Origin of the sequence: Amycolatopsis halotolerans, assembly GCF_042647905.1 — a bacterium.
Taxonomy (GTDB): Bacteria; Actinomycetota; Actinomycetes; order Mycobacteriales; family Pseudonocardiaceae; genus Amycolatopsis; species Amycolatopsis halotolerans.
Genome location: NZ_JBHRWI010000056.1, coordinates 56165 through 113137, shown reverse-complemented (window position 1 = coordinate 113137; position 56973 = coordinate 56165). Strand labels below are relative to the sequence as shown.

The following is a 56973-nucleotide window of genomic DNA, read 5'->3' as shown; positions in this document are numbered from 1 at the left end:
ACGGGCGGCCCTGCTCGTCGTACCGCAGGTCGCCAGGCGATTCGTGGGTGCCGGCGAACCAGGAGCCGACCATCGCCGCGGACGCGCCCGCGGCCAGCGCCAGCGCGACGTCGCGAGGGTGCCGCACGCCGCCGTCCGCCCAGACGTGTTTGCCCAGTTCACGGGCGGCAGCCGAGCATTCCGCCACGGCGGAGAACTGCGGGCGGCCGACGCCGGTCATCATCCGCGTGGTGCACATCGCGCCGGGGCCGACGCCGACCTTGATGACGTCCGCGCCCGCGTGGATGAGGTCGCGAGTGCCCTCGGCGGTCACGACGTTCCCCGCCACGATCGGCACCTTCGGCGACACCGAGCGGACCGCCTTGAGCGCGGCGATCATCTTTTCCTGGTGCCCGTGCGCGGTGTCGACGACCAGCGTGTCGACGCCCGCGGCCAGCACCGCTTCGGCCTTCGCCGCGACGTCGCCGTTCACGCCGACCGCGGCGGCGACGCGCAGCTTGCCCTGAGCGTCGGCGGCCGGGGTGTAGATCTCCGAGCGCAGCGCGCCGACCGCTGTGAGGACGCCGGCGAGGCGACCGTCGGCGTCGAGGCCGAGGGCGAGCCGTCCGCCGTGGCTGTGCAGGAGCTCGAAAACCTCGCGCGGCGGCGTGTCCAGCGGGACAGCGACGACGGCGGGCTCGGCGACGTCGGCTAGCCGCGCGAAGCGGTCGACACCAGCGCAGGCGGCCTCGTCGACGACGCCGACCGGCTTGCCGTCACCGTCGACGATGACGACCGCGCCGTGTGCTCGTTTGTGCACGAGGTTGAGGGCGTCGGCCACCGCGTCGCCGCCGGTGAGGACCAGCGGCGTGTCCCAGACGGCGTGGCGGGACTTCACCCAGGAGACGATTTCGGTCACCGCCTCGGTGTCGACGTCCTGCGGAAGCACGACGAGCCCGCCGCGGCGAGCGACCGTCTCGGCCATCCGCCGCCCGGCGACGGCCGTCATGTTGGCCACCACCAAGGGGATCGTCGCGCCAGTACCGTCCACAGTGGACAAGTCGACGCCGAAGCGGGACTCCACGTCCGAACGGTTCGGCAGCAGGAACACGTCGTCGTAGGTCAGGTCGTGAGCGGGCACGTGCCCATCCAGAAAGCGCACGAGTCACCAGGCTACGTGGCTTGCGCGCGAGACGCTAACCCGGCGTGGCACGTGGAACAATGGCCGGGTGGACAGCCGTGATCGCGATGACCAGGGACGGGCGCGCAACGCCCGCCCGCGTGATGGTCTGGGCCGCCCGCTGCCATATGGGTCCGACGGCGTGCCGCGCCAGCCCGAGGGCGTGCAGCGGACGCCGGCGGAGACCCTGGCGGAGGCGCAGCACCTGCTGGACACCGGCCGCCCGTTCCACGCGCACGAGGTGTTCGAGGACGCTTGGAAGGCGACGGACGGGCCGGAGTGCGAGCTGTGGCGCGGCCTGGCCCAGCTGGCGGTGGGGCTGACGCACGCGTTGCGGGGGAACGGGAACGGAGCGGTCGCGCTGCTGGAGCGGGGTGCGGAGAACATCGCGCCGTTCCGGGCGGAACCTCCGTACGGGGTGGATGTGGCCGGGTTGCAGCAGTGGGCGCAAGCGCTTGCGGGCGAGGCTCGGGAGCGGGTTCGGGTGGTGCCGGAGGTTCCTCGGCTGGCCCATTAGGCGGGGTTCGCGGCTGCTGGGCTGGGTTTCCGGTTCGGCTGGCTGGCGCGGCTGGGGGAGTTCTTGCTTGCGGCGGAGCTTTCGCCGAGAGTCCGCGGCTCATGCGGTGGGCTTGGCGCGGGATGAGCTGCGGAGGGAATGCGGCTCGCTGGCGGACGAGTGCATTGATCGGTGTGGCGACCGATCGCGAGCTGGGCTGATCCGACGGTTTCGGCGGCGAGGCGCGGCGACCGACTGCAAGGCGGGTGGTTCCGGCGGCGCGGTCCGGCCTGAGCGATTGATCGCGAAGCGACGTGAGCCGGGGCGGCTTCGGCAATGCGGCCCGGTGAGCCGGGGCGGCTTCGGCAGTGCGGCCCGGTGAGGCGGCTCGGCCTGGCGTGCAGTTCCGGCGGTGCGCGTTCGTGCGCGCAAGTGAGTGTCGAACTAGCTGGTCTGGCTGCGCGCAAGCGTTTGCGGAGCGGTCTCAGCAGCCAATTGTTGAACCCGCCGGGCGGATCAACAACGCGCGCCGATCCGCCCGGCGAGATTCAGGGTGGTCAGGCGGCGGGCCAGTTGGCCGACGCGGCTTTTTCCTTCCCGACGGTCGTCGCTTCGCCGTGGCCGGTGCGGACGATCGTCGCGTCGGGGAGGGGGAAGAGACGGTCGTGGATGGACTTCACGATGGTCGGGTAGTCGGAGTACGAGCGGCCGGTCGCGCCGGGGCCGCCGTGGAACAGGGTGTCTCCGGTGAAGAGGACTTCCAGTTCGGGGCTGTGCAGGCAGACCGCGCCGGGGGCGTGGCCGGGGGTGTGCAGCACGGTGAGGTCGGTGCCGGCGACGGTGATGACCTGTCCGTCGGCCAGGTCGCCGTCGGGGGCGCGGTCCGGGTGGGTCAGGTCCCACACGACGCGATCGGCCGGGTGCAGCAGGATCGGCGCCCCGGTGCGCTCCGCCAGCGCGGGGGCGGCGTTGACGTGGTCGTTGTGCGCGTGGGTGCAGACGATCGCGCGGACTGTGCGGTCTCCGACCACGTCCGCGATGGCGTCCGCGTCGTGGGCGGCGTCGATCACGATCACCTCGGAGCCGTCGCCCACGATCCAGACATTGTTGTCCACGTCCCAGCTGCCGCCGTCGAGCTCGAACACGCCCGACGTGACCAGGTTCTGCACTATCGCCGTCATGCCGCAGACCCTAGTGGCCCGCGAGGCATACCGCCGGTACTTACTTTCGAGTATTCTTACTCGCGGTAAGTTAGCCGCGACGACGGGACTGCTCATGACCGACCCCCGGGATCTGCTCGCCGAACCGCTCAAACTCCAGTGCGGGGCAGTGCTGCCGCATCGGATCGCGAAGTCTGCGCTCAGCGAGCAGCTTGGCGACCGTCGCAACGCGCCTTCCGCCGAGCTCTCGCGGCTGTACCGAACATGGGCGCGCGGGGGTGCTGGACTGCTGGTGACCGGCAACGTGATGGTCGATTCCACGGCGCTCGGCGAACCGCGCAACGTCGCGGTGCCGACCGTGCCTGACCCGGCGGCGTACCGGTCGTGGGCGCAGTCCGTGGACGGGACTGACGCGCAGTTGTGGGTGCAGCTCAACCATCCCGGTCGGCAGAGTCCTCGGTACTTGTCCCGGCAGCCGGTCGCGCCGTCGGCGGTGCCGTTCGGCGATCGAGGGGTGCGGACGGCGTTCGCGGCGCCGCGGGCGTTGACCGGGGACGAGATCGAAGCGGTGGTGGCGAGGTTCGCGGTGTCGGCGCGGGCCTTCGTCGACGCCGGGTTCGCCGGGATCCAGATCCATGGCGCGCACGGGTACCTGATTTCGCAGTTCCTGTCGCCGTTGGTGAATCGTCGCGACGACGAGTGGGGGCGCGACCGCAGCCGGTTCCTGCTTGAGGTGGTGCGTGCGGTTCGGGGCGCGGTCGGCGATCGGGTGCCGGTTTCGGTGAAGCTCAACAGCGCGGATTTCCAGCGCGGCGGCTTCGACGAGGACGAGTCGCTGCGGGTGGTTCGCGCGCTGGGCGAGGCGGGGATCGACCTGCTGGAGATTTCCGGCGGCACCTACGAGCGGGCCGCGATGATGGGGGCCGGCCGGGCGAGCACGCAGCGGCGGGAAGCGTATTTCCTGGACTACGCGGCGAAAGCCCGGCAGATCAGCGACGTCGCGCTGATGGTCACCGGCGGGTTCGCCACGGCGGCCGGGATGGCCGACGCGCTGGAATCCGGTGCGCTGGACATGCTCGGGATCGGCCGTCCGTTCACTGTGGACCCCGGTCTGCCCGGACGGCTGCTGGCGGGCGAGGACGTCCGAGCCGAACGGCGGTGCCCGCGTACGGGAATCCGGCTCGCCGACAGCCTGCTCGAGATCCAGTGGCACACCCAGCAGATGCACCGCGTCGCCGCGGGCAAGCCGGTGGACCTCAAGCGCGGCGCGTGGCGGGCGCTGGCCCAGGCCGGGCTCAGCGATCCGCTGAACGCGTTTCGCCGGGTACGCGCGTGAGCCGCCGGTCGACGAGCCGGGCTCCGCTGGCGAGCACGATGAAGAAGACGCCGATGAGCACGCAGTTCAGCGCGACCTGCCCGTAACCGAGGTCGTCGGCGTTGACGAACGGGTACGGGTAGTAGCCGTCGATCGCACCGCGGACGAGCGTGAAAACCAGCCACGCCAAGGGGTAGACGAGCGACCACCAGACAGTGCGCCATTCCAGCACGCGCGGGGCGAAGAGCAGCCAGCCGAGCACGCACAGCACCGGGGTGACGCGGTGCAGCAGGATGTCCGCGGCGAGGCTGAGCCCGTGCAGTTCGTACAGCCCGGCGAGCGCGACCTGGTAGACCACGCCGGTGACCACGATCCCGACCAGCGCGTCGAGCCACAGCACGCGCATCAGCGGCGAGGTACAGCGTCCGCGAGCGAAGGCCGCACCGGTGACGAGGACGAGAAGGTTCGAGATGATCGTGAAGTAGGTGAACAGGTTCGCCACCCGTCCGCCGAAGCTGGCGTACCGCCCTTGCGCCGGCACCAGCGCGACGATCTGGATCACGAGCGCGGCCAGCACGACGGCCGCGGTCACCCCGAACCACAGCCGGGCCAACGCTTTCGAGGACATGCCGCTGACACTACGGTTCCGGCCCGCCCCGCCCCGCCCGACACGACCGGGATCGATCGCGCCGGGCCGGGTGAACTTGCCCGGGACGCCCCGCTTGCGGCGGAGGCTAGGGACTACCGCATCACCGCACCGCCTTCACCAAAGCAGGCACGAAGACCGACGCGTCGACCGTGCCCCAGCCGCTCGCGATGTCGTAGCCCGGACCGGCCTTGAATCCTTCGACATCCCATTGGCTGTTGTCGCCCTTCGTGACGTCGACGATTCCGGCCGCAGTGCCCTTCGGGCCCAGCTTCGAGTACAGCGCCGGGTTGATCTGGCCGAGCCTGCCGTGGTTGGCCTGCACCGCCAACGCCAGCACGCCCGCGAACAACGGCGCCGACTGCGACGTGCCCTGGACGCCTTCCATGCTGATGTCCGGGTACGACCGCATCGTGCTGCCGGTGATCTTCTTGACGTGGTTCTGCCAGGACGGCCGCGCGTACGTCTTCGACAGGCCCGCGCCCTCGCTGAACCCGTTGTCCGCGGCGTTGACCAGGTCGTCGGGCTGGGTGCGGACGCCGTTCGCGTCCAGGTGCAGCTGGGTGCCGCCGAGCGTGGTGACGTTCGGGTCGCTGGCGGGCCAGCTCGCCACGCGGTACGGATACCTGCCAGGGCCTTGCAGGTACGCCCCGGTCGGGCCGTCGTCACCGGACGACGCCACCAGCGTGACGCCCGCCTTGCTCGCCCGCTCCAGCGCCGGGTCGAGGGTCTTGATCGACTCGAGCGACGGGAAGTTCTCCTCGGTGGTGCCGAAGCTCATCGAGACCACGTCGGCGATGCGGTGCTCGGTCATGTAGTCGACGGCGTGCATCATTTCCGGCAATCCGGCGAAGCCCTGGGTCTCGGCGACCGGAGTGGCCGCGACGACGATCTTCGCGGCCGGGGCCATCGCGTGCATCATCGTGACGTCGAGGTCGGTTTCCCCGCCCCACGACTGGCAGGCGGCGGTGTCCACTCCCGGATCGGTGCACGCGGGCACCGCGCCGGACGGCTGCAGCACCTCGACGTTCGCCGGCGGCAGGCCGTGCTGTCGCGAGTACTCGTCCAGGACCTGCTTGACCTTGTCGTCGCCGAACGACACCAGCGTGGCCACGGTGGACCCGGCGCCGGTGATGCCCTGGTTCCACAGTTTCGTGGCGTTGTACGCGCCGCTCTCCTTCGGCAGCTTGGCCATCGCCGCGTTGAGCCGCGCCACCCGCTCGGACACGGTGGTCGCGCCGACGAACGACTGCGCGGCGGCCGAGAAGTGGTGTCGGGACGGCTGCGGCGGCGCCGGCGCGGCACTGGCCGGTGCCGCCACCACGGTGGCGGCGAGCGCCACGCCCGCCAGCAGGGTCATCGGCCGCCCGAATCCCCGGACGGCTGATTTCACCCGGAACGTCATGCTTTTCTCCCATCGACACAGGCCAGTGCTCTCACTCTCGGGCACGCGGACACGGGTGCGACATCAACTTTCGTCGGGCGTTTTCCTGAGTACGGCGGGGAAAACTGCCTGATGTCCGTAATGTGCCCACTCATCCGGAGGGCCTGCGGGGCGATCATCCGGACGCCTCCTCGGAACCGCCCTGTTCTTCAGGGCTCGCGGAACCGGATTGCCCTTCGGAACCGGCGTGCCCCGAGGACCCGGCACTTCCCGCGACGCCGGGTCGCTCCGCCTGGCCGGATTCCTCCGCCGGACGGCTGCCGCGCAGCAACCCCCGGACGGTGTCGATGGTGTCCGCCTCACCGGGTTCCTTGTCCGGCCGATACCGCACCACCCGCGCGAACCGAAGCGCCAGCCCGCCCGGATACCGCGTGCTGACCTGAGCCCCGTCCAGCTCGATCTCGACCACCGTCTCCGGCCGCACGTGGACGGTCCACCGGTCGCGGTGCGACTCGATCTCCTGGAACCGCTCGGTCTGCCAGGCCAGCAGCTCGTCGGTGAGACCCTTGAACGTCTTGCCCACCATGATCGGCGGCCCGCCGTCCGGGTCGCGCGCGCCGAGGTGCAGGTTCGACAGTTTCCCGGTGCGCCGCCCGTGGCCCCATTCCGCCGCCAGCACCACCAGGTCGATGGTGTGCACCGGTTTCACCTTGAGCCACGCGCGCCCGCGCCGCCCGGCCGCGTAGCTCGAATCGAGGTCCTTCACCATTACGCCCTCGTGCCCGGCGTCCATCGCCGCCTCAAGCACCGCGGCCGGTGATTCCGGCCGGACCGAACCGGGGATCACGTGTTCGCCCGCCACCCGGCGCAGCGCCTCGTTGCGCTCGGACAGCGGCGCGTCGAGCAGATCGACCCCGTCCAGATGCAGGCAGTCGAAGAAGTACGGCCGCAGCAGCAACGCCCGCACCTGCTCGTCCCGCGTGCTGCCGAACCGGCTCATCGTTTCCTGGAACGGCCGCGGCCGCCCGTCGTCGGTGAGCGCGAGGGTTTCGCCGTCCAGCACCACCGATTCGCACGGCAGTGCTCGCACCAGATCGACCAATTCGCCTACGCTGCCGGTGATTTCGCGCAGCGTGCGCGTGTACACGTGCACTTCCGCACCGAGGCGGTGCACCTGGATCCGCGCACCGTCCATTTTGTACTCGACGATCGCGTTCCCGTGCTCCGCCGCGGCTTCCTCCAGGGACTCCGCCGGTGATGCGAGCATCGGCCGCACCGGACGGCCCAGCTCCAGCCCGAACTCCGCGAGCGCCGCCGCGCCCCCGGTCAGCGCCGCCTGTCCGGTGACCGGCAACCGGCCGGACAGCATGAACGCTCGCCGAACCAGCTCGACCTCCACCTCGGCCGCCGCCGCGACCGCTTCGACCATCACGCCTTCCAGCGCGCCCTGCCGCAGCTCCCCGGTGACAAGCCGGAACACGAATTCCTGCTCGGCACGGGTCAGCCGGGAGAACAGGGCGGTGAGCACCTCGGCTCGCCGCTTGACCGACCCCGCGCCCGCCGCGGCCGCGACTTCCGTGAGCGCGACGTCGACCTCCGCCACCGAGACGGCAGCCGCGGCCGCGGGTTCGACAGCGAGGTCGGCGAGCGTGCGCCAGCCCGCTCCGAGCCGGTCCTGCGCCGTCTGCCCGGTGAGATACGCGATCACCGCGGGCAGTTCGCCGGGTTCGGCCGCGCGCAGCACGGCGGCCAGCACGGCGATCTTCGTTTTCCGTGACCGCGTGGCCGCCAGTTCGGCGGAGGCGGTGACGAGGTCGGTGAACAACACCCGGCCATCATCGCCCCCGCCACCGACAAAAACTCCCGCCCTGGCCTCGACCGGGTGAAAAACAGCTGGTCAGGCATCCGGACGAGTGCAGTACTGGTCCAGCAGCCCCTGTTTCGTCACACACGGCGTGTACCCTGCGTCCTGCAGTTCCGCCCGCGCCGTGCTGCTGCGCAGGTAGTCGATGAACTGCTTCAGCAGCGAGTCGTTCTCCGGCACGCCCTTGGTGTAGAGGTATTCCACCGTCCAGAAGCGATAACCGGCGTCGATGCTGGTCACGTCGGGGTAGCGGTCGTCGAGTTTCGCCATGGTGATCCGGCCGCCGTTGGCCGCCGCGATCTTGGCCGCGGGCACGTCCGCGTAGCCGATCGCGCCGGGGGCGTCGCCGACGGCGCGCAGCAGGTCGTCGGTCGTGCCGCGTTCGCAGCGCACCACCGCGGCGTGCGGGTCGCGGGTCGGCGTCCGGCAGTCGTCCGAGGACAGTCCCGGCTCGGCCGTGCCCAGCACTTTCTCCTCGAAAGTCTTGCGCGTACCCGATTCCTGCCCGCGTCCGACGACCCGGATCGGGACCGACGGACCGTCGCGCAGCTGCGCCCAGTTCGTGTACTTCCCGCTGAAGATGCCGCGCACCTGTTCGCCGCTCAGATGGTCGACGCCCACGGATTTGTTCACTACCAGGCTGTACACGAGCACAGCGACGGGTTGTGTGACCAGATCCGGTCCGGCGTCGGAAGCCTTGCCGTCGGACAGCACTGCCAGGCTGTCCTTTTGTTCTGCTGGCAACGGTCCCAGCTCGCGCATCGCGGACACGCTCCCGACTGCCTGCGTCAGGATCTTCGCGCCGGGACACAGCCGCTGGTACTCGTCCGCGACGCTGTTCATGATCCGTGCGAACGCGCTGGATCCGTGCACCGCAAGGGATCCTTTGCCACAGCCAGGCTCGGAGCCGCGCGACACCGCGACGAGGAGCATGCTCAGCAATGCTCCGGTCAGCAGCACTCCGATCGCTCCCGTGACGACCGGCCACGACAGCCAGCGTTGTTTGCGCTCGTCTTTGATCCGGCCGCCGCTGAGCCGTCCGGTGACGTCCAGTTCCTTGGAAAGCGGCCCGCCCCGCCAGTCGTCCGGCTCGCGCAGGACTACGACGAGCTTGAACTTTTCCCGCCGCTTCAACGAAAGCTGTTCGAGGCGTACACCGTGCCACTGCGGCGCTGGTGCGGCCGGGGCGTCGTTTTGCCTCAGCAGAGCGGAAATTCGCTGCGGCAGCAATGCGCGCACTCCGGACAGTCGCGCGGTTCCGGGATCAGGCGTAGGCTGATCATGAGTAAAGAATTCAAGTCCGTTCCGGACCACTTCACGCAACCCGTCCCTGGCGTCGGACACGCGCGCGTCCCAGACCACCCTCCGCCCGAAGGTGAACTGCAGCGGGTGTTCCCAGTCGTCCGGGCCGATGTCGAAGCTGCCGGTGTTGCGGATGCGGATCACGACGACGCTGAGCGGTTCCAGCAGCTGCACGGTGCGCACGAGCTCCGGATCCGCTTGCACCGCACCGTTGTCCGAATCGCTGAGCGTAACTGGATTGAGGCCGATTTTGGAGTTGTAGAGTTCCCGGTAGATGACGCGCCTGCGGCGGATGACGTAGCGGTCGATGATCGGCGCGAGGATCGTCGCGCCCGCGACGACGGCGATCGGCACGAGGCCGCGGCTGGACGTGAGCACGTCGGCGAGTGTGCGCACTATTTCCCCGAAGCTCACGGTGATCCCCCTGCCCCCGCTTCCGAGACTGTCCACACTAAGCGTCAGTCGCGGGACCCCTCCCGGGTGCACGAGGTGTTCACCTGCGGTTCAACCGGCCGACGCGATCCGCTCCACGGCGGCGCGCAGCCGGTCCGGCGGGAGCGCGGCATAACCGAGCACGAGACCCGGATATCCCGCCGCGGTATGGGAATAAGTCGACAAGGCAGGGGCATGCACGCCTGCTGCGGCGAGCTTTTCCCGCAGCTGTACGTCATCGGTGCCGTCCGGGAGGCGAACGACCAGGTGCAGTCCGGCGGCGATCCCGACCGGCTGCCACTGCGGAAGGTGCTGCGTTATGGCCTCGATAAGCGCGTCACGACGAGCGCGGTACAGGCGTCGGGTGCGGCGCAGATGCCGGTCGTAGCCACCGGTGGCGATCAGATGCGCGAGCGCGGCTTGCGGGAGCGGCGGGCAACCGAGGTCGTGCATTTCCTTGACCCGGGCCACGGCGTCGCGCAGCCGTCGTGGCGGAATAAGCCAGCCGATCCGCAACGCTGGCGCGAGCACTTTGCTGACGCTGCCGATGTAGGCGACGTGATCCGGCGCGAGTGCGCGCATCGCGCCGAGGGCGGGGCGGTCGTAGCGATGCTCGGCGTCGTAGTCGTCTTCCAGGATGAGCCCGCCGGTTTCCGCCGCCCAGGACAGCAGGTGCCGACGGCGTTCCGGATGCAGCGCGACGCCGAGCGGAAACTGGTGCGCGGCGGTCACGAGCACGATTGAACAGTCTGAAGTGGACAGTGCGTCGACGTTGATGCCCTTGTCGTCGACTGGAATCCCGACGGGCCGCAGCCCGTGGTCGTGCAGCAGGACAGCTTGGCCGTGGTGGCTCGGGTCTTCGACGGCGATGCGCTGGTCCGGCAAGGCGTCGGCCAGCAGCGACAACGCTTCCGCGGCCCCGCTGGTGATCACGATGTCGTCCGGGTTCGTCGGCAACGCCCGGACTCGGCCGAGGTAGGCGGCCAGTTCCGCGCGCAACGCCGGGTGGCCGGTCGGATCGGGGTAGCCGAGGCCGAGGTCAGGCGTCGCGTTCAAGGCTTCTCGTTCGGCGGCAAGCCATTCGGCGCGCGGGAAGGCGGACAACGCGGGCAGCCCAGGGCGGAGGTCGAACTCCCAGGTCGGCGATTTCGTCGCACTGACACGAGGATTTGGCGCGGGATCGTCGATCGGCGCGACGCGGGTGCCTGAGCCGTGCTTGCTCAGCAGGTAGCCCTCGGCGGTGAGCTGCTCGTACAGCGCGGTGACGGTGCCGCGCGCGACCCCGAGTTGGCGAGCGAGATCGCGGCTCGACGGCAGCCGGGTGCCGACAGCCAGCCGTCCAGTGCGGATCGCGTCGCGCAACGCGGCCTCGACGGCGCGACCCCGGCGTCCTCCGGCAGCGGCGGGCAGCAGCAGCTCGCGGATCGTTTCCACGGCCATGACAGTACGGCCAAGTGGTCCAGTTAGGCCAGTGTCGAGTGGTCCTTCTGAATAGACCACTCGCGGTTGAAGACTGAGCTGCGTGAAACGGTCGATGGTGCTTTCAGGGGTGGCCGGCGCGGTGCTGGTCGGCGGATCGGTGCCGGTCACCGGCATGCTGGACGGGTATCCGGTGATCACCGGGCAGGCGTTGCGGTACGCGCTGGGCGGCCTTCTGCTGCTCGGCTGGGCGAAGGTCACGCGCAGCCCGCTGCCGCGGCCGAAACTCGGCGATCTGCCGACTCTGCTCGGCCTCGCCGCGACCGGGATGATCGGGTTTCAGGCCTGTCTGCTGCTGGCCCAGCGCTACGCGGAACCCAGTGCGGTAGCGGCGTTTCTCGGGGCCAGCCCGCTCGTGCTCGCGCTGATCGCGCCGATGCTCGACGGTCGCCGTCCGTCCGCCGCTCCAGTCGTCGGATCGGTACTGGCCGGGCTCGGCATCGTGGTCCTGTCCGGCGGCGGATCCGCTTCCGCGCCGGGGTTGTCGCTGGCCGCGCTGGCGATGTTGTGCGAAGCGTCGTTCACGCTGCTCGCAGTGGGATTGCTGCGCCGACTCGGTCCGTTGGCGACCTCGACGTGGGGCTGTTTCACCGCTGCGGCAAGCGGTTCCGTGGTCGGGACGGTGGTCGATCCGGCTGGAGCCTGGCAGTGGCCGAACGCACGCGAACTCGTCGCGTTGCTGTTGCTGGCCGTCGTGGTGACCGCGGTGGCTTTCGTGCTCTGGTACAGCTGCGTCGTGGAGCTGGGCGCGGACCGGGCGGGCGTGCTGATCGGGCTGATGCCGGTGTCCGGGCTGGCCGTCGCGGTGTTGATCGGCGCGCAACAGTTCGCGCTCAAGGACCTGGCCGGTGTCGCTCTGGTTGCTGCTGGAGTCGCATGTGGACTGTGGAAACGCGAAGCGGCTCGCCCGGAATTGTCCGAACGAGCCGCTGCGGTCGGCTGAGCGCTACTTGCCGCCGCGTGCCATCCGCAGCACGTCGAGCGCCTCGTCGAGCTGCGCTTCGGTGAGCTTGCCGTCGCGGACGTACCCGCGCTCCAGCACGACCTCGCGGATCGTCTTGAGCTTCTTGAGCGCCTGCTTCGCCACCGCGGCCGCTTCCTCGTAGCCGATGTACTTGTTGAGCGGCGTGACGATCGACGGCGAGCCCTCGGCGTACTGCCGCGCGCGCTCGGCGTTCGCGGTGACCCCGGCGAAGACCTTGTCCGCCAGCAGCCGCGAGACGGCCGCGAGCAGCCGCGCCGATTCGAGCACGTTGCGAGCGATGACTGGCAGGTTCACGTTGAGCTGGAAGTTGCCCGCCGCACCGGCGAACGCGACCGCCGCGTCGTTGCCGACGACCTGCGCGACGACCTGCAGCGTCGCCTCCGGGATGACCGGGTTGACCTTGCCCGGCATGATCGACGAACCCGGCTGGAGGTCCGGCAGCGCCAGCTCGGCCAGCCCGGTGCGCGGGCCGGAACCCAGCCAGCGCAGGTCGTTAGCGATCTTGTTCAGCGACACCGCGACCGTGCGCAGGTGCCCGGAGGTCTCGACCACGCTGTCCTGCGTCGCCTGCGCCTCGAAGTGGTTGCGTGCCTCGGTGAGCGGCAACCCGGTGATCTGCGCCAGCTCGGCCGACACGGCCGCGCCGAAGCCGTCCGGCGCGTTCAGGCCGGAGCCGACCGCGGTGCCGCCGATCGGCAGTTCGCCCAGCCGCGGCAGACCGGACTGCAGCCGCTCGATGCCGAAGCGGATCTGCGCGGCCCACGCGCCGGCCTCCTGGCCGAGCGTGATCGGCACGGCGTCCATCAGGTGCGTGCGGCCGGACTTGACGACGTCGTTCCACTCCCCGGCGCGCGCCTCGATCGCGCCGGCGAGGTGCTCCAGCGCCGGGACCACGTCGGTGAGGACGGCCTCGGTGGCGGCGACGTGGATCGTCGTGGGGAAGGTGTCGTTTGAGGACTGCGACGCGTTGACGTGGTCGTTCGGGTGCACGTCGCGGCCGAGCGCGCGGGTGGCCAGCGTCGCGATGACCTCGTTCGCGTTCATGTTGGACGACGTGCCCGAACCGGTCTGGAAGACGTCGATCGGGAAGTGCTCGTCGTGCTTGCCCTCGGCGACCTCGTCGGCGGCCTTGGCGATCGCGTCGGCGACGTCGGCGTCCAGGACGCCGAGGCGCGCGTTCACGCGGGCGGCGGCGGCCTTCAACAGGCCCAGCGCGCGGATCTGGGCGCGCTCGAGACCGCGGCCGGAGATGGGGAAGTTCTCGACGGCACGCTGCGTCTGCGCGCGGTAGAGCGCGTCGACCGGGACGCGGACCTCACCCATCGTGTCGTGTTCGATCCGGTATTCCTGTTCAGCCATACCCCCGATTCTGGCCCCGATTCCGTTTTCTGGCCGGGTGTTGTCGCCCACCCCGGTACGCTCGGTTGTGTTCTCGATCACCGCCACCCACCACTGGCATGGAGCGAGCCTCATGGATTACGACCTCGTCGTCATCGGAGCCGGTCCCACCGGCCTCTTCGCCGCCTACTACGCGGGATTCCGCGGCCTCTCGATGGCCGTCGTCGATTCGCTGCCCGAACCGGGCGGCCAGGTCACCGCGATGTATCCGGAGAAGATGATCTACGACGTCGGCGGGTTCGCCGCGGTCCGCGGCCGGGATCTCGTGCGGGGCCTGGTGGACCAGGTCGCGCCGTGGAAGCCGGACTACCTGCTCGGCCGCAAGGCGGAGAAGCTGGAGAGCGTCGGGGACGGCTTGGAACTGACCCTCGACGGCGGCGACGTGCTGCGCGCGGGCGCGGTCCTGATCACCGCGGGCATCGGCGAGTTCACGCCGCGTCCGCTACCCGCCGGGGACGGCTGGCTAGGCCGGGGGATGGTCCATTTCGTCCCGTCGCTCGCGGCCCACGAGGGCCAGCACGTCGTTGTGGTCGGCGGCGGGGATTCGGCGTTCGACTGGTGCCTGGCGCTGCATCCGGTCGCGGCGAGCGTGACGCTCGTGCACCGCCGCGCGAAGTTCCGGGCCGCGGAATCGATCGTGCGGCAGGTACGGGAGCTGGGCGTGCGGTTGGTGACCGATGCGGAGGTGTCCCGATTTGTCGAGGCCCCCGATGGTTCTTTGACGGCGGTCGACGTGGCAGTGAAGGGCGGCGAGGACGAACAGCTGCGCGCGGACGCTGTGGTCGCGGCGTTGGGGTTCACTGCGGATTTGGGACCGATCGAGAGCTGGGGGTTGGAAATCGATCACCGGGCGATTTCGGTGGACTCGACGATGGCCACCGCGCGGCCGCGCGTTTATGCGGCGGGGGATGTGGCGGCGTATCCGGGGAAGGTGAAGCTGATCGCGACCGGGTTCGGGGAGGCGGCCACGGCGGTGAACAATATCGCGGTGGCGTTGAATCCGGAGGCGCATTTGTTCCCGGGGCATTCGAGCAACGTCGAGTGACGCAGTAGAGGGCGACTCGTGAAGAGGCGCAGAGCGACGGCCCTGCTGGAAGACTTGCTGGGTCGAGTGGGCGGAGACGAGTGGCCGGTGTGTCTCGTGGAAGCCGTCTACGTCTTCGGTGCGTATGCGCGAGGTGTGACGGAGCTAGGAGAGGTCGATGTCATCGTCGACTTCAACCGGGATATGAGGTGGTCCAGTCACTTCGTCCACTGCATGGCTTATGGGAACAACCCGTTAACTATTGTCAATAGAGCACTGAAAGGGAACTCTCGAAGCGTCTCGACAAGAGCTCCGGTCGTTAACGTCGAGTGATTCAGCCGGTCTTCTCCGCGATCCAAGGCTGATACGCCACCGCAGACGTCGCGATCGACGGAGCCGATGCGCACGTCGACGAGCGGTTCCCCGGGCGGCTGACCATTCCCGCCAGCACCCACCGGTCGCCGTCGCGGACCAGTTCCGGGCCGCCGGAATCGCCGTAGCACGAGCCGGATCCGCCGGGGCTTTCCGTGCACAGCTCGGACGTCCCGTCGAACGCCGCCGTGCATTTCGCGCCCGGCACCAGTTGCGTGTCGAGCTGGCGCAACGACTTCGAGACCGGCCCGCAATTCGGCGTCGCGCACGTCTGGCCCCAGCCGATTACCCGGACCGCCGTGCCCGGTGCGGCCGAACCGCCGATCGCGATCGGCGCGGCCTTCACCGGTGCGGTCAGCCGGATCAGGCCGATGTCGCCGGTTTGTGTTTCGGCGTTGAAATGCGGGTGCAGCACGAATTCCGCTGCTTTCGGGGTTTCCCCGCCCGCGTCCGCGTCGTTGCTGCCGACGCGCAGCCCGATCGTCGCCGGGTCCTTCGCGGACAGGCAGTGCGCCGCGGTGACCACCCAGGTCGGCGTGATCAGCGAACCGCCGCAGAACAGCGCGCCGCCCGAGGTGTGCAGGGACACCGCGAACGGGTACGGCTGGTCCGCGTCGGTTCCGCCGACGATCGAAGGCGCCGCCGTCGAAGTCCCGGTGTTGAGCACGACTCCGGCGAGGACGGTCAGCGCCAGCGCGAACAGCCGTTTCGACACCGGGAACTCCTTGGCAGATCAGGGAAGCGGAGGCACCGCGCGCTCGTCCTCGTCGAGGTCGAGGTTGCCGTCGAAGTTGACGGACGAGTACGCCCGCAGCTTCTCGAGCCGGTGGTAGCCGTCGATCATTCTGACCGTCCCGGACTTGGACCGCATGACGATCGACTGCGTCGTCGCGCCGCCCGCCCGGTAGTGGACGCCGCGCAGCAGGTCGCCGTCGGTGACGCCGGTCGCGCAGAAGAACACGTTGTCGCCGGTGACCAGGTCGTCGTTGAGCAGGATCCGGTCAAGGTCGTGGCCGGCGGCGAGCGCCTTCTCGCGCTCCGCGTCGTCCTTCGGCCACAGCCTGCCCTGCAGTTCGCCGCCGAGGCACTTCATCGCGCACGCGGCGATGATGCCCTCGGGCGTGCCGCCGATGCCGAGCAGCATGTCGACGCCGGTGGTCGGCCGGGCCGCGGCGATCGCGCCCGCGACGTCGCCGTCGGAGATGAACCGGATCCGGGCTCCCGCCTCGCGGACCTCCTTGATCAGCTGGTCGTGCCGCGGCCGGTCGAGGATGCAGACCGTCACGTCGCTGACGCTGGAGTTCTTCGCCTTCGCCACGCGCCGGATGTTCTCCGCGACCGGGGCGGAGATGTCCACCTTGCCCGCCGCGTCCGGGCCGACGGCCAGCTTCTCCATGTAGAACACCGCGGACGGGTCGAACATCGCGCCGCGCTCGGCGACCGCGAGCACGGCCAGCGCGTTCGGCATGCCCTTCGCCATGAGCGTGGTGCCGTCGACCGGGTCGACCGCGACGTCGCAGTCCGGACCGTCGCCGTTGCCGACCTCTTCGCCGTTGAACAGCATCGGCGCTTCGTCCTTCTCACCCTCGCCGATGACGACGACGCCGCGCATCGAGACGGTGGAGACGAGCTGGCGCATCGCGTCGACGGCAGCCCCGTCGCCGCCGATCTTGTCGCCGCGGCCGACCCAGCGGCCGGCCGCCATCGCGGCTGCCTCGGTCACCCGCACCAGTTCCATGGCGAGGTTGCGATCAGGCGCTTCGCGTCGGCTGCGGTCACTGGCGGTGGTCATGGTGGCCTCCCGGAACACGGTTCGTCAGCGGGTGCCCAGTCTGTCAGATCCGTAGACCACCTGACCGATTCAGCCACGCATGGTGCACGTCACTCTGCGTCGTCGGTCTCCACCGAGGCCAGCGCGGCCTCGATCCGCTCGCGGGCACCTTCCAGATGCCGTTCGCACACCTTGGCGAGCTGTTCGCCCTTCTCCCAGAGCTCAAGCGACTGCTCCAGGGAGAGCCCGCCGGCCTCCAGTTCCTTCACGACCTCGACGAGCTGATCGCGGGCCTGCTCGTAACCGAGTCCGGCGGTGTCTGCTTCGCTCACGTTCTCCGACCTTGTGGTGCACGGGGCTGTTCGCGCAGACTACCGCGTCCGGCTGGGGTTCCGGGGACGCTCGGTCAGTCTCCTAGGCTCAGCTGCCAGCCATTGCGCTTGGCATCGTCCGCGTCCTTCCAAATCGTGCCGCGACTGTCGTTGCCGAAATGTACGCCGTAGCGCTCGGCATCGGGGACATCGGTGAATTCGAAAGTGAAGGCCCGAACCCAGACGCCGTCGACGATGTCGGTCGCGCCGCCACCGCGGTGCAACGCCGTGGTCGCGACGACCCGGCCAGTTTCGTCTACGAGGGTCACTTGTGCGCCGTCGCTGATGTCGCGGTAGCCGTCGTATCCGTCGGCGGTCGACTTGATGCATTGCATATCGCACCGAAGTGACAGAGTGCCGTTGAGTGGCCCGGTGCTTGCTCCGAACACGGCGATCAGGACAGCGGCGAGTGCACCCGCCAAGACAAGCGGCGCGCCGATCCAGAGGAAGAGCTTGGCGCGACTGGGCGTCGTGGGCGGCGGGTCTGGAATCGGTTGCGGGTATGTGCCCGGGTCAGCTGTCATCGTCCTGCCTCGCTCTCTTCGTCGTGAATGAGCGAATAGACGTGTTGATCACCCGAGTTGTTACATCGGGTGACGAGCTGCAGGGCCTGGCAAAAACTCTTGCTAACGAGGTAAACGCGCTCGTTGCGGGCATGCGACCACCGCGCTGGCCATCGCGTGGTCGTACCCGACGAAAGCCAGCGCGAACTCCTGTCCGTCACCGTCCGCGATGGCGTCTTCGAGGTTCTCCTGCGCGCTCGCCACCCGTCGCCGGTGCCCGGTTCCTTCGGCGAACCACCACCGGACGCCGACGTGCTCGGACGTCGCCTCGGACAGCCGCCTGAGTTGCGGAGCCAGCCCGCGCCGGGCCGCCGTGCCGCAGCCCGCGAGCAGTGCTGTCCAGCATTCGTCGGCGGCGCGGTCGGTGACCAGGGCTTGGCGCAGCAGGAGACCGGCGTTGAGCCGGGCGGCGGCGTCCACCGTGAGCGGGAGGAACGCCGGGGCCCGGTGCATCACGGCCGGTCTCCTTCCGGTGCGGGTGTCGTCGGCTCGACGGATTCGGCCACCGCACGGACCGCCCCGTCGGCGACCCGTACGCGCAGCTGCGCTCCGTCCTCGATCTGGGAGACGGAGCGGAGCACGTGGAGGTTGCCCTCGGAATCAGTGAACTGGACGACGGCGTATCCGCGCGCCATCGTGGCCGCCGGGCCGAGCGCGGCCAGTTTGCCCCGCGCGTTCGCGACCTCGGCCTGGTCCTTGGCGAGCAGGCCGAGCATCGCGCGACGGCCGCGTTCGCGGTGCATTTCGACGTCGCTGAGGCGGCGCTCGATCGGCCCCAGCGGATCGGCCAGCGACGGACGGCTGCGCAGCTGGGTCAGCAGGCGCGTCTCCCGGTCGACCCAGCCGTGCAGCGCGCGACGGCCGCGGTCGCGCATCTGCCGCACCCGCGCGGTCTCCTCGCGGACGTCCGGCACGATGCGCTTGCTCGCGTCGGTCGGGGTGGAACAGCGCAGGTCGGCGACGTGGTCGAGCAGGGGAGTGTCCGGCTCGTGGCCGATGGCGCTGACGATCGGCGTGCCCGCGGCCGCGACCGCCCGGCACAGCGCTTCGTCGGAGAACGGCAGCAGATCCTCGACGCTGCCGCCTCCTCGGGCGATGACGATGACGTCGACGTCCGGGTCTTTGTCCAAAATGGACAGTGCGCGAAGGATCTGCGGAACCGCCTGCGTACCCTGCACGGCGGTGTTCAGCACCTTGAACAGCACGTGCGGCCAGCGTGCCTGCGCGTTCGCCAGCACGTCCCGCTCGGCCGCCGACGCGCGTCCGGTGATCAGCCCGATTCCCTTGGGCAGAAAGGGAATCGGCCGCTTCCGTTCGCGGGCGAACATGCCTTCGGCGGCCAGCAGCTTGCGCAGTCGTTCGATCCGCGCGAGCAGTTCTCCGATGCCGACCGCGCGAATCTGGTCCGCGCGCAGGCTCAGCGTGCCGCGGCCGAAGAAGAACGACGGCTTCGCGTGGATGACCACTCGGTCGCCCTCGCGCAGCGGCGTCGGCAGTTCGCGCACCAGCCACATCGGACAGGTGACGGACATCGAGACGTCCGCGGACGGGTCGCGCAGGGTCAGGAACGCGGTCTGCGTGCCCGGCCGCGCGTTCATCTGCGTGACCTGGCCTTCGACCCAGACGTCGCCGAGCCGGTGGACCCAGTCGCCGATCTTGCGCGCGACGGTGCGGACCGGCCAGGGGTTCTCCGCGCTGGTGGCGGGGTCGTTGCTCACTGGCCTTCCGCGGGGTCGCCCGGCTGTTCCTCGGCCTTGCGGGCGTTGCCGATCCGCCGCGCGAGCATGCCGACGAACGACGCGCGGTCGGCGTTGGCCTTCTCGTACTCCAGCAGTTCTTCCAGCTGCGGCACGGTCAGCCGGCGCAGCCGGGCGCGCAGCTGCGGCAGCGTGAGCTCGTCGTAATTGCCCAGGCCAGCGGGGCCGGAGCTGTCGTTCTCGCCCTCGGAGTGCTCCTCGGCGAGCGCGCGAGTCTCCTCGACCCACGGGTCGTCGATGGCTTCCGCGGCGAGGTCCGGCGGCTGCGCGCGGTGGCCGTTGGTGCGCGGCCCGGGCAGGTCGTCGACCGGCACGAGCGTGGGCCGGGACGGAGTGAATTCGGGCACGGCGTCCTCGTCGAACGTCGCCCAGCTGGGCGTGTCCTCGACGGGACGCAGCATCGACAGCGCGTCGTCGCCCTTGATGGCCAGCTCGGTGACCTGCTGCTGGACGCGCATGGACAGCTGCAGTACCTGGCTCACGACGGTGACCGGCAGGCCGGTGAGCTGCTTCGGGAGCTCACGAACCCGCTCGGCGGTGGTGACGGCGAGGCCCGCGGCGACCCGGAGGGGGAGCGGGAGTGGCTTCATGGGTCCAGCGTGCCGTATCAGGGCCGTCCTGCCCAACCGAACGGGTGGCCAGGGGCGCCGGACGTGACGCCCGGCACAGCCTGAATGGCCGCCGCCATCATCCGAACGAGGACTTCGATCCCGGATCGGCACTGCCCGTACCCTGGAGGCATGACTTCTGCGAGTCCCGGAACCGAACCCGCCGGTACCCCGACGATCTCCCGGTCCGGCGCCGCCAAACGCGTGCTGCTCGCGAAGCCGCGCGGGTATTGCGCCGGCGTTGACCGCGCGGTCGTCGCCGTCGAGAAGGCGCTCGAGCTGTACGGGCCGCCGGTGTACGTACGCAAGGAAATCGTGCACAACCGGCACGTCGTCGAGACCCTGCGCGAACGCGGCGTGATTTTCGTCGAGGAGACGTCCGAGGTGCCCGAGGGCGCGCTCGTGGTGTTCTCCGCGCACGGCGTCTCGCCCGCGGTGCACGCCGAGGCCGAAGAACGGAACCTGCGCACCATCGACGCGACCTGCCCGCTGGTCACCAAGGTGCACAAAGAGGTCAACCGGTTCGCCAAGGACGACTACGACATCCTGCTGATCGGCCACGAGGGCCACGAGGAGGTCGAGGGCACGGCTGGCGAGGCACCGGACAAGGTGCAGCTGGTCGACAAGCCCGAGGACGTCGACAAGGTGGACGTGCGCGACCCGTCGAAGGTGATCTGGCTGTCCCAGACGACCCTGTCCGTGGACGAGACGATGGAACGCGTCGACCAGCTGCGCGACCGCTTCCCGACTTTGGCCGACCCGCCCAGTGACGACATCTGCTACGCCACCACCAACCGCCAGGTCGCGGTCAAGGCGATGGCTCCCGAGTGCGACCTGGTGCTGGTCGTCGGCTCGAAGAACTCGTCGAACTCGAAGCGGCTGGTGGAGGTCGCGCTGAAGGCGGGAGCGTCGGCTTCGCACCTGATCGACTTCGCGTCCGAGGTCGACGAGTCGTGGCTGGAGGGCGTCGCGACGGTCGGCGTCACGTCGGGGGCCTCGGTGCCGGACGTGCTGGTGATGGACCTGCTGAAGTGGCTGGCCGAGCGCGGGTACGGGCAGGTCGACGAGGTGACCACGGCCAACGAGAAGATCGCGTTCGCGTTGCCTAAGGAGCTTCGGAAGGCTGTTAAGTCGGAATCCTGACGGGCGTTTTGGGTTTCGCTGCTTGCTTCTCGTCGGGGGTTGCCGCGACGGAGAGCTTGATGCGGTGAGGAAGCTCGGTCGCCGTGCCGAGAGGCCGTGGGGAAGCCCAGTCGCTGTGCGGAGAGGTCGTGAGGAATCCCGGCCGTTGCGCCGAGAAGCCGTCAGGGCCCGCGCAGCTGCCGACCTGAGGCTAGAGATTTCTTTGCACCACAACGAAAAGGCCGCCGATCCCGGTTAAGGGATCGGCGGCCTTTTCGTTTGCCTGTGTCTAGCCGCGGACCGCGACCGCGCCTGGCGCGAGGATTCCGCGCTGGCTCAGCCCTCGTCGTCCCAAGGACGCTGGCGGCGCGGCGGTTCCCGGCGAGGCGGACGCGGACGCCCGGGCGGCGGTTCGTCCCCGCGCGGCCGACGACGCGGCGGCGGTGCGTCGCCCCGCGGATCACGACGGCGTGGATCCCCTTCCGGCGGCCGCGGACGACGGCCCTCTGGCGGCGGCTTGCGGCCACCGCGCGGGGCGTTCGGATCCATTGGCTCGCGCCGAGGACGGGCCCCCGGGTCGGACGGCGGACGCGGACGTCGCGGCGGCGGAGCGTCGAGATCCCGCGGCGGACGGCGACGGTTGCCCGGAGGCGGCGTCTGCCCGGTGCGCCCGGCAGGAGGCCGCGAGCGCGGACGGCTCGCGGCTTTGTCGTCGTCCTCGTCCCGGTTGCGCGGCAGCTTGCCGTCCTTGATCTTGACGGGCGCGTCCGGGTCGCGTTCGCGATAGATCCGGAAGAAGCCGAACAGCAACGTGACGCCGGTGGTGACCGCCATCGTCGGGAAGCCCTTGATCAGCGGCTGCCCGATGTTGAGGAGCTTCGACAGGGTGTCGCTGGCCTCCGAACCCCCGCCGGTCAGCAGCACCACGCCCGGCACGGTAACGGCGAGCACCAGCGGCGGCTGCACCATCGGACCGAACAGCCCGCGTCTTTGCACCGCGCCGACCGCGATCACGGCCCCGAGGAAGTAGCCCGCCTTGAAAACAAAACCGAGGCTGCCGGTGGACTTCTCGTCGATGATGGCGCCGAGCACTGCCAAGCCGAAGCCCACGAGCACAGCCGCCCACCAGGGCAGGCCGCGCCTCGTGCCGACGACGAGACGCTCGTCCCACGGCACGGGGGCGTCATCGGCATCGGGATCGCTCTGGCGATCGCGTATCGCGGTCACGAGGCACACCGTAGCCCGTACTTGTCACGATCTTGTTGGCACTGCCGAGGACAGCACGAAGCAGCCACTCGACCGCATGACATTTCGTTCGGTCGAGCGGTACTCGCGGTACGGCCTGCCCGCCCCGCTCCGCCGGACGGGGAACCCGTGGACCAGACCTCTGACCAGCGGTGATACCGACGGTATGGTCTGACTGCCCGATTCCCGGCCCTGCGCTGGCCCCAGGCTATGCCACCGGCCGACCCCGGCAACGGCGGCGCCGCCGGTCCTGTTCCGGAACATTCGCCGTTCTGGAACTTGACCGGGAATTGACGTTCCCGCGAACCGCCTGAGCCTCCGGATCCTGCCCGCGCGACGTCGCAACCCTGCCCTTTCGCTCGCCGCGACGGCAGAGTCCAACCTGGACTTCGCCGTTCGTTCTGGGCAATCCGGACTCCGGCACTCGTCCGTCCGACGTGCGTCGCAGCACCCGCTGGGAGCCGCGGCAAGCCGCCGACAGCGGCGGACCAAAACCACGGCCCAACCCATCGACTCGGCCGTCGACGCGTGATCACGGACTGCCCGCTCGCTGGGACGGCGTTCAGCGCAGCTTGGACGCCTGCCGCGTCACCGCGATGCGCCACCGCTCACGGCAACGCCCGAACCGAGTGGAGTCAGGACACCCGGCCGGTACCGCTGCCGGGCTCGCTCCACCGGATCGCGCTGCGGACGCTCGTTCGGCAGAAGCGACTGCCTAAGCATGCCCGCGCGCAAGAGGCCGAGCAGCCGGACTGTCTGCCTAGGAGCGAGCTGGCGGCCGTGCCCGCCGAACGTCGCGCCGTCGGGAACGTGCCGCTACGCCCGCCCGTCCGCCCGTCCGCCAAGCCACGTTGTCAGTCGCATCCCGCGAGAGCACGCCGCCGATCGTCCGATCGCGACTGTCGAGCCCGCGGCCGTCGCGCCGCAACCTCAACCAGCTGCCACCTCGTCTCCCTTCCGAAGCTGCGGCACCGGTGCCGGACTGCCCGACGCGTCGGTGAGCGGCGCGACCGTCGCGCGGAACGACTCCAATGCCTCGAGTTCCCGGCGTCGGGCCGAAACAAAGCGCTGAAGGTGCGTTGTGGACAGGTTCAGCGCTTCGACCGCATTGCCCGCGGCCCGGTGTGCGGCGGCGGCGCCCGCGCGGACTTGCTCGACGTCCTCGACGAGCGCCCGGTCGCTGGCGGCGAACAGCGCCGCCGACGCGAGCACCCCGAATCCCGTGGGGCCGCACAGGAATACGCGGCGGTCGATCAGCCAGCGCAGCAGTTCGGGATCGGTGTCGAGAGCGGCGACCACGGCCGCGTCGGACGGGACGAACATGACGGTGCCGTAGATCGCGTCCGCCCAGCGCTGGTAGCCCTTGCCCGCCAGTTCCGCCGCGCGGGAGCGCAACTGCCGGACGTGGACGCGCAACGCGTCGAGCCGTTCTTCTGGGTCGTCGGTCTCGACCGCCTCCGCCCAGATGGCCATGCTCGCCTTCGCGTCGACCGGTACCGCCCGGCCGCCGCCGACATTCAGCACCAGGTCGGGCTTCGCGCTTCCGCCGCCGCCCAGATCGGTCTGCAGGGTGAAGTGCAGTCCCTCCCGCAGTCCGAGTGCGCGCGCGGTTTCCGCGAGCACCTGTTCGCCGAGCTCGCCGCGGCCGTGGATCGACGCGAACGCCACCTCGTACCGGCGCAGCGCGAGTTGCTGCTGGTCGCCTTTCGCGCGCTCCGCCGCCACGAGCCGCGCGGCCGCGTCGGCACGGCGCATTCCGTCGTTGTACAGCCGCCAAAGCACGACGACCGCGACGCACAGGAGCAGCGCGAGCACGATGGCCGCGGTGGTGATCACCGTCTCCACCCGGTCCTCCTCTCCGTCGGGTCCGTCGGGTGTCCGGACGCGAGACATCATGGCGGACCCCACCGACAAAAACCGGCACCCACGGTCGCGCTGCGTAGCTGACCTGCGACTTTGCAGATTCGATGCTGGGCGTGTCCCCCGTGGACCTGATCGGCTTCGTACACACGTTCGAGTGGGGCAACGGCGTGCCTACGGGATTTCGTCGGGGTCTGCTCCTAACGTGGTCGCCGTGAGAGTCCTCCATACCTCTGATTGGCACATCGGCCGCACGTTCCACGGCGCCGATCTGCTTACCGAACAGGAGGCCGCCCTCACGCACATCGCCGAACTCGTCGACCGCGAGTCGGTCGACGTCGTGGTGGTGGCCGGTGACATTTACGACCGAGCGGTGCCGTCCGCCGAAGCTGTCCGCGTCGCCACGGCCGCGATGACCCGCATCCGCCGGGCCGGCGCGGAGCTCGTGATCACGCCGGGCAACCACGATTCGGCCGCGCGGCTCGGCGCGTTCGCCGAATTCGCGGCGGCGGGCGGGCTGCACGTCCGCGCGACCGTCGAAGGCATCGCGGAACCCGTTGTGCTGCACGACGAACACGGCGCGGTCGCGTTCTACGGCATCCCGTATCTCGAACCCGAGCCGTCGCGGCACGCGCTGGGCGTGCCGGAGGCGCGCGGCCACACCGGCGTGCTCGGCGAGGCGATGCGGCGGGTGCGCGACGACCTGGCCAGTCGTCCGGGAACGCGATCCATAGTGCTGGCACACGCTTTCGTCACCGGCGGCGAGGCCAGCGAATCGGAGCGCACCATCGCGGTCGGCGGCGTCGAGCAGGTTCCCGGCTCGGTGTTCGACGGCGTGGACTATGTCGCGCTCGGCCACCTGCACGGTCCGCAGACGCTCGCGGAACACCTCCGGTACTCCGGAAGCCCGCTGGCGTACTCGTTTTCCGAAGCGCGGCAACGGAAATCGGTGTGGTTCGTGGATCTCGACGCGAACGGTCTCGCCGAGGTCCGTCGGCACGAACTGCCGGTGCCGCGTCCTCTCGCGACCCTCTCCGGCGAACTCGCCGCTTTGCTGGAGGACCCGGAACACGAGCAATGGCGCGAGCATTTCCTCTCGGTCACCGTCACTGATCGAGTCCGTCCGATCGATGCGATGCGGTTGCTGCAGGACCGCTTTCCCTATGCGGTGCGCATGGATTGGCGGCCAGACGGCGGGGCCGCCGGCACCGAACTGAAGTACGCCGAGGCCGTTCGCGGGCGCAGTGACATCGAGATCGCGCGCAGTTTTCTCGACGACTGCCGCGGTGCCCCGCCGACCGAACGCGAGGAGCGGCTGGTGCACCTGGCGCTCGAAGCAGCAAACCGGACGGCGGTGGAGAAGCTGTGAGACTGCATCTGCTGGAGGTGGAAGCCTTCGGCCCCTACGCGGGTCGAGAGGTGGTGGACTTCGACGCCCTCGGCGCCGACGGTCTGTTTCTTCTCCACGGCGACACCGGCGCGGGCAAGACCACGCTGCTCGACGCGATCGCGTTCGCGTTGTTCGGCGTGGTTCCAGGCGCGCGCGGCGACGTCAAGCGGTTGCGGTGCGATCTCGCCGAACGCGATCGGCAGACTGAGGTCGTGCTGGAGCTGACCGTGCAGGGGCAGCGGCTGCGGATCGTGCGCGGCCCGGAATACCAGCGGCCGAAGAAACGCGGCGACGGATTCACCACGCAGCAGGCCCGGGTCTCGCTCACCTGGGTCGGCGAACCGCCTGCCGGGCTGCCGCCGGACGGAAGCATCCGCATCGACGAGGTGGCGCGCACCGTCGAGCGGCTGCTGGGCATGACGGCGGCGCAGTTCTTCCAGGTTGTGCTGCTGCCGCAAGGAGAATTCGCGAAGTTCCTCCGCAGCGACACCACGGAGCGCGAGAAGCTGCTGGAACGGCTTTTCGGCACCGAACGGTTCTCCGACGTCGAGCGCTGGTTCGCGGACCTTCGCGCGGAACGCGGCCGTGCGCTGGAAAAGCGGCAGCAAGAGGTCCGTGAGCTGCTCGCCCGCTACGCGCAGGAAGCGCAGCAGGAACCGCCGGAGGAGGGGCAGCCGGAGTGGGTCGAGGCTGTCCTGACCGAGATCGCCGCCCGGGCCGAGGCGGCGGAAACCGAGGCAGCGCAGGCACGTTCGGCGGCGAAGTCCGCTGAGGTCGCGCTTCGCGAGGCGGAAGAAGACGCGGACAAGATCCGCCGGGTCCGCACCGCGCACACCCGGCTGACGCAGATCGCCGAGCAGGCGACTGAACGTGCCGAGTGGACGGAAGAGATCGCGGCAGCTCGGCGCGCTGCCGCAGTGGTGCCCGAGGCCGAGTTGATGGACCGGCGCACGGCCGAACTCGGCGACGCGCAAGTGCTGGTGGCAGACCGGATCCGGGACCTCGCCGACCTCGGTTTCGATGCGGTCGGGCTCGCTGTCGCCGACCTTCGCGAGCGCGCGGGCTCCGTTCGCGAGGAAGCGGGCGCTCTCGCCGAATTGGCCGCGGAGGCGACCCAGCAGAAGAGCGACGAGCAACGCCGTGCGGAGCGGCAAAAAGTCGCGAAGAAAGCCGCCGAGCAGGTTGCCGGGCTTGCGGAGCGGCTGGACAAGTTGCCCGGACTCATCGCCGCTGCGCGTACCGAAGCGACCGTGGCCGGAGAAGCGGCGGCGAAGCTGGACGGTGCCAAATCCCGCGTCGACGAGCTGACGGCGCTCACTCGTGCGGCCGAGGAGCTGCCGCCAGCTGAAGCCAGGGTCGAGCGTGGCGAAGCGAAACTGCGTGAAGTGGTGGACGAGCACCAGACGGCTCGGCAACGTCGGCTCGACCTCCGCGAACGGCGTCTCGACGGCATGGCAGCCGAGTTGGCTGTTGGCCTGGTCGATGGAACGGCGTGTCCGGTGTGCGGGTCGGCCGAACATCCGGCACCGGCGAACCATGACGCGCCGTTGGTTGACGCGGCCGAAGAACGCGCTGCCGAAGAAGCCGAGCAGAAGGCGTCGGCGTTGCGCCAGCGAGTGGTGTCCGCGTTGGAAGAGGTGAAGGCTCGGGTCGTCTCCTTGCGGGAGCGGCTGGACGGACGCACTGCGGAGGAGATCGCGGTAGCGCTGGCCGAAGCCCGCACGGTCGTCGCGGAACTCTCCGGAAAGGCGCAGCGCAAAGACCAGCTGAACGGGAAGGTCGCCGAACTGGAGCGCGGTGCCGAGCAACTGACGGCACAGCGGCGTCTCGCCGAGCAGACGGTCACCGAGGCGAACAGCGAGATCCGGGCTTTGGCCGAGCGGATGGCCGAGCGCGAACAGCGGCTGATCGCGGGCAGGGGAGAATTCCCGGACGTCCCCGCCCGACGGCAGCACCTGCTCACGTTCGCCGGAGCGCTCGACCTGTCAGCGGAGGCGCACACCGCGGTGTCCGGAGCGGAGTCCCGGCTCGCGGAACAGCGGGATCTGGTCGAGATCTCGTTGCATGCCAAGGGGTTCTCGACCCTTGAGGAAATGCGCGCCGCCGTCCGCAGCGACGAGCAGGTCACGAAGCTCGAGCAGGGCCTCGCCGAGGCGGAAGCGATGGCCGCCGGTGCTCGGGAGATGCTCGCGCAACCGGAACTGTTCGGGATCTCGCCGGACGATGCGGTCGAGGTCGCGCCGTTGGCCGAACGGGCGAAGGAAACACGGGCTCGTGCGGATACCGCTTTTGCCGCGCAGCAAGCGGTTTCCGCACAGCACCGCGAACTGGTGAAGCTGGCTGGACGGCTTGGCACGGCGCTGTCGGAGCTGCGGCCGTTGGAAGAGGAGCAGGCCGAACTTCGGGCGCTGTCCGAAGTGGTCAATGGTCGAGGGCAGAACGCGCGGAAGATGTCGTTGCGTTCGTATGTCCTGGCTGCCCGGCTGGAAGAGGTCGCGCTCGCGGCGACCGCGCGACTGCGGACCATGAGTCAGGGCCGCTACTCCTTCGTCCACTCGGCCTCGGCCGGTGCACGCGGCACGAGGGGCGGCCTCGGCCTCGACGTGCTGGACGACTACTCCGGCGCGGTGCGCCCAGCGAAGACACTGTCGGGTGGCGAGTCATTCCTCGCGTCGCTCTCGCTGGCGTTGGGCCTAGCCGACGTGGTGGCAGGCGAAACCGGTGGTGCGCTGCTCGACACGCTCTTCGTGGACGAGGGTTTCGGCACCCTGGACGCCGAAACGCTGGACGTGGTGATGAACATCCTCGACGAACTCCGCGCCGGCGGCCGCGTGGTGGGCCTGGTGTCGCACGTAGAGGAACTCCGCCAGCGCGTCCCCACGCGGCTGCGAGTGCGGAAGTCCCGCACCGGTTCGAGAGTGGAGCTGCAGATGGCTTGATAAGACCAGGGCGGTCCCGCGCCGGGTGACGGCTGGGGCTCCTGCGCCGGGCTGCTGATGGGCTGGCTGGGTGGCTTGGCTGGAACTGACCTGGCTGGCGGCTTGGTCGGAAGTGGGCTGGCAAGACAGGCAAGTGGCATAGCCGGGAGTGGGCTGGCAGAGCAGGCAAGCGGCGTAGCTGGAAGCGGGCTGGCTGAGCGGCCGGCCGGTGCGGCTGGAGCTGAGCTAGCTGCGCGGCCGGACGGCTTGGCCCGGAAGCGGGCGACGACGCGGTGGCGGCTGGCTGGTCGCTGAAGGCCGCCGGTGGGCCGCTACTGAAGTGGTGAGCCGAGCTGAGTGCCCTTGGCGGAGACGGGTGGCCGTTGGATAACCGGCCCAGCCAGCTCCGCCACGGTTGCCGCGTCAGCTCAGCCACCCGGCTACGCGCGCCGCCGCGACCCAGTTGGGCTCGGCAACGCGCACCAGCGTGGCCCAGCCAGCTCCGTCACGCTCGTCGCCTCGGCTCAGCCACTCCGGCAACGCTTGTCGCTGCGGCCCAGTCGGCCTCGGTAACGCGCGCCACTTTGGGCTCCGCCGCACTCGTCGCCTCGGCTCAGCCACTTCCCTCGGCCAGCCAGGCTCGCCGACTGCGCCCGGTTGCTCTCTGCAAAGCCCGCCACCTTGGTCCGGCCAATCCCGACTCCGCCGCCGCATAAACCGTCAGGCGGATTCTTCGTGGTGCAGAAGCCACCGCTTGGCGTTCACGCCCCAGCGGAAGTTGCCGATCGCTCCGCCGGTCCTCACCACCCGGTGGCAAGGCACGAACAGGGCCGCTGCGTTGCGGGCACAGGCGGTCGCTGCCGCGCGGACTGCGGAGGGGTTGCCCGAGAGGGTGGCGTACTCCGCGTAGCTCACCGGGCTGCCTGCCGGGACTTTGCGCAGCATCTCCCACGCGTGCTCGCGGAACGGGCCTGAGCGCTGCCGTACCTCGATGTCGGCGACGGCGTCGACGTCACCGCCGTGGTAGCGGCGGATCGCGGCCGTCACGGGGCCCAGGTCGCGGCGTTCGGTCAGGGTCGTCGGGGCCAGGGACGGCGAGATGAGCGGCGTCAGTTCGGCGACGTCGCCGGTCCAGCCGGAGGCCAGTACGGCTCCGTCGCCTGCCACCACTGCGGTGAACGGGCCGATCTTGGTGTCCAAAGTGGACCAGAAGGCGGTGTGCACGGGAAAAGTCTCCTCAAGCGATTCGGGAACTGAGATACCGGCTGGCGTACGAACTCCACGGCTGCCAGCCGCGTGCGGACGTCGTCAGGTCGATGCCCAGCTCGGCCGCGCCGCGGCGGACGGCCGGGTCTGCGGCCAGCAGGACGTCGGGAGCGCCGAGCAGGCGCATCACGACGTAGTCGGCGGTGGCCGGGTCGACGCCGGCCGTGAGCATTTCGGTGCGCAGTTCGTCGGCGTCCCGGCCTACGTGGAGGTCCAGTTCACCGGCGACGATCGCGGCGGCGACCTGTTTGACTAGCGGTTTTACGTCGGCCGCCGCGATGGCGGACGGGGTCGGGAAGAGGGTCGTCAGGGTGTCCATCGGCGGGTCGGCGGGCGGAACTGGCTCGCCAAGCCGGACCACGTCGGCCACGTCCTCGCCAAGCAGAGCGCGGAGCAGGACCTCCGGACCGTCGACGGCGCCTGGCACGCGGATTCCCGGGGTGGCGGCGACCAGCGGGGCCAGGGACTCGTCGGCGGAAAGCACGCGGGTGACGGCTTCCGGGTCGGCGTCCAGGTCCAGCAGCCGCCGTACTCGGCTGACGGCGCTGCTCAAGTCGCGCAGGTCGGAGAGCGCCAGGTCGCACTGCACGTAGCCGGCGCGCGGGCTGACCCACACCGACGCCGGGCCGTGTGGCAGGCGCAAGGTGCGGCCGTAGCCGTCGTCCGAGACGGCTTCGATGCCTGGCAACGCCCGTGAAGCGTGGTAGTTCAGCACACCCACGGCGTCGAACGGGGCGCGGAACGGGAGGCGAAGGCTGAGCCGCGTCGCGCCGCTTGGTTCGTTGCGGTTTCCGCGGCGAAGCGAAGCTGCTCGGAGCTGCGACGGCGTTGTCGCGAACACCTCGCGGATCGTCTCGTTGAACTGCCGGATGCTGGAGAACCCGGCCGCGAACGCGACGTCGGTGAGCGGCAACTGCGACATCTCGATCAGCAACCGCGCTGAGTGGGCGCGGTGTGCTCGGGCTAGGCGGATCGGGCCCGCGCCAAGCTCAGCTGTCAACACGCGGCCGAGTTGGCGTTCCGAGTAGCCGAGTTGACGGGCCAAGCCGGGCACGCCCTCGCGCTCGACCAGGCCGTCCGAGATCAACCGCATCGCGCGGGCGGCCAGGTCGGCGCGCACGTTCCAGTCCGGCGAGCCAGGGACTGCGTCCGGGAGACAGCGGCGGCACGCGCGGAAACCACCGGCCTGCGCGGCTGCCGACGTCGGGTAGAAGCGGACGTTCTGCTCCTTCGGCGTGAGCGCCGGACAGGACGGGCGGCAGTAGATGCCCGTGGTGCGCACAGCCATGATGAACTGGCCATCGAACCGCTGGTCGCGGGCGGTCACCGCGCGGTAGCAGCGCTCGGTGTCGCGCCAGATCGGAATGGTCGAGGTAGCCATGCCTTCGATGATGCCAGCAGGTGAGAGCCCTGACTGGCGGAAAACCGACACGACGTTGCGGCCGCGCTCACCGGGTCGGCGGGGGTCTTCGCCGAGCACGTAGACTTACCGGCCGTGAGTCTCACCCTCGGTATCGTCGGCCTGCCCAACGTCGGCAAGTCCACCCTGTTCAACGCGCTGACGCGCAACGACGTGCTCGCCGCGAACTACCCGTTCGCCACGATCGAGCCCAACGTCGGCGTCGTGCCGCTGCCGGACCCGCGGCTGGACCAGCTGGCCGAGATCTTCTCGTCGGAGAAGACCGTGCCCGCCGTGGTGTCCTTTGTGGACATCGCGGGCATCGTGAAGGGCGCGTCCGAGGGCGCGGGGCTCGGCAACAAGTTCCTCGCGAACATCCGCGAGGCCAACGCGATCTGCCAGGTCATCCGCGTGTTCGACGACCCGGACGTGGTGCACGTCGACGGCCGGATCGACCCGATGTCCGACATCGAGACGATCAACACCGAGCTGATCCTCGCCGACCTGCAGACGCTCGAGAAGGCGCTGCCGCGGCTGGAGAAAGAGGCGCGCACCAAGAAGGAAGCGCGGCCGGCGCTCGAAAACGCCCAGAAGGCCAAGGAAATCCTCGACTCCGGGCGCACGCTGTTCCAGGCGCAGAAGGACATCGACGGCGAGGCGCTGCGCGAGCTGAGCCTGCTGACCACGAAGCCGTTCCTGTACGTCTTCAACGCCGACGAGGCCGTGCTCACCGACGACGCGCGCCGCGAGGAGCTGACGAAGCTCGTCGCGCCGGCGGACGCGGTGTTCCTCGACGCGAAGGTCGAAGCCGAACTTCTGGAGCTGGACGACGAGGAGTCCGTGCGCGAACTGCTGGAGTCCGTCGGCCAGCTGGAGCCGGGCCTGAACGCCCTGGCCCGCGCCGGTTTCCACACGCTCGGCCTGCAGACCTACCTCACGGCAGGCCCGAAGGAATCCCGTGCCTGGACGATCCCGCAGGGCGCGACCGCCCCGCAGGCCGCAGGCGTCATCCACACGGACTTCGAACGCGGCTTCATCAAGGCGGAGATCGTGTCGTTCGCGGACCTCGTCGACGCGGGCTCGATGGCGGCCGCGCGTTCGGCGGGCAAGGTCCGCATGGAAGGCAAGGACTACGTGATGACGGACGGCGACGTCGTGGAGTTCCGCTTCAACGTCTGACCGGTTTCGCGGCTGGCTTCCCCGGTCTTCGACCGATTGCCGGGGAAGCTGGAGCACGGTGAAAATCCGTCCGGAACGCTGCGGTAAGCCCGTTTGTCGGTCCTAGTTCGTATGATCCGCCTATGCCCGTGCTCTTCACACCCTCCTTGCCGGATCGCGAGGACGGGGGTCGCCTCGGTGGTGCGCCGCCGGTGGCGATTGAGGCGCATCCGCTTCTCGAGACACACCGCTATCTGCTGACTATCCCCACAGCGCCCGACAGCGAGATTTCGGTCCTGCTGCGCAACGGATTCGGCATCGGCGACAGCGACCTCGAATATCCGGACATGGCGATGCGCGCCCTGGTGCACGCGCCCGCACCCCGCGGCAAACGAACCAACCTGGGGTGGCCGGGGCTTCGTTCGGCGGCGCTCGTCGAGATGCCGGACGAGGAAGACTCGATCGCGCTGGTCCGGATCGCGGATGAACCGGTCCTGATCCAGAACGAACCCAGCTACGCCGACGCCGTGCGTGCCGATGGGCATCAGTTTCTGTTTCAGGTCAACGAAGAGGGCTGGCCGGTCGACGGGGAACTCGAGGACGTCATCGACGAGTACCTCTGGGGATACGGGTCGGTCTACTTCTATGGCACCCCGGGATCCGACGGGATTGTGCGCGAGGTTGTCGCGGGGTTCATCGACTTTTGAGCCTCGGCAGGACGGCGGACCTGCCGAGGCCGAAGACGCAAGTCAGTTCAGCTCGGCGACACTGGGCACCACCACGCCGTAAAGATCTCCGATAGTCGCCAAGGCGCTGTTATGCAGCTGCTCAGCACTAACCTCCCCAGCCGGAGCCAGCAACGGCCGGGTAGCGCAGGCATCGGCGACGACGGTCGGGTGGTTGCCGCGCAGGAAAGCCCCCTCGGTGGTGAACGTGACGCACATGTTGGTCATGAACCCGGCAATCACCACGTTCTTGTGCCCGGCCTCGTCAACCAGCGAGCCCAGGTCGGTGTTCACGAACGAGTTCGGCGCGCCCTTGACGACGACCGCCTCACCGTCGAGCGGGGCGACGTCTGGGTGGATGCTGCCGATCTCGGCGCGGATGTCGTACGGCGTGCCTTCGCCGCCGTCGTTGATTACGTGGATCACGGTTGTTCCGGCGGCGCGGGCCTTGGCGAGCAAGTCTTGAGCCGCGGTCAGCGCCGGACGCCAGCCGTCCAGTTCCATCACGCCGCGGGTGTAGGTGTTCTGGTAGTCGACCATGATCAGCGTCGCGTCGGCCAGTGTCGCCGGGGTCTGGTCGAGACCGTTCAGCTCCCGCAGCGTTTTCCTTGCCATGGTGGGGGTTTCCTCTCGTTTCCGGTTCGCACGATCGACGCTAGACTCGGCAGTGGATGTCGGCAATGACATGCAAGACGCAGAAACCGACATGAGGAGCGCGATGAAGGGGCTGCTGGTCGTCGTCCTGTTCGATCGGATCGACCTGCTCGACGTGACCGGGCCCGCTGAGGTGTTTTCCTTGCTGCAGCGGGAAATGGACCAGCCGACGGGGTACCGGGTGGTGCTCGCGGCCGGGACGATGGACCCGGTGACCACCTCTGCGGGGGTGCGGGTGTTGCCGGACGTGACCTTCGCGGAGTTGTCCGGGAAGGCGATTGACACGCTGATCGTGCCGGGGGCCGTGACGGCCGGGGAGAACGGGGAGATCGTCGCGCGATGTGACCCGGCGGTGGTCGCGGAGGTGCGGCGGCTGGCTGGGCGGACGCGTCGGGTGGCGTCCGTCTGCGTCGGAGCGCACATCCTCGCGGCGGCGGGGCTGCTCGACGGCAAGCGCGCCACCACGCACTGGTCGACGGCTCGACAGTTGGCTGCGGAGCATCCGGAGGTGACTGTCGACGCGGATCCGATCTTTATTCGCGACGGCAGGGTGTGGACCGGGGCTGGGCTGAGCGCTTGTCTTGATCTTGCGCTGGCGTTGGTGGCCGACGATTTCGGTCCGGAATTAGCGTCGAGGGTGGCTCGTCAGCTGGTGATGTTTTTGCGGCGGCCGGGTGGACAGAGTCAGTTCAGCGTGTCGTTGGAACCCGCGTCCGCGACTCGGCGCGTGGATGAGTTGCGGCACCACATCGCCGCACATCTGGCGGATCCGTTGACGGTCGCCGATCTCGCCGCGCATGCCCATGTGACGGATCGGCAGATCACGCGGGTTTTCAAGGCGGAGCTGGGGATGACACCCGCCGCCTACGTCGAGCACGCGCGGGTCGAGGCGGCGCGGCATCGGCTGGAGACGACTGACGAAACGTTATCGCGGATCGCTGGGGCTTGCGGATTCGGCACTGTTTCGACGTTGAATCGGTCTTTTCGGCGGACACTGAAGACGACTCCCAACGAATATCGGGAGCGGTTCCGCATTGGTTAGTTGAAGGGAGCCGCTATCCGAAGCTGTCGTTTGGGGCGATGGAGCGCGCGGGCCGGCAAGAGCGGCTAGCCGCTCGGTCCAAGTAGGCACTCTTCGTAGTCTCTGCTCGAAAACTAGCGCAGTAGGACCAATCGACTTGCGACGTCCGAGTGATCGCGCGGTGGAGACGCGAGTGGCAACCTAAAGTCGATCTGGGCAACGGGTTACTGCTGCTCCCGAGCCACATCCCAATTAGAGGTAGCCGAGGCGGAGGCGGGGCTGGGCATGGCGCAAAGCAAGGGGCAACAACGACGCGAGCGTGAGCGCCGAGCAGCCTTGCAAGCGCAGAAAGCTCAGGAGAGATTCATCGCTCAACAGCAGCGGGAAGCTGATCGTCAGCAGCGCGAGGCCAAGCGCGCCGAGGCGCAGGCGGATCGTGATCGCAAAGCGCAGTACCTCGCTGAGCGGGTCGCGGAAGCAGAAGAGCTCACGGCGGCGACCGCAGCAAGCTGTGAAAGGCTTGCAAGTGTCCTGCGCGCGGGCTTGACGCGTCGAACACCGCTCGACTTCCGTGGCATGCGCCTTGACTTCGTCGCTGAGGAATTGTCGGCGGGAAAACTGTCGGACGCGGAGCAGCCGCCGCTTTGGGAAGACTTTGCTCCGCCAGCGCCTGGTCTTCTGTCCCGTATGTTCGGTGGAGACGCTCGTTATAGCCAGGCGGCCCAGGAAGCTCGCCTCCGATTCGAGCAGGGGCAGGCAGCTCATCGGCAGCGGGAATCGCATCGTCTTGCCCAGCTCGAACAAAGCCGCAAGCGGCATGCGAACCGCGAGGAGGAGCGAAGGCGGCATGTCGATCAGCACAACGAACAGGTCGATGCGCTCCTGAAAGCATTCCGCCGCGGTGACCAGGCGGCTGTTGAACGTTGTCTCCGGCTGGCGTTGGAAGCGTCGCCAGTCCCAGACGGTGTTCCTCAGGAGGCAGAGGTCGGGTACCGGCCGGACAGCGGTCAGGTCCTGGTCGTTCGCGAGCTGCCGGACACGGAGGTGATCCCGACCGAAACGGTGTTCCGTTATGTCAAAGCGCGCGACACGATCGAGTCGACGCCGAGAAAACCTGCCGACGTGCGGCAGAGGTATGCCGACCTCATTGCTCAACTTGCGTTGCTCGTGCTGCGAGATACGTTCGCTGCGGCGCCGACTGGACTCGTCAGCGAGGTAACAGTGAACTGCCACCTTTCAACTACGGACCGGGCGACCGGTCAGGCGATCCGGCCATGTCTGCTCACTGTGTCGGCGTCCAGGGAGAAGTTCGACGAGTTGGTGCTCGACAAGCTGGAGCCGCGGCAGTGCCTCCGTCACCTGAATGCTCTGATGTCACCTCACCCGTATGACGTCGAACCTGTGAAGCCGATTTTCGATCCCGACTTGACGCGGTTTCGCCTCGTCGACGCCCACTCCGTAGCGGCGGGCTTGGATTCCCGCACAGTTCTGGTTGAGCAGACGCCGAACGAGTTCGAGCACCTCGTCCGTGAACTGTTCGAAGCGATGGGCATGAAGTCCTGGGTGACCCAAGCATCGCGCGATGACGGCCTCGACGCCATCGCGGTGAATCCAGACCCGGTCATGGGTGGTCTGGCGGTCATCCAGGCCAAACGCTATGTCAAGAGCGTTCCTGTCGAGGCCGTGAGGGCTCTCTGGGGCACGATGGAGGACAAGAAGGCGGGGACGGGCATCATGGTCACCACCTCGTACTACGGCAAGGCGGGTCATGATTTCGCGCAACGGAACGAACGCCTTCGGCTGATCGAAGGCCCAGAGCTGAAGCACCTGATCAAGGAATACCTCGGTCAAGATGTCATCGTCGGGGCGAAGGAGCCGCCCAAGAACCGTCGATGACGGGGATGTCGTTAATCCGGTGCCGAAGGTTCGAGTACTGACGCGCCCGAGGGCGGCGAGTAAGGGACCGACACCGTCGCGGGTGCCGGATACCTATCGGCCCAGCGGTCCACCATCCGGCTCCGGAACGCGGAGGTCCTTCTCGACAAGCTGTTCGCCTGCTACGAGCGGCTGCCGGAGAGCATTCGCCTGGACCTGCCGCTCAAGCAGGTCTGGATACTCGCCGAGAAAACCGGCTGACGCTCAGCCGAGCAGGCCGAGCACAATCATCGACAACAGGACGACAGCGGTCGAAAACACCGCGACCCACGTGCGCTGTGCGGCGGTGAGCTGGGCGGATGTGCTGTTCATGGCGAGTCCTAGCGGGGCGAGTGCCGATGATTCCGCTGGGATAGCGCCTTGATCTAGCTCACTGTTACCGCTTGTGATCAAGGTCACGCCGGTTGCGCGCGGTGTGCCACAGCACCCCGCCCGCGGCGGCCACCATCAGGCCGAACGAACCCATCCCTACCACGAGTGCCTGGACCATCCCGGCTCCTTCCGTCGCGTCTGTCCGGGAGACGCGCGAGGGGGCCGGTCGTTATGCCAGGGTTGCGGACGTCACACCTGGTCAGCGGGCTGCCAGCACCTCGTCGATCCGCCTGGCGAGTGCGAAATCGCGTTCGGTCAGGCCGCCTAGATAGTGGGTGCTGAGGCGGAAGGTCAGCGTGCGCCAGCGGATGTCGATGTCGGGATGGTGGTCGGCCTCCTCGGCGAGCACGGCCACCCGGTCCACCACCTCGATCGCCGCCGGGAAGGACGAAAGTTCGACTGTCCGCACGATGGTGTCGTCCTCGCGCCGCCACTCCGGAACGGTGCCGAGGGCCTGGTCCACCGCCGAGTCGTTCAATAGCTGAGTCATCACTCCATGGTGTCGGCTACGCTGCGGCATTGCCACGGGAGTCCGGTACGCCGGGCTGAGAGGCGGGCCTCGCACCCGCGACCGTTCGCACCTGGATCCGGATCATGCCGGCGTAGGGAGGCCGTATCGCTCTCCCTCATCCGGCGCAGTGCAGGAGGGGAAGAATGATGTCGCGGACCGTCCGCACGGTGGCCTGTCTCGCAGGGGTCTCGGTGCTCGCCAGCGCCTGCTCGCTCTCCAGCGGCGACTCCGGCGGGTCGTCCGCGAGCTCTGACCAGCAGACTCCGACCGTCACGCTGGTCACGCACGATTCGTTCGCCGCCCCGCAGGACGTGCTCGACGCCTTCCAGCGCCAGTCCGGGATCAAGCTCAAGATCCTCAAGTCCGGCGACGCCGGCGCGCTCACGAACAAGCTCGTGCTCACCAAGGGCAGCCCGATCGGCGACGTCGCGTACGGCGTCGACAACACCTTCGCCTCGCGCGCGCTCAGCGAGGGCGTCTTCCAGCCCTACACCAGCCCGGAGGCCGACCGCGGCCCGCAGCGCTACTCCGTCGACCCGCAGCACCGGCTGGCGGCGGTCGACCTCGGCGACGTCTGCGTCAACATCGACCCGGCCTACTTCGCGAGCAAGGGCCTCCCGGAGCCGAAGACCTACGACGACCTCGCCGACCCCAAGTACAAGGACCTGACCGTCGCGGAAAGCCCGGCTACCGCGTCGCCGGGGCTGGCTTTCCTGCTCGGCACGGTCGCGAAGTACGGCGAGAACGGCTGGCAGGGCTACTGGCAGAAGCTGAAGGACAACGGCCTCAAGACCGTCAGCGGCTGGGAGGAGGCCTACACCAAGGACTTCTCCGGCTCCTCGGGCAAGGGCCCGCGGCCGATCGTCGTGTCCTACGCCTCGTCGCCGGCCGCCGAGGTCGGCGAGGACGGCAAGCCGCGCACCAAGGCCCTGCTCGACACCTGCTTCCGCCAGGTCGAGTACGCGGGCGTGCTCACCAACGGCAAGCAGGTCCCGCAGGCCCAGAAGGTCGTCGACTTCCTGCTGTCGCAGCAGTTCCAGACGACGGTCGCGGCCAACATGTACGTCTACCCGGCGCGCCAGGGCGTCGAACTGCCCGCGGGCTGGGCCACCGCGGCGCCACAGCCGCAGACGCCGGCCACCATGCCCGCGGACAAGGTGCAGGCTGGCCGGGAGAAGTGGATCGGGGAATGGCGCTCGCTCATGGGCGCGTGATCCCCGCGCGCACCATCGGGCTCACGCTGCTCGGCTTGCTGCCGGTCGCGTTCCTGGTGGTGTTCTTCGCCTGGCCGGTCGTCGCGATCGTCGGCCGGGGGTTCTCCGCGGGCGGCGTCGACACCGTGCTCGGCGACCCGCAGACGTGGCGGCTCGCCGGGTTCACGTTGGCCAGCGCGGCCGCGTCGACGGTGGTCGCGGTGCTCGCCGGGCTGCCGGTGGCGTACCTGCTGGCGAGGGTCCGGCTGCCGGGCGTCGGATTGGCGCGGACGATCGTGCTGGTTCCGTTCGTGCTGCCGACGGTTGTCGTCGGTCTGGCTTTCCGGGCGATCTGGCCGGACGGTGGCGTGCTTCCGCTCGTGCTGGCCAACGCGTTCTTCAACGTCGCCGTCGTCGCGCGCACGGTCGCCGGGCTGTGGGCGCATCTCGATCCGCGAGCGACCGAGGCGGCGCGGGCGCTCGGTGCGTCGCCGTGGCGGGCGTTCCGGTCGGTGACTTTGCCTGCGCTCGGCCCGGCGGTCGCGTCCGCCGCCGCGGTGGTGTTTCTGTTCTGCGCTACCAGTTTCGGCGTGGTGCTGATTCTCGGCGGCGGTAGCTACCGGACGCTCGAGACCGAGATTTATCTCCGGACAGTCGACCTGCTCGACCTCTCCGGTGCGGCTGCGTTGTCGTTGATCCAGTTCGCGGCCGTGGTCGCTGCGCTGGTGCTGGGGGCGATGGCGCGTCGGAAGCGAGAGAACGCGGTGAAGCTGCGGTCCGCGCAGGTCACCGCGCGTCGGCCGCGCGGAGCAGAGTGGTGGACGGTCAGCGCCGCGGTCGTGGTGCTCGGCCTGTTGCTGACGCCGATCGTCTCGCTGCTCCTGGAGTCGGTGTCCACTTCGGACGGATGGAGCCTCGCCGGATATCGGGCACTGAACACGGTGGGGCAGAACGACGCGCTGCAGGTCTCCGGCTGGATCGCGGCGCAGAACTCGCTCGCCGCGGCCACTGATGCGACGCTGCTGGCGATGGCTGTCGGTCTGGTCGCGAGTGTGGTGCTGGTGGCGCTCCGCCGTTCGCCGGGAGGGCTCGCGCGCGGGATGGGCGAAACCATGGACGTCGCGTTGATGCTGCCGCTGGGCGTCTCAGCGGTGACCGTCGGCTTCGGCTATCTCGTGACGCTCGATGCGTTGCCCGGCGACCTCCGCACGTCGCCGCTGCTCGTGCCGTTCGCTCAAGCGCTGGTGATCATGCCGCTGGTGGTGCGGATGATCCTGCCGGTGCTGCGCGCTGTGGATGTCCGGCTGCGCCAGGCCGCCGCGACGCTCGGCGCGAGCCCGGCGCGGGTGTGGCGGGAGATCGACTTTCCGCTGGTCGCGCGGTCGGTGGTGGCCGCGGCGGGCTTCGGGTACGTCGTCGCGCTCGGAGAGTTCGGCGCGACCAGTTTCCTCGCGCGGCCGGACGCGCCGACGCTCCCGGTCGCCGTCGCGACGCTGATCAGCAGGCCGGGGGAGCTGAACAACCAAATGGCGTACGCCGCGTGCGCCCTGCTCATGGTGGTGACTGTGGCGGCGGTGGCGCTGATCGACCGGTTCGGTTCGGTCCGCGGCCGCAGCACGGTCGGGGAGTTCTGATGGCGCTCACGGTACGGGATTTGACTGTCCACTATGGATCTTTCGCCGCGGTCCGCGACGCGCGGCTGGACATCGCCGACGGCGAGGTGCTCGCGTTGCTGGGCCCGTCCGGTTCAGGCAAGTCGACGTTGCTGCGCGCGATCACCGGGCTGGAGCCGGTGTCGTCCGGTTCGGTGTCCTGGGACGGCACTGATCTCGCCGCGGTGCCGGTGCACAAGCGCGAATTCGGTCTGGTGTTCCAGGACGGACAGCTGTTTCCGCATCGCGACGTCGCCGCGAACATCGCGTTTGGCCTGCGGATGCACGGCGTGCCTCGAGAACGGCACGCGGCGCGCGTCGAGGAACTGCTCAAGCTGGTCGGCCTGGAAGGCTACGAACGGCGACGGGTGACTGAGCTGTCCGGCGGACAGGCGCAGCGCGTCGCGTTGGCTCGCGCGCTGGCTCCGGAACCGCGTTTGCTGCTGCTGGACGAGCCACTGTCCGGATTGGACGCTGGACTCCGCGAGCAGCTGGCCATCGACCTGGCGGATCTGTTGCGGCGCAGCAAGATCACCGCGCTGCTCGTGACGCACGATCAGGAGGAAGCGTTCACGCTCGCCGATCGCGTGGCGGTGCTCGATGCCGGGGAAATCCGGCAGGAGGGCGCGGTCCGGTCGGTGTGGAACAAGCCGGTAGACGAGAACGTGGCGCGATTCCTTGGCGTCACCACGTTCCTGGACGGCACCGCGGCCGACGGTGTGGTGCGGACCGAGCTGGGCACTGTCGAAATCACGGGAGTGGGCGACGGCCCGGTAAGGCTCGGACTGCGTCCGCACGGCTTGAAAGTCGCCAAAGAAGGTGTACTCGGCGAAGTAACCGCCGCGGTGCACCGGCGGGAGCATCTGCGCTTGGTCGTCCGCTGCGGAGAGTCCACTGTGGACGCGATCGCCCCGGCCGGGGCGGACTACCGGGCCGGCGACCCCGTCCAGCTCGAGCCGGATCCGGACGGGATCGCCGTGGTGGGCTGAACCCCCAGGTCAGCCGTCCCGGGTGACGAGGCGTCCGTAGGCGATCGACAGCCCCACCACGATGTAGCAGGCCGCGCGGACCGCGCCTTCGCCCATCATCGACAGCGTCATCGGATCCTGCAGGGCCGAGGCCGGGGCGAGTGTCCAGTTCTGCGTGAGCAGGAACGGGTGCACCGCCTTCAGCGAGCTGAGGAAGCCGAGAATCGTGAAGACGATGTTCATCGCCAGCACCGAGGCGACCACGAGCATCGGGTGCTCGGTAAAACTCGACACCGCCAGCGCGATCGCGCCGACCGCCCACAGCTGCAGCACGATCCAGCCGCCGACGAGCAGGATCCGCAGCAGCGCCTCGCCGAGCGACAACGTGGTGCCCGACAGCGTGAACAGCGAATCCGTGCCGTTGATGATCAACCCGGTGGCCACGCCGGTCACGCACATCGCGAGCACCGCGACCACGGACACCGTCGCGACGCCGAACGCCTTGACCGTCAGCAGCCGTCCCCGGCTCACCGGCGCGATGAGCCAGCCGCGCAGCGTGCCGTGCGCGGCCTCGCCGGCGATCGCGTCCGCGCCCGCCATCGCGGAGGCGAGCGGCAACAGCAGCGTGAGCGTCATGACCATCGCGGCGATCGGCAGCACGAACGCGTTGTTCACCGCCGACACCAGCAGCGCGCCGCCGCTGTCGTCCGGCGCGTTGCTCCCGGAGTTCTGGCCGACGAATGTCAGGCCGATCCCGATCACGATCGGCACCAGCGCCAGCAGACCCAGCACGGCGAGCGTGCGCGGCCGGTGGAAAATCCAGCGCAGCTCCGCGGCGATCAGCCGGAGCAACGGCACCGTGTCGTGTCCGGTCCGGCTCACCGGCACCGCGACCGCAGCGGCAGTCATGATTCCCCCTCAGTTTCTTCGCCAGCCGCCGATTCCCCTTCGGTCAGCCGCGCGAACAGGTCCTCCAGCCCGGTCCGCGCCCGGGTCGCCTCGTGCACCTCGACGCCCGCTTGCACGAGCACCTGCAGCACCCTCGGCGAAGGCGTCGCGGTGAGGTCGACGCGGACGCCGTCCGGCGTCAGCCGGGCCCCGATCCGGTTCTCCCGCAACGTTTCCACCGCCTGCTCGGCGTCCGGGGTGCGCACCAGCAGCGCGGCGTTCCCCGACTCCAGCAGGTCCGACAGCTCGCCTTGCGCGACCACCGTGCCGGACTGCAGCACTGCCACGTGCGTACAGGTCGCTTCGACCTCAGCGAGCAGGTGCGAGGAAACCACCACGGTCACGCCGTCGGAGTGCAGATCGGCGATGATACGGCGGATCTCCCTGGTACCCGCCGGATCCAGACCGTTGGTGGGTTCGTCGAGCACGACCATCCGGCGCGGCACCAGCAGCGCGCTCGCCAAGCCGAGCCGCTGCTTCATACCGAGCGAATAGCCCTTGTACCGGCGGCGCGCGGCGACCGACAGCCCGACCCGGTCCAGCGCGGAGTCGACCGCGCCGGGGATCGCGGACGAAGCCAGCCGGGGTTCGGCGGCGGCGAACCGCAGCAGGTTGTCGCGTCCGGAGAGGAACGGGTGGAAGCCCGGCCCCTCGACCAGCGCGCCGACGTCCGGCAGCGCGTGCGCGGACTCCTCCGGCATCTTCCGGCCGAGCAGTTCGACCTCGCCCGCGGTCGGGCGGACGAGCCCGAGCAGCATCCGGATCGTGGTCGTCTTGCCCGAACCGTTGGGCCCGAGCATGCCGAGCACGGCGCCCTCGGGAACGTCCAGGTCCACGTGGTCCACCGCGACCGTGCTGCGGTAGACCTTGCGCACCCCTCGGGTGCGCGCGGCCAGCGGGACCGCCGGGGCGGGCACCTCGTCCGAGATGCCCGCCCCGGTTTCGACCACGATGCTGGTCACTTGGCGCCCAGCGCTTCGTAGAGCACCTGCTCCGGGACCGCGCCGGCGGCGAACCGGCCGTCGTCGGTCAGTACCGCGCCGCCCACCTTCGTGGTGAAGAGGTAGCCGCTGCCCCACGGGCCGTTGACCCGCTTGGCGAACCGGCTCAGCATCTTCTGCACGTCCGCGCCGCCCTTTTCGTCACCCTGCGCCTGCTTGGGCTTCATCAGGTCCGCGGGCACCTTGCCGGTGACGACGGTGTCCCACCCGTCGCCGACGAACTTGGTCGCCTGCTTGGCCTCGTTCGCGAGCGCCTTGTCGCGGTCGTCGATCTTGGCCTGCTTCTCGGTCACCTTCGCGCCCTTGGGCGGGGTGAAGGCGAACAGGTCCGGCGACTGGTCGGCGAACTCGATCTTGCTGAACGCCAGCTCCAGCGCCGGGGCGGTGGTTCCGTTGCTCAGCACCGAAAGCCGCAGCGGCATCCGGGTCTGCGAGTCGACCGCGACGCGGATCTCGCGCAGCAGCGTGCGTTCGGTCGGCTTCGGCGTGAGGACCAGCTCGTACGCCGGGCGGTCGGCGACCGTCGCCGTGCCGTCGACCGCGACGTTGCTGCTCTCGCGCACCTTGGCCAGCAGTTCCTTGGCCGTGGTGGACGGGTCGGCGGCCTGGCCCTCGGTCGAATTGTGCTTGGTCGCGACGTCCGCCGGGATCGTGGTCTTGGTGGCGCTGTTGGTCTTGGAGTCGTAGTCCCACACGGTGTTGCCGTTGTGGACGATCGTCTCCTGCGTCTGCCCCTTGGTCAGCGACACCTTCGTCTTGCCGTCGCCGCCGCTGAACACCTGCGCCGAGTCGATGCCCAGCGCGCCCGCTCCCGGGATCGCGCCGGTCGCCATCTTCGGCAGGCCGAGGTCGTTGCTCACCGTCACCGTGCCGTCGAACGACACCGGCTTCGCGGTGGCCACCGACTGGACCAAGTCCTCCGCGCTGACCTGTGGCAGCTTCGGCGCGTCCCCCGCCGAGGCAGGCATCGCCACGACAACCAGTCCCCCGACACCGAGCGCGGTGCCGACGACGGCCGCTGTGATGGCCTTCTTCTTCGGATCCATCTCGTCTCTCCCTGTGTTCCCGGGCTCTGGTGGGCCCGGCTCCCGGTGCAGACGTTCCCCCGCCGAGGCTGAGATACCCCTGAATGTTCGGCCCGGCTAGCTGAGATCGCACTGAGAGTACGCGCGTCAACTGCACAAACCGGCCATGATGAGGATCGTGAAACCTCGGGTGCTGGTGGTCGACGACGAACCTGGCGTGCGCAAGGCGCTGCAGCGCGGCCTGCGCGCGGAGAACATGGACGTGGTCACCGCCGCGGACGGGCCGACCGGGCTGCAGCTCGCGCGGACCGGTTCGTTCGACGTCGTGCTGCTGGACATCATGCTGCCCGGCTTGTCCGGCTATCGCGTGCTGGAACGGCTGCGCGCGGAGAACGTGACCACGCCGGTGCTGCTGGTGTCCGCGAAGGACGGCGAGATCGACCAGGCCGACGGCCTCGACCTCGGCGCCGACGGTTACCTCGTGAAGCCGTTCTCGTTCGTCGTGCTGGTCGCCCAGGTGCGGGCGGTGCTGCGCCGTGCCGGGCCGGACGCGTCACGCGGTGCGCTGAAACTCGGTGCGCTGGAGGTCGACCGGGCGTTGCGGCAGGTCCGCTGGGACGGTCAGGAAGTGCCGTTGAGCCCGCGCGAGTTCGGCTTGCTGGAGGTGCTCGTCGGCCGTTCCGGGACGGTCGTGACGAAGGACGAGCTGCTGCGCGCGGTGTGGGGCGAGGAGCAGGCCGTCACGCGGAATCTCGTTGAGGTGTATGTGGGTTACGTGCGGCGCAAGCTCGACGCGGTCGGCGCGGGCTCGATCCTGCGGACGGTGCGCGGGCACGGCTATCTCGCCTCCGACGACCAGCTCGACGAGGTCAGGTGACCGGCTCGCCGTCGTCGTGGTGGAGCGGTCGTTCGCTGCAGGTCCGGATCACCGTGCTGGCCGCGGCGATCACCCTCGGCTGCCTGCTCGGCCTCGCCGCGCTGGCGGCCAACAAGCTCGACCCGCTGCTCACTGACTCGGTCGACGAGGAGCTGACCGCCGCGCTCGTCCCGGCGGCCGGTGCGGTCTCCACCGGCACGCCGTTGACCTCGGCGGACCCGGTTTCCGTGCGGGTGCTGGACATTTCCGGCGCTCCGGTCGACGGCCAAGCCCGGCCGAAACTGACCGAGCCGGAGGTCTCGCAGCTCAAGGCGGGTTTGCCGGTGCAGTCCGACGGATCGCGCTGGCGCGGCCAGGTGGTCAGCACGCCGAACGGCAGCCAGCGGCTGGTCGTGGCCGGGGCCGGGCTGGTCGGATTCGCCGCCGCAGTGCATTACGGCGGGCTGTGGCTGGTCGTGGTCGCGCTGGTCGGCGCGCTGGTGGCGGGCCTGGCGACCTGGCTGGTCGTTCGGCTCGCGCTGCGGCCGGTGGCTCGGATGCGCGGGCTGGTGCGCGCGCTGCCTCCGGGGTCCCGGCTGCCGCTGCCGACGTCGCACGACGAAATGCGCGCGCTGGCGGAGGAATTCAACGCACTGCTCGAACGTCAGGAAGAGGTCAGCCAGCGGCTGCGCAGGTTCACCGGCGACGCGGCGCACGAGCTGCGCTCGCCGGTCGCGTCGATCCGCGTGCAGGCCGAGGTGGCCGTGACGAATCCCGATCCGGAGCTGTCGCAGGAGACGCTCTCGGACATCCTCGAGGAGTCCGAGCGGCTGTCCGGCCTGCTCGACGGCCTGCTCACGCTGGCTCGCTCCGACGCCGGCGAGGTGCCGCCCGCGGAACCGGTCGAGGTGGTGTCCGAGGTCCGCGCGGCCGTGCGGCGGCTGCCGTCCGGGACGCCGAACACGCGGGTGAGCAGCGCGGTGGCGCAGGCTTGGGCGTCGGCGGCGCACCAGGAGGTCGAACTGGTGCTGGACAACCTGCTGCGCAACGCCTGCCGGTACGCGTCCGGGCAGATCGTGGTGTCCGTGCTGGCCTCGCGGTCGAAGGTCCGAGTCGTGGTGGACGACGACGGTCCCGGCATCGCGGCCGAGCACCGGAGCAAGGTGTTCGACCGGTTCTATCGGGTGTCCGACGACCGCGCGCGCTCGTCCGGCGGAACCGGGCTGGGCCTGGCGATGGTCGCCGAAACGGTGCGCCGCCGAGGCGGCCAGGTCCGGGTCGGCGAGTCGCCCGACGGCGGCGCGCGGTTCGAGGTCACCTGGCGGGCGGGAGCGGACCGGTGAATCCGGTGGGGGAGACTGGGCGCATGGACGCGGTCATCGTCGGGGCGGCACTGGTGCGCGACGGCAAGCTTCTTGCCCAGCAACGAGCTTGGCCGCCGCATCACGCGGGCCAGTGGGAGCTGCCGGGCGGGCGCGTCGAAGAGGGCGAGACCGAAGCCTTCGCGCTGGCCCGGGAATGCCACGAGGAACTGGACGTGGTGGTCACCGTCGGCGACCGCGTCGGCCCGGAGATCCCGCTGCCGGGCGGAAAAGTGCTGCGCGTGTACTCCGCCGCGCTGCTTTCTCCCGGCGACGAGCCGCGAGCGGTCGAACACACCGCCCTGCGCTGGGTCGGACACGACGAACTGGACGATCTGGACTGGCTTCCGGCGGACCGGGATCTGCTGCCCGCACTGCATGCCCTCGTGAGTGCCGGTTCCGAGTAGAACCGGCACTCACGAGGCCCTTCAAGCAGCCCCGACCATCCGCAACGCCGCGGACACCCGGTGCGAACTGCGATCGATCGCCCGCTCCGCACCCGCCTTGCGGACCCGCTCCAGCTCGGTGACGTCGTCGAGCAACGCGCGCGTGCCTTCCCTAACCGGACGCAACTCCTCGATCACCGCGTCGGCGACTGTGTCCTTGAGCACGCCGTACGACGGATACTTGTCCGCGAGCTCCGCAGGCTCGCCGCCCACGCAAGCAGCCAGGATCTCCAGCAAATTCGCGATCCCCGGCCGGTTCTCCGGGTCGTACGCGGGCACCGAGTCCCCGTCCGTCTGAGCCTTGCGGATCTTGCGCCGAATCTGATCCGGCTCGTCCAGGACGAACACCACGCCCACGGAATTCTGCGCGGACTTGGACATCTTCCGCGTCGGCTCGGCCAGATCCTTCACCCGCGCCCCGGCAGGCGGCAACGTCGCCTCCGGCACCACGAACACCTCGCCGTACGTGGAGTTGAACCGCCGAGCAAGCGTGCGAGCCAACTCGACATGCTGCCGCTGATCCTCGCCAACCGGCACTTCATCCGCGCCCTGTAACAGAATGTCGGCCGCCATCAACACCGGATAAGTGAGCAAACTGAGCCGAACTCCCGCTTGCCCCTTGGATTTCTCCTTGAACTGGATCATCCGCGCCGCCTCGCCGTACGAGCACGTGCACTCCAAAACCCAGGTCAACGCCCCGAGCTCCCGAGCAAGATCAGACTGCACGAACACCCGCTCCGGCGCGATCCCCGCAGCCACCAGCACGGCCAGCTGCTCGGTCGCCAACGACCGCAACCTCGCCGGATTGTGCGCGGTAGTCATCGCATGGAGATCGGACACGAAGTACAGATCGTCCGCCCCGCCCTCAGCCGCCCACCGCCGCAACGCGCCGAGGTGGTTGCCGAGCTGAACGTGACCGGACGGTGTGATGCCGGACAGCTGGACCATTGGATTTCCCTCTCCCTAGGACTTTCGGACCCGGGAGCGGACACAAAAAAGCCGCCCACCGGGGCGGCCTTCGCTGGTTTTTCAGCGCAGAGCAAGCGGGCCGCCAACGGGCGGCCACCACTGAGTGCTCTGGAAACGCATGCGGCGAGCCTAGCACCGGACTACGGTTCGAACCATGTTCGTCGTCGTGCTCACGTACATCGTTCCGCTAGCGGAAATCGACCGCGCCCTCCCAGCCCACAACGAGTGGCTCACGAAGCAGTACGAAGACGGCCACTTCCTAGCGTCGGGCGGCCAAAAACCCCGCACCGGCGGCGTGCTGATCACCCGCCCCATGGAACGCGCGCGACTGGACGCGATCCTGGCCACCGACCCCTTCGCGATCGCCCAGTTGGCGACCTACGAAATCATCCAGTTCCAGCCCACCAGGACGTCCCCGGAACTGAACCTGGTGAACGAACTCCTGGACAACAACTAGCGAATTCCGTGAGGGCCACCCTCGCGGACTCTGAGTCCCTGAAGGTTCCCCTCACGACCTTCGGAGGTCCGTGAGGGGCTCCTTCACGGACTTAGATTCCAATGCCAGGGACTTAAGCCGCGTGACCTCGGCTCGCTGACCGTCCACAAAGGACGCTAACAATGCCGAAATGCCCGATTTGTCACCATGTGGCCGGGTCTTGAAGTCCTCACGGACGCCTGGCCCCGCCCAGGTCCTCCGACCTGGGCAAACCGCGTTCGCAGCGCCGCCTTAAGTCCCTGGCATTGGACTTAGATTCCCTCAAGGAGCCCTTCACGGACCGCCCGTTCACGGGACCGCCCCGGCATGGGCTGCCCCGTTCTGGTGCCGGCGGGATGCGCCCCAATGCCACATTGGGTGCGTCTGACGCACCCAATGTGGCGTTCGGTGCGTCGCATGCACCCAATGCCACATTGGGGCGCTAGCCCAGGCCCACCCGCGAACCGCAGCCCGTGCATCCGACCGCTCAAACCGAAGCCGATGCACCCGGCCAGCGTTGCACCCACACCACCTCCGCACCCCGATACGAAGCCAAAATGCGGTCTGAGGGTGCTTGTCAAGGCATCTTTCCAGCCTTGACAACCACCCTCAGACCGTCATCACAATCAAGTTTCGGGGTGCCCCACGCAACCAACGTGCGCAATGTCGCCGCCAGGCGACGAGCCACAACGGAAGGCCTCAAGCAGCCTTCTCCACCTGCTTCTTAGCCTTCTTCAACGCCAAAACCGGACACTTCTTGCACCGGTCCTTCGACCGGCAGCACTTCTTCTTGACCTTCCCGGCCTTCATCAGCTTCCGCACCACAGTCCGGGGATCATCCGCGTGCTTCTTGCCCACCGCACACTCCTCAACCCGGCTGCGACAACACCCACAAGGTTAGGTGAGCCTAACCGATCATGGGGCGTGGCGCTCCTCACACCAACCCAACAGGTATCCTGGTTGAAGTCCGCGTGTGGCCAAAGCCGGTCAGCGAGAGCCGGTCGCAGTGTCCGGCGCCCGTCATCCCGACCCGCCGCGCGGTGCCACCCGCCTTTTTCTTCGAAGTTCAGGAGTCTTCGCGTGCCCGCAGCCAGCGCCACCGCGGTCGAAACCGGCCGCGCGTCCGGCAAGACCCGGCCCGACCTGCGCAACGTCGCGATCGTCGCCCACGTCGACCACGGCAAGACCACCCTGGTCGACGCCATGCTCCGTCAGTCCGGCGCCTTCGCCGAACGCGCCGAGCTGGTCGACCGCGTGATGGACTCCGGTGAGCTCGAGCGGGAAAAGGGCATCACCATTCTCGCGAAGAACACCTCCATCCACCGTCAGACCGCCGACGGCACGGTCACCATCAACGTGATCGACACCCCGGGCCACGCCGACTTCGGCGGCGAGGTCGAGCGCGGCCTCTCCATGGTCGACGGCGTCGTGCTGCTGGTCGACGCGAGCGAGGGCCCGCTCCCGCAGACCCGCTTCGTGCTGCGCAAGACGCTCGAGGCGAAGCTGCCGGTGATCCTGCTGGTCAACAAGGTCGACCGGCCGGATGCGCGGATCTCCGAGGTCGTCGAGGAGACCCACGACCTGCTGCTCGACCTGGCGGGCGACATCGAGGACGCCGACCTCGACGCGATCCTCGACCTCCCCGTCGTCTACGCCTCCGCGCGCGCCGGCAAGGCGTCGCTGGAGCAGCCCGAGGATGGCGGCCTTCCCGACAGCGAGAACCTCGACCCGCTGTTCGAGACCCTGCTCCAGCACGTCCCGGCCCCGGCCGCGGACCTGGACGCCCCGCTGCAGGCGCTCGTCACCAACCTCGACGCGTCGAACTTCCTCGGCCGCATCGCGCTGATCCGCATCCACGCCGGCAAGCTGCGCAAGGGCCAGACCGTGGCCTGGATGCGCGAGGACGGCACCGTGCAGAACGTCCGGATCTCGGAGCTGCTCGTCACCGAGGCGCTCACCCGCGTCCCGGCGGCCGAGGCCAGCGCCGGCGAACTGGTCGCGATCGCGGGCATCCCGGACATCACCATCGGCGACACCCTCGCCGACGCGGAGAACCCGGTCGCGCTGCCGCGGATCACCGTGGACGAGCCCGCCATCTCGATGACCATCGGCGTCAACACCTCGCCGCTGGCCGGGCGCAACGGCGGCGACAAGGTCACCGCGCGGCTGGTCAAGGCCCGCCTCGACCAGGAGCTGATCGGCAACGTCTCGATCCGCGTCCTGCCGACCGAGCGCCCGGACACCTGGGAGGTGCAGGGCCGAGGCGAGCTGGCGCTGGCCATCCTGGTCGAGCAGATGCGCCGCGAGGGCTTCGAGCTGACCGTCGGCAAGCCGCAGGTGGTGCTGCGCACGATCGACGGCAAGCTGCACGAGCCGTTCGAGCGGCTGTACATCGACTCGCCCGAGGAGCACCTCGGCGCGATCACGCAGCTGCTCGCGTCCCGCAAGGGCCGCATGGAGGACATGAGCGGCAACGGCACCGGCCGGATCAAGCTGGTCTACGTGCTGCCGTCGCGCGGCCTCATCGGCTTCCGCACCGACTTCCTCACCGAAACCCGCGGCACCGGCATCGCGAACCACGTGTTCGAGGGCTACTTCCCGTGGGCGGGCGAGATCCGCACCCGGCACAGCGGTTCCTTGGTCGCAGACCGTTCGGGCCCGATCACCGCGTACGCGATGATCCAGCTCGCCGACCGCGGCACGTTCTTCGTCGAGCCCGGCGCGGAGGTGTACGAGGGCATGGTCGTGGGCGAGAACCCGCGGTTCGAGGACCTCGACATCAACATCACCAAGGAAAAGAAGCTCACCAACATGCGGCAGTCCTCGGCCGACGTGATGGAGACGCTGGCCCGCCCGCGCAAGCTCAGCCTCGAAGAGGCGTTGGAGTTCTGCGCGAGCGACGAATGCGTCGAGGTCGCGCCGGAGGTCGTGCGGGTCCGCAAGGTCACGCTCGACATCAACACCCGCGCCAAGGAGCGCTCGCGGGCCAAGAGCCGCGACAACAACAGCTGAACCTCGCGAAGGTGAAAAAGGGCGCCTCCCGTTCCGGGAGGCGCCCTTTCGCGTGAACCCCGGCAGCGGTTCGTGCGTCCACTCTTATGGCGGTATCCACTCCGATGTCACGGAGAGGCGGCCGATGTGGGAATCTCGATGCCGGCCCCCGCCCTGTCATGGCAGCATGTCCGCTCGGACCACGGAGCGCGGCGGGAACTTTCAGGAGGACGAGCGTGCGATTCGGACGCCGGCTGGGGCCGGTGCTCGCGCTGGCGGGAGTACTGCTCGCCGCGTGTTCGAACACCCCGCCGCCCCCGGTGGTCACGTCTGCTCCGCCGTCGAGCACGACCAGCGCGGCGGCGCTGTCGCAGATCGTGGTCGGCGTGGACGACGTGGTCGGCGGCTACAACCCGCACAGCATCGCGGACGCCTCGACGATCACCACAGCCCTGTCGCAACTGCTGCTGCCCTCGGTGTTCCGGCAGTCCGACGACGGCGCGCGCACCCTCGACAAGACGCTGATGGTCTCGGCCGAGGTCGTGTCGCAGGTGCCGTTCACGGTGAAGTACGTGATCCGCCCGGACGCCTCGTGGTCCGACGGGGCCCCGATCGCCACCGAGGACTTCATCTACCTCGCCAACGCGATGAAGACGAACCCCGGCGTGATCGACCCGGCGGGCTACCGGCTGATCTCGGACATCGAATCCCGCGACGGCGGCAAGGGCGTCGAGGTCACCTTCAGCAAGCCGTACCCGGCCTGGCAGACACTGTTCGACAATCTGCTGCCGCAGCACCTGCTCAAGGACTCGCCCGGCGGCTGGACGAACGCGCTCGCGACCAGCTTCCCCGCGGTAGCCGGTCCGTTCGCGATCAAGACCATCGACACCGCCCGCGGCGAAGCGACTCTCCAGCGCAACGACCGGTACTGGGAGAAGCCAGCCGCGGTCGACACGCTGATCCTGCGCCGCTCGGACGCGTCCGGCATCGCGACCGCCCTGCGCAGCGGCAACGACCAGTTTTCCTTGACCCACACCGATTCCACCGGCCTGCAGCTGCTGAACGACCTGGGCTCGGCGGTCCAGCTGCACACCGTGCCGCGCCCGCTGACCGCGTCGGTACTGCTGCGCCCGGTCAGCGCGACGCTGTCTGAACCCCAGGTTCGCGCGGGCATCGCCTCGCTGCTGGACCGCGGAAAGCTGATCTCCGCCGGAGCGAAGGGCGGCCCGTCCGCGACGCTGAAGGCGGACGCGCAGGTCCTCCCGCCCTCGGCGAAGGGCTACGCCGCAACCATTCCCGCTGGCCCGCCGTCGGCTCCGGACGCGACCAAGGCTGAGCAGTACTTCACCGCCGCCGGGTACAAGAAGGAAGCCGGCGTGTGGCGCAAGGGAAACAAGACGCTGTCGATCGTGCTCGCGTCGCCAGGGGAACAGGAACCGTACGCGTCGATCGCGAAGGAACTCGCCTCGGAGCTGGTCGCGGGCGGGATCGAGGTCAACCAGATCAAACCGCAGCCGCGCGACCTATACTCGTCGCTGCTGGCAATGCCGGTGGTGAACGGAAGACAACAGGCGAGCCCGGATTCGAACAGCACGGTGGGCGTCGACATCGCCGTAGTGGGCCAGCCAGTGGGCGGCGACCCGGCGACGGTCCTGGCGTCCAACTACGGCTGCGCGCCCGAACTGCCCCCCGCGGACAAGACCAAACCCGTGGTGCCGGCCAATCCCGCCGGACTGTGCGATCAGGGCCTGCAAGCGACGATCGACTCGGCGCTGACCGGCTCGGCGACGGTCACCGATTCGCTCAAGACGCTGGAATCGCAACTGTGGTCCCAGAATGTCGCGATCCCGCTGTTCCAGGAAGCCGAGACGTTGGCGGTAGGCAAGGGAATCTCCGGCCTGACGCCGGGTCCGCCGATGCAGGGCCCGTTCGGCTCCGCCGTGAACTGGACCCGCGGCGCCACCTGAGCCCGCCCCAATGTGGCATTGGGTGCGTGGGATGCACCGAACGCCACATTGGGGTTTTCTCGGTAGTGCGCAGGGTTCTCGCCCGGGCCGACGGGCCTGGCGCGCGATGCACGCGAAAGGTCCGTGAGGGGAACCCTCACGGACTCTGATTCCCTCAGGGTTCCCCTCACGGACCTTTCGCGGGAACCGAGCCACGCAGCCCGTCTCGCCAGGCGGTGCACCGCTGCAGCGATCCCGCCACCACACCGCACCACAGAGAAACCCCGTTGGGGGCGCAAGCCCCGCCGAACCGGTCGGACATGCGAAAAGGGGCCTCGCACAGGTAAGTGCGAGGCCCCTTTTCGTCCGGTGCGTCAGATCAGCTGCAGGCTTTCCGCGAAGTGGCAGGCCACCGGGTGCGCGTGGCCGCGGTCCACCAAGGCGGGTTCCTCCGTCTTGCACTTCTCGCGCCCGGCGTCGTCCAGCTGGTTGGCGAACTTCGGGCACCGGGTGCGGAACCGGCAGCCCGAGGGCGGGTTGGCCGGGCTGGGCACGTCACCGGTGATGACGATCCGCTGCCGCGTCCGCTCCTTGCGCGGGTCCGGCACCGGGATCGCCGAGATCAACGCCTGCGTGTACGGGTGCGCCGGAGTCTCGAACAGCTCCTCCGACGGCGCGGTCTCCACGATCTTGCCCAGGTACATCACCGCGATCCGGTCCGCCACGTGCCGCACCACCGAAAGGTCGTGCGAGACGAACAGGTACGACAAGCCGAGCTCCGCCTGCAGGTCCTTCAGCAGGTTGAGCACGCCGGCCTGGATCGAGACGTCCAGCGCGGACACCGGCTCGTCCAGCACCAGCACCTTCGGCTTCAACGCGAGCGCGCGGGCGATGCCGATGCGCTGGCGCTGACCGCCGGAGAACTCGTGCGGGAACCGGTTGCCGTGCTCGGGCCGCAGGCCGACGGTCTTCATCAGGTCGCGGACCTGCTGCTTGCCGCCGTTGTCGTACAGGCCGTGGATGCGCAGCGGTTCGGCGATGATCTCGTTCACCGGCAGCCGGGGGTCGACCGAGGCGTACGGGTCCTGGAACACGATCTGCATGCTGCGCCGCAGCCGCTGCAGTTCGCGCTTGCTCATCGTCGCGAGGTCTTTGCCCTCGTAGGTCACCTTGCCGCCGGTGAGCGGCTGCAGTGCCAGCGCGATCCGGGCCGTGGTCGACTTGCCGCAGCCGGATTCGCCGACCAGTGCGAGCGTCTCGTGCGGGTAGATGTCGAACGACACGTCCGACACCGCCTGCACCGCGCCCGAGACGCGGCGGATCAGGCCGCCGCCGCGGATCGGGAAGTGCTTCACCAGGTTCTGCGCGGAGAGGACGGGCTCCCGCGCCGTCGTGGCCTCGCTCATCGGTTCGTCTCCGTGTCGGTCGCGGCGGCGTCCACGGCGACCGGGACGGCCGCCGCGTCGGCCGAGGTGGCGCTGAACAGCTCGGCCGGGTCCTTCCCGACGACCTGCTCGGTGAAGTGACAGGCCGCGTGCTGGCCGTTCGGACCCGCGACGAGCTCAGGCTCCTCCTCGTCGCAGATCGGCTGGGACAACGGGCAGCGCGGGCTGAACGGGCAGCCCGGCGGCATGTTCTGCGTCGCGGGCGGCGAACCGGTGATCGGCGTGAGCCGTTCGGTCTTCACGTCCAGTCGCGGCAGGCTGCCGAGCAGGCCCAGCGTGTACGGCATGCGCGGGTTGTAGAAGATGTCGTCGACCGTGCCGGACTCGACGACCTTGCCCGCGTACATCACGTGCACCCGGTCCGCCTGGCCCGCGATCACGCCGAGGTCGTGCGTGATCAGCACCATCGCCGCGCCGGTTTCCTTCTGCGCGGCCTGCAGCGCCTCGAGGATCTGCGCCTGCACCGTCACGTCGAGCGCGGTGGTCGGCTCGTCCGCGATGATCACGTCCGGGTTGTTGGCCATCGCGATCGCGATCACGACGCGCTGGCGCATGCCGCCCGACAGCTGGTGCGGGTACTCGTCCGCGCGCTGCGTCGGGTTCGGGATGCGGACCAGGTCGAGCAGTTCGATGGCCTGCTTCTTCGCGACGTCCTTGCGCACGTCGTGGTGCGCGGTGATCGCCTCGGCGATCTGGTCGCCCACGGTGTACACCGGGTTCAGCGACGTCATCGGGTCCTGGAAGACCATCGCGATGCCCTTGCCGCGGACCTTGTTCAGTTCCTTCTCGTTGCACTTCAGCAGGTCTTTCCCGCCGAACCGGATCGAGCCGGACACCTTCGCGGTCTTCGGCAGCAGGCCCATCACCGCGAGCGAGGTGACCGATTTCCCGGAGCCGGATTCGCCGACGATGCCGAGCACCTCGCCGCGACGGAGCTGGTAGTTCACGCCGCGCACGGCGCTGACCACGCCCTCGCTGGTCGGGAACTGCACGGTCAGGTCCTCAACGACGAGGACGGGATCGCCGCCGCGTCCGTCGGAGACGTTCTGGGTCATGCGCGCACCTTCGTCTGCTGGGGGTCGAACGCGTCCCGCAGGCCGTCCCCGATGAAGTTGATCGTCAGTGCGATCAGGATGATGAAAATGCCCGGGAAGTAGAACAGCCACGGCCGCGTGTCGATCGCGGTCTGCGCGCTGCTCACCAGGAGGCCGAGCGAGGTGTCCGGCGGCTGCACGCCGAAGCCCAGGAACGACAGCGCCGTCTCGAGCAGGATGGCGATCGACACGAGGATCGTCAGGTTGACGATGATCGCGCCCAGTGCGTTGGGCACCAGGTGCCGGAAGATGATCCGGCTGTCGCTCGCGCCGAGCGCCTTCGACGCCTCGACGAACTCCTTCTCGCGCAAGGAAAGCACGACGCCGCGGGCCACCCGGGACACGTACGCCCAGTAGAGGCCGCCGATGACGACCGCGATCAGCCACCACGTGCCGCCGGACTGGTGGCCGAGCACCGCGGCGACCGCGAGCAGCGGCAGCGTGAGCACGAGGTCGGCGATGCGCATCAGGACCGTGTCGAGCCAGCCGCGGTAATACCCGGCGACCGAGCCCCACACAGTGCCCACGACGGTCGCGAAGATCGCGACGAGGATCGAGATCTGCAGCGAGATCTGGGTCCCGCGCATCACCTGCGCGAGGGTGTCGTGGCCGACCGCGTCGGTGCCGAACGGGTGGTCGCCCGAGGGCGGGGCCGAGTTCTGTTCGGTGATGGCTCCGGCGTCGTACTTCCAGATCGCCGCGCCCACGTAGGCGAACAGGATGATCAGCACGAACACGACGAGGCTGATCATCGCGAGCCGGTGCTGCAGGAACCGCCGGAAAACCAGCTGCGCCTGGCTGCGCTCCTTGACCGTGAACTCGCGTTCCGGCGCGCCCTTCGGGGTCTGCGGGTCGTCCGGAGCGAACCGAGCGCCGCCCAGCGTGGTGGGCGGAGTGGGGATTGCGTCGTTAGGCATAGCGGATCCTCGGGTCGAGCAGGC

At 69.2% G+C, this 56973-nt stretch carries 50 protein-coding genes and 1 riboswitch (2 of these 51 only partly in view); of the genes, 20 read left to right on the top strand and 30 right to left on the bottom strand.

Annotated elements, in window-relative coordinates; translation table 11 throughout:
• Positions 1 to 1141: the 5' portion of a GMP reductase gene (gene guaB1, locus ACFORO_RS37535; RefSeq protein WP_377896733.1), read on the bottom strand. It extends 299 nt beyond the left edge of the window; only the first 1141 of its 1440 coding nucleotides appear in the window; it begins with the start codon at positions 1139 to 1141; the stop codon falls past the left edge of the window.
• A gap of 67 nt (positions 1142 to 1208) precedes the next feature.
• Here guaB1 and ACFORO_RS37530 point away from each other — a divergent pair, with 67 nt between their 5' ends.
• Entirely contained in the window at positions 1209 to 1676 is a 468-nt protein-coding gene (locus tag ACFORO_RS37530; protein ID WP_377873217.1) for a DUF309 domain-containing protein, read from the top strand.
• Between the two features lie 536 nt (positions 1677 to 2212).
• Here the strand turns inward: ACFORO_RS37530 and ACFORO_RS37525 are convergent.
• Positions 2213 to 2836, bottom strand: coding sequence for an MBL fold metallo-hydrolase (locus ACFORO_RS37525; RefSeq protein WP_354740145.1), 624 nt, complete (start codon positions 2834 to 2836; stop codon positions 2213 to 2215).
• 94 nt (positions 2837 to 2930) lie between these two features.
• Here ACFORO_RS37525 and ACFORO_RS37520 point away from each other — a divergent pair, with 94 nt between their 5' ends.
• Positions 2931 to 4151, top strand: coding sequence for an NADH:flavin oxidoreductase/NADH oxidase family protein (locus ACFORO_RS37520; RefSeq protein WP_377873216.1), 1221 nt, complete (start codon positions 2931 to 2933; stop codon positions 4149 to 4151).
• Here ACFORO_RS37520 and ACFORO_RS37515 read toward each other — a convergent pair.
• The 5 genes from ACFORO_RS37515 to pdxR form a co-directional block, all read right to left on the bottom strand.
• A complete protein-coding gene (locus ACFORO_RS37515; RefSeq protein WP_377873215.1) occupies positions 4111 to 4758 on the bottom strand; it encodes a Pr6Pr family membrane protein in 648 nt (215 codons plus the stop codon). The two genes, ACFORO_RS37520 and ACFORO_RS37515, sit on opposite strands and share 41 nt — an antisense overlap.
• Before the next feature lie 121 nt (positions 4759 to 4879).
• Positions 4880 to 6181, bottom strand: a complete 1302-nt coding sequence (locus tag ACFORO_RS37510; RefSeq protein ID WP_377873214.1) for a S53 family peptidase — start codon at positions 6179 to 6181, stop codon at positions 4880 to 4882.
• Between the two features lie 154 nt (positions 6182 to 6335).
• Positions 6336 to 7988 (bottom strand): ATP-dependent DNA ligase, encoded by a 1653-nt coding sequence (locus ACFORO_RS37505; protein WP_377873213.1) that lies wholly within the window; start codon positions 7986 to 7988, stop codon positions 6336 to 6338.
• A 69-nt stretch (positions 7989 to 8057) separates the two neighbouring features.
• A complete protein-coding gene (locus ACFORO_RS37500) occupies positions 8058 to 9704 on the bottom strand; it encodes a PstS family phosphate ABC transporter substrate-binding protein (protein ID WP_377873212.1) in 1647 nt (548 codons plus the stop codon).
• Between the two features lie 126 nt (positions 9705 to 9830).
• Positions 9831 to 11198 (bottom strand): MocR-like pyridoxine biosynthesis transcription factor PdxR, encoded by a 1368-nt coding sequence (pdxR, locus tag ACFORO_RS37495; RefSeq protein WP_377873211.1) that lies wholly within the window; start codon positions 11196 to 11198, stop codon positions 9831 to 9833.
• Between the two features lie 82 nt (positions 11199 to 11280).
• Between pdxR and ACFORO_RS37490 the strand changes: the two genes are divergently transcribed.
• Positions 11281 to 12180 (top strand): DMT family transporter, encoded by a 900-nt coding sequence (locus ACFORO_RS37490; RefSeq protein WP_377873210.1) that lies wholly within the window; start codon positions 11281 to 11283, stop codon positions 12178 to 12180.
• Positions 12181 to 12183: 3 nt separating this feature from the next.
• Here the strand turns inward: ACFORO_RS37490 and ACFORO_RS37485 are convergent, their stop codons facing one another.
• A complete protein-coding gene (locus tag ACFORO_RS37485) occupies positions 12184 to 13581 on the bottom strand; it encodes a class II fumarate hydratase (RefSeq protein WP_377873209.1) in 1398 nt (465 codons plus the stop codon).
• 112 nt (positions 13582 to 13693) lie between these two features.
• Between ACFORO_RS37485 and ACFORO_RS37480 the strand changes: the two genes are divergently transcribed.
• Entirely contained in the window at positions 13694 to 14665 is a 972-nt protein-coding gene (locus ACFORO_RS37480; RefSeq protein ID WP_377873208.1) for an NAD(P)/FAD-dependent oxidoreductase, read from the top strand.
• A gap of 313 nt (positions 14666 to 14978) precedes the next feature.
• On the opposite strand, the gene ACFORO_RS37475 is transcribed toward ACFORO_RS37480, so the two are convergent.
• The 7 genes from ACFORO_RS37475 to ACFORO_RS37445 form a co-directional block, all read right to left on the bottom strand.
• Positions 14979 to 15731 (bottom strand): S1 family peptidase, encoded by a 753-nt coding sequence (locus ACFORO_RS37475; protein ID WP_377873207.1) that lies wholly within the window; start codon positions 15729 to 15731, stop codon positions 14979 to 14981.
• 18 nt (positions 15732 to 15749) lie between these two features.
• Positions 15750 to 16808, bottom strand: coding sequence for a class II fructose-bisphosphatase (glpX, locus tag ACFORO_RS37470; protein WP_377873206.1), 1059 nt, complete (start codon positions 16806 to 16808; stop codon positions 15750 to 15752).
• A gap of 89 nt (positions 16809 to 16897) precedes the next feature.
• Entirely contained in the window at positions 16898 to 17119 is a 222-nt protein-coding gene (locus ACFORO_RS37465; RefSeq protein WP_182889946.1) for an exodeoxyribonuclease VII small subunit, read from the bottom strand.
• 74 nt (positions 17120 to 17193) lie between these two features.
• The gene (locus ACFORO_RS37460; protein ID WP_377873205.1) at positions 17194 to 17682 is read right to left on the bottom strand and encodes a hypothetical protein; all 489 of its coding nucleotides are present in this window, start codon (positions 17680 to 17682) and stop codon (positions 17194 to 17196) included.
• A 102-nt stretch (positions 17683 to 17784) separates the two neighbouring features.
• Positions 17785 to 18174 carry a hypothetical protein gene (locus tag ACFORO_RS37455; protein ID WP_377873285.1) on the bottom strand — a complete coding sequence of 130 codons (390 nt, stop codon included), beginning with the start codon at positions 18172 to 18174 and terminating at the stop codon, positions 17785 to 17787.
• Entirely contained in the window at positions 18174 to 19439 is a 1266-nt protein-coding gene (gene xseA / locus ACFORO_RS37450) for an exodeoxyribonuclease VII large subunit (protein WP_377873204.1), read from the bottom strand. Before xseA ends, ACFORO_RS37455 begins: the two co-directional genes overlap by 1 nt.
• Positions 19436 to 20068 (bottom strand): lipid droplet-associated protein, encoded by a 633-nt coding sequence (locus ACFORO_RS37445; protein WP_377873203.1) that lies wholly within the window; start codon positions 20066 to 20068, stop codon positions 19436 to 19438. Before ACFORO_RS37445 ends, xseA begins: the two co-directional genes overlap by 4 nt.
• A 150-nt stretch (positions 20069 to 20218) precedes the next feature.
• Here ACFORO_RS37445 and ACFORO_RS37440 point away from each other — a divergent pair, with 150 nt between their 5' ends.
• Positions 20219 to 21229 carry a 4-hydroxy-3-methylbut-2-enyl diphosphate reductase gene (locus ACFORO_RS37440; RefSeq protein ID WP_354740122.1) on the top strand — a complete coding sequence of 337 codons (1011 nt, stop codon included), beginning with the start codon at positions 20219 to 20221 and terminating at the stop codon, positions 21227 to 21229.
• Between the two features lie 315 nt (positions 21230 to 21544).
• Here ACFORO_RS37440 and ACFORO_RS37435 read toward each other — a convergent pair whose 3' ends face one another.
• Positions 21545 to 22435: a DUF6542 domain-containing protein gene (locus tag ACFORO_RS37435; RefSeq protein WP_354740120.1), complete on the bottom strand. Its 891-nt coding sequence runs from the start codon at positions 22433 to 22435 to the stop codon at positions 21545 to 21547.
• A gap of 948 nt (positions 22436 to 23383) precedes the next feature.
• On the bottom strand, positions 23384 to 24298 hold the full coding sequence (rmuC, locus tag ACFORO_RS37430; RefSeq protein WP_116202704.1) for a DNA recombination protein RmuC: 915 nt from the start codon (positions 24296 to 24298) through the stop codon (positions 23384 to 23386).
• 229 nt (positions 24299 to 24527) lie between these two features.
• Between rmuC and ACFORO_RS37425 the strand changes: the two genes are divergently transcribed.
• Positions 24528 to 25682: an exonuclease SbcCD subunit D gene (locus ACFORO_RS37425; RefSeq protein WP_377873202.1), complete on the top strand. Its 1155-nt coding sequence runs from the start codon at positions 24528 to 24530 to the stop codon at positions 25680 to 25682.
• On the top strand, positions 25679 to 28642 hold the full coding sequence (locus ACFORO_RS37420; RefSeq protein ID WP_377873201.1) for an AAA family ATPase: 2964 nt from the start codon (positions 25679 to 25681) through the stop codon (positions 28640 to 28642). The genes ACFORO_RS37425 and ACFORO_RS37420 overlap by 4 nt, the downstream gene beginning before the upstream one ends.
• A 699-nt stretch (positions 28643 to 29341) precedes the next feature.
• Here ACFORO_RS37420 and ACFORO_RS37415 read toward each other — a convergent pair.
• Positions 29342 to 29845 (bottom strand): methylated-DNA--[protein]-cysteine S-methyltransferase, encoded by a 504-nt coding sequence (locus tag ACFORO_RS37415; protein ID WP_354740114.1) that lies wholly within the window; start codon positions 29843 to 29845, stop codon positions 29342 to 29344.
• A gap of 13 nt (positions 29846 to 29858) precedes the next feature.
• Positions 29859 to 31268: a DNA-3-methyladenine glycosylase 2 family protein gene (locus tag ACFORO_RS37410; protein WP_377873200.1), complete on the bottom strand. Its 1410-nt coding sequence runs from the start codon at positions 31266 to 31268 to the stop codon at positions 29859 to 29861.
• Between the two features lie 114 nt (positions 31269 to 31382).
• Here ACFORO_RS37410 and ychF point away from each other — a divergent pair, with 114 nt between their 5' ends.
• Positions 31383 to 32465: a redox-regulated ATPase YchF gene (ychF, locus tag ACFORO_RS37405; RefSeq protein WP_377873199.1), complete on the top strand. Its 1083-nt coding sequence runs from the start codon at positions 31383 to 31385 to the stop codon at positions 32463 to 32465.
• Between the two features lie 122 nt (positions 32466 to 32587).
• Positions 32588 to 33151: a hypothetical protein gene (locus ACFORO_RS37400; protein ID WP_377873198.1), complete on the top strand. Its 564-nt coding sequence runs from the start codon at positions 32588 to 32590 to the stop codon at positions 33149 to 33151.
• 42 nt (positions 33152 to 33193) lie between these two features.
• On the opposite strand, the gene ACFORO_RS37395 is transcribed toward ACFORO_RS37400, so the two are convergent.
• Positions 33194 to 33784 (bottom strand): cysteine hydrolase family protein, encoded by a 591-nt coding sequence (locus tag ACFORO_RS37395; protein WP_377873197.1) that lies wholly within the window; start codon positions 33782 to 33784, stop codon positions 33194 to 33196.
• 103 nt (positions 33785 to 33887) lie between these two features.
• On the opposite strand from ACFORO_RS37395, the gene ACFORO_RS37390 reads away from it, so the two are divergent.
• Both ACFORO_RS37390 and ACFORO_RS37385 read left to right on the top strand, forming a co-directional pair.
• Positions 33888 to 34865 (top strand): GlxA family transcriptional regulator, encoded by a 978-nt coding sequence (locus tag ACFORO_RS37390; protein WP_377873196.1) that lies wholly within the window; start codon positions 33888 to 33890, stop codon positions 34863 to 34865.
• Positions 34866 to 35129: 264 nt separating this feature from the next.
• A complete protein-coding gene (locus ACFORO_RS37385; protein WP_377873195.1) occupies positions 35130 to 36740 on the top strand; it encodes a restriction endonuclease in 1611 nt (536 codons plus the stop codon).
• 610 nt (positions 36741 to 37350) lie between these two features.
• Here ACFORO_RS37385 and ACFORO_RS37380 read toward each other — a convergent pair.
• A complete protein-coding gene (locus ACFORO_RS37380) occupies positions 37351 to 37641 on the bottom strand; it encodes a 4a-hydroxytetrahydrobiopterin dehydratase (protein WP_354740098.1) in 291 nt (96 codons plus the stop codon).
• 24 nt (positions 37642 to 37665) lie between these two features.
• Positions 37666 to 37777: riboswitch (TPP riboswitch) on the top strand.
• Positions 37778 to 37808: 31 nt separating this feature from the next.
• Here ACFORO_RS37380 and ACFORO_RS37375 point away from each other — a divergent pair.
• From ACFORO_RS37375 to ACFORO_RS37365, 3 genes are read left to right on the top strand one after another with little or no spacing between them, the layout of a single operon-like run.
• Positions 37809 to 38876, top strand: coding sequence for a thiamine ABC transporter substrate-binding protein (locus tag ACFORO_RS37375; protein WP_354740358.1), 1068 nt, complete (start codon positions 37809 to 37811; stop codon positions 38874 to 38876).
• A complete protein-coding gene (locus tag ACFORO_RS37370) occupies positions 38852 to 40489 on the top strand; it encodes an ABC transporter permease (protein ID WP_377873194.1) in 1638 nt (545 codons plus the stop codon). The genes ACFORO_RS37375 and ACFORO_RS37370 overlap by 25 nt, the downstream gene beginning before the upstream one ends.
• Positions 40489 to 41496 (top strand): ABC transporter ATP-binding protein, encoded by a 1008-nt coding sequence (locus ACFORO_RS37365; RefSeq protein WP_377873193.1) that lies wholly within the window; start codon positions 40489 to 40491, stop codon positions 41494 to 41496. Before ACFORO_RS37370 ends, ACFORO_RS37365 begins: the two co-directional genes overlap by 1 nt.
• A 9-nt stretch (positions 41497 to 41505) precedes the next feature.
• On the opposite strand, the gene ACFORO_RS37360 is transcribed toward ACFORO_RS37365, so the two are convergent.
• Genes ACFORO_RS37360 through ACFORO_RS37350 form a run of 3 tightly spaced genes read right to left on the bottom strand, consistent with a single transcriptional unit; the run spans position 41506 to position 44470 of the window.
• Entirely contained in the window at positions 41506 to 42384 is an 879-nt protein-coding gene (locus ACFORO_RS37360; RefSeq protein WP_354740092.1) for an ABC transporter permease, read from the bottom strand.
• A complete protein-coding gene (locus ACFORO_RS37355; RefSeq protein WP_377873192.1) occupies positions 42381 to 43385 on the bottom strand; it encodes an ABC transporter ATP-binding protein in 1005 nt (334 codons plus the stop codon). Before ACFORO_RS37355 ends, ACFORO_RS37360 begins: the two co-directional genes overlap by 4 nt.
• On the bottom strand, positions 43382 to 44470 hold the full coding sequence (locus ACFORO_RS37350; protein WP_377873191.1) for a LolA family protein: 1089 nt from the start codon (positions 44468 to 44470) through the stop codon (positions 43382 to 43384). Before ACFORO_RS37350 ends, ACFORO_RS37355 begins: the two co-directional genes overlap by 4 nt.
• Before the next feature lie 145 nt (positions 44471 to 44615).
• Here ACFORO_RS37350 and ACFORO_RS37345 point away from each other — a divergent pair, with 145 nt between their 5' ends.
• Genes ACFORO_RS37345 through ACFORO_RS37335 form a run of 3 tightly spaced genes read left to right on the top strand, consistent with a single transcriptional unit; the run spans position 44616 to position 47073 of the window.
• Positions 44616 to 45326 carry a response regulator transcription factor gene (locus tag ACFORO_RS37345; protein ID WP_377873190.1) on the top strand — a complete coding sequence of 237 codons (711 nt, stop codon included), beginning with the start codon at positions 44616 to 44618 and terminating at the stop codon, positions 45324 to 45326.
• Positions 45323 to 46648 (top strand): sensor histidine kinase, encoded by a 1326-nt coding sequence (locus tag ACFORO_RS37340; protein WP_377873189.1) that lies wholly within the window; start codon positions 45323 to 45325, stop codon positions 46646 to 46648. Before ACFORO_RS37345 ends, ACFORO_RS37340 begins: the two co-directional genes overlap by 4 nt.
• 23 nt (positions 46649 to 46671) lie before the next feature.
• On the top strand, positions 46672 to 47073 hold the full coding sequence (locus tag ACFORO_RS37335) for a (deoxy)nucleoside triphosphate pyrophosphohydrolase (RefSeq protein WP_370934275.1): 402 nt from the start codon (positions 46672 to 46674) through the stop codon (positions 47071 to 47073).
• 21 nt (positions 47074 to 47094) lie between these two features.
• Here the strand turns inward: ACFORO_RS37335 and trpS are convergent, their stop codons facing one another.
• Positions 47095 to 48060 (bottom strand): tryptophan--tRNA ligase, encoded by a 966-nt coding sequence (gene trpS / locus ACFORO_RS37330; RefSeq protein ID WP_377873188.1) that lies wholly within the window; start codon positions 48058 to 48060, stop codon positions 47095 to 47097.
• A 175-nt stretch (positions 48061 to 48235) separates the two neighbouring features.
• Between trpS and ACFORO_RS37325 the strand changes: the two genes are divergently transcribed.
• Positions 48236 to 48538 (top strand): YciI family protein, encoded by a 303-nt coding sequence (locus ACFORO_RS37325; RefSeq protein ID WP_377873187.1) that lies wholly within the window; start codon positions 48236 to 48238, stop codon positions 48536 to 48538.
• A 717-nt stretch (positions 48539 to 49255) separates the two neighbouring features.
• Here ACFORO_RS37325 and ACFORO_RS37320 read toward each other — a convergent pair.
• Positions 49256 to 49414: a hypothetical protein gene (locus ACFORO_RS37320; RefSeq protein WP_377873186.1), complete on the bottom strand. Its 159-nt coding sequence runs from the start codon at positions 49412 to 49414 to the stop codon at positions 49256 to 49258.
• 222 nt (positions 49415 to 49636) lie between these two features.
• Here ACFORO_RS37320 and typA point away from each other — a divergent pair, with 222 nt between their 5' ends.
• On the top strand, positions 49637 to 51568 hold the full coding sequence (gene typA / locus ACFORO_RS37315) for a translational GTPase TypA (RefSeq protein WP_354740074.1): 1932 nt from the start codon (positions 49637 to 49639) through the stop codon (positions 51566 to 51568).
• A gap of 242 nt (positions 51569 to 51810) precedes the next feature.
• Positions 51811 to 53514: an ABC transporter family substrate-binding protein gene (locus ACFORO_RS37310; protein WP_377873284.1), complete on the top strand. Its 1704-nt coding sequence runs from the start codon at positions 51811 to 51813 to the stop codon at positions 53512 to 53514.
• Between the two features lie 353 nt (positions 53515 to 53867).
• Here the strand turns inward: ACFORO_RS37310 and ACFORO_RS37305 are convergent, their stop codons facing one another.
• The 4 genes in view from ACFORO_RS37305 to ACFORO_RS37290 are tightly spaced (each overlapping or abutting the next) and all read right to left on the bottom strand, a layout consistent with a single transcriptional unit that may run on beyond the window.
• Entirely contained in the window at positions 53868 to 54899 is a 1032-nt protein-coding gene (locus tag ACFORO_RS37305; RefSeq protein ID WP_354751028.1) for an ABC transporter ATP-binding protein, read from the bottom strand.
• The gene (locus tag ACFORO_RS37300) at positions 54896 to 55993 is read right to left on the bottom strand and encodes an ABC transporter ATP-binding protein (RefSeq protein ID WP_370934281.1); all 1098 of its coding nucleotides are present in this window, start codon (positions 55991 to 55993) and stop codon (positions 54896 to 54898) included. Before ACFORO_RS37300 ends, ACFORO_RS37305 begins: the two co-directional genes overlap by 4 nt.
• Positions 55990 to 56949: an ABC transporter permease gene (locus ACFORO_RS37295; protein ID WP_377873185.1), complete on the bottom strand. Its 960-nt coding sequence runs from the start codon at positions 56947 to 56949 to the stop codon at positions 55990 to 55992. The genes ACFORO_RS37300 and ACFORO_RS37295 overlap by 4 nt, the downstream gene beginning before the upstream one ends.
• Positions 56942 to 56973, bottom strand: the final stretch of a protein-coding gene (locus ACFORO_RS37290) for an ABC transporter permease (RefSeq protein WP_182889975.1). Its footprint extends 949 nt past the window's final position; the window shows 32 of its 981 coding nt (coding positions 950–981); the start codon falls outside the window, past its right edge — the gene reads right to left on this strand; the stop codon is at positions 56942 to 56944. Before ACFORO_RS37290 ends, ACFORO_RS37295 begins: the two co-directional genes overlap by 8 nt.

Bases quoted from the DNA above. Each gene is read 5' to 3' on its own strand.
- ACFORO_RS37360 (WP_354740092.1), bottom strand. From the start codon at position 42,384: ATGACTGCCGCTGCGGTCGCGGTGCCGGTGAGCCGGACCGGACACGAC.
- ACFORO_RS37460 (WP_377873205.1), bottom strand. From the start codon at position 17,682: ATGACAGCTGACCCGGGCACATACCCGCAACCGATTCCAGACCCGCCG.
- ACFORO_RS37295 (WP_377873185.1), bottom strand. From the start codon at position 56,949: ATGCCTAACGACGCAATCCCCACTCCGCCCACCACGCTGGGCGGCGCT.
- ACFORO_RS37525 (WP_354740145.1), bottom strand. From the start codon at position 2,836: ATGACGGCGATAGTGCAGAACCTGGTCACGTCGGGCGTGTTCGAGCTC.
- ACFORO_RS37510 (WP_377873214.1), bottom strand. From the start codon at position 6,181: ATGACGTTCCGGGTGAAATCAGCCGTCCGGGGATTCGGGCGGCCGATG.
- ACFORO_RS37305 (WP_354751028.1), bottom strand. From the start codon at position 54,899: ATGAGCGAGGCCACGACGGCGCGGGAGCCCGTCCTCTCCGCGCAGAAC.
- ACFORO_RS37440 (WP_354740122.1), top strand. From the start codon at position 20,219: ATGACTTCTGCGAGTCCCGGAACCGAACCCGCCGGTACCCCGACGATC.
- ACFORO_RS37445 (WP_377873203.1), bottom strand. From the start codon at position 20,068: ATGAAGCCACTCCCGCTCCCCCTCCGGGTCGCCGCGGGCCTCGCCGTC.
- ACFORO_RS37395 (WP_377873197.1), bottom strand. From the start codon at position 33,784: ATGGCAAGGAAAACGCTGCGGGAGCTGAACGGTCTCGACCAGACCCCG.
- ACFORO_RS37375 (WP_354740358.1), top strand. From the start codon at position 37,809: ATGTCGCGGACCGTCCGCACGGTGGCCTGTCTCGCAGGGGTCTCGGTG.
- ACFORO_RS37300 (WP_370934281.1), bottom strand. From the start codon at position 55,993: ATGACCCAGAACGTCTCCGACGGACGCGGCGGCGATCCCGTCCTCGTC.
- trpS (WP_377873188.1), bottom strand. From the start codon at position 48,060: ATGGTCCAGCTGTCCGGCATCACACCGTCCGGTCACGTTCAGCTCGGC.
- ACFORO_RS37410 (WP_377873200.1), bottom strand. From the start codon at position 31,268: ATGGCTACCTCGACCATTCCGATCTGGCGCGACACCGAGCGCTGCTAC.
- ACFORO_RS37385 (WP_377873195.1), top strand. From the start codon at position 35,130: ATGGCGCAAAGCAAGGGGCAACAACGACGCGAGCGTGAGCGCCGAGCA.
- ACFORO_RS37350 (WP_377873191.1), bottom strand. From the start codon at position 44,470: ATGGATCCGAAGAAGAAGGCCATCACAGCGGCCGTCGTCGGCACCGCG.
- ACFORO_RS37520 (WP_377873216.1), top strand. From the start codon at position 2,931: ATGACCGACCCCCGGGATCTGCTCGCCGAACCGCTCAAACTCCAGTGC.
- ACFORO_RS37455 (WP_377873285.1), bottom strand. From the start codon at position 18,174: ATGCACCGGGCCCCGGCGTTCCTCCCGCTCACGGTGGACGCCGCCGCC.
- ACFORO_RS37480 (WP_377873208.1), top strand. From the start codon at position 13,694: ATGGATTACGACCTCGTCGTCATCGGAGCCGGTCCCACCGGCCTCTTC.
- ACFORO_RS37370 (WP_377873194.1), top strand. From the start codon at position 38,852: ATGGCGCTCGCTCATGGGCGCGTGATCCCCGCGCGCACCATCGGGCTC.
- pdxR (WP_377873211.1), bottom strand. From the start codon at position 11,198: ATGGCCGTGGAAACGATCCGCGAGCTGCTGCTGCCCGCCGCTGCCGGA.
- ACFORO_RS37485 (WP_377873209.1), bottom strand. From the start codon at position 13,581: ATGGCTGAACAGGAATACCGGATCGAACACGACACGATGGGTGAGGTC.
- ACFORO_RS37335 (WP_370934275.1), top strand. From the start codon at position 46,672: ATGGACGCGGTCATCGTCGGGGCGGCACTGGTGCGCGACGGCAAGCTT.
- ACFORO_RS37400 (WP_377873198.1), top strand. From the start codon at position 32,588: ATGCCCGTGCTCTTCACACCCTCCTTGCCGGATCGCGAGGACGGGGGT.
- ACFORO_RS37345 (WP_377873190.1), top strand. From the start codon at position 44,616: ATGATGAGGATCGTGAAACCTCGGGTGCTGGTGGTCGACGACGAACCT.
- ACFORO_RS37380 (WP_354740098.1), bottom strand. From the start codon at position 37,641: ATGACTCAGCTATTGAACGACTCGGCGGTGGACCAGGCCCTCGGCACC.
- ACFORO_RS37390 (WP_377873196.1), top strand. From the start codon at position 33,888: ATGAAGGGGCTGCTGGTCGTCGTCCTGTTCGATCGGATCGACCTGCTC.
- ACFORO_RS37325 (WP_377873187.1), top strand. From the start codon at position 48,236: ATGTTCGTCGTCGTGCTCACGTACATCGTTCCGCTAGCGGAAATCGAC.
- ACFORO_RS37515 (WP_377873215.1), bottom strand. From the start codon at position 4,758: ATGTCCTCGAAAGCGTTGGCCCGGCTGTGGTTCGGGGTGACCGCGGCC.
- glpX (WP_377873206.1), bottom strand. From the start codon at position 16,808: ATGACCACCGCCAGTGACCGCAGCCGACGCGAAGCGCCTGATCGCAAC.
- ACFORO_RS37365 (WP_377873193.1), top strand. From the start codon at position 40,489: ATGGCGCTCACGGTACGGGATTTGACTGTCCACTATGGATCTTTCGCC.